This is a genomic window from Paenibacillus sp. FSL K6-1566 (genome assembly GCF_038050475.1).
In the GTDB taxonomy this organism is placed as follows: Bacteria; Bacillota; Bacilli; order Paenibacillales; family Paenibacillaceae; genus Paenibacillus_AQ; species Paenibacillus_AQ lactis.
Genome location: NZ_JBBOSR010000001.1, coordinates 4,372,543 through 4,428,851, shown reverse-complemented (window position 1 = coordinate 4,428,851; position 56,309 = coordinate 4,372,543). Strand labels below are relative to the sequence as shown.

At 53.1% G+C, this 56,309-nt stretch carries 60 protein-coding genes and 1 pseudogene (2 of these 61 only partly in view); 47 read left to right on the top strand and 14 right to left on the bottom strand.

Annotated features, from left to right (window positions below):
* On the bottom strand, positions 1–740 hold the 5' portion of the coding sequence (locus tag NST08_RS19505; protein ID WP_341342187.1) for a permease. The gene continues 331 nt to the left of window position 1, outside the view; only the first 740 of its 1,071 coding nucleotides appear in the window; the start codon lies at positions 738–740; its stop codon lies beyond the left edge, outside the window.
* A gap of 317 nt (positions 741–1,057) precedes the next feature.
* Here NST08_RS19505 and selD point away from each other — a divergent pair, with 317 nt between their 5' ends.
* The 7 genes from selD (at position 1,058) to NST08_RS19470 (ending at position 11,370) form a co-directional block, all read left to right on the top strand.
* Entirely contained in the window at positions 1,058–2,110 is a 1,053-nt protein-coding gene (selD, locus tag NST08_RS19500) for a selenide, water dikinase SelD (protein WP_341342186.1), read from the top strand.
* 48 nt (positions 2,111–2,158) lie between these two features.
* The gene (mnmH, locus tag NST08_RS19495) at positions 2,159–3,211 is read left to right on the top strand and encodes a tRNA 2-selenouridine(34) synthase MnmH (RefSeq protein WP_144878612.1); all 1,053 of its coding nucleotides are present in this window, start codon (positions 2,159–2,161) and stop codon (positions 3,209–3,211) included.
* A gap of 313 nt (positions 3,212–3,524) precedes the next feature.
* The gene (locus tag NST08_RS19490) at positions 3,525–4,274 is read left to right on the top strand and encodes a phosphatase PAP2 family protein (RefSeq protein WP_341342185.1); all 750 of its coding nucleotides are present in this window, start codon (positions 3,525–3,527) and stop codon (positions 4,272–4,274) included.
* Positions 4,275–4,421: 147 nt separating this feature from the next.
* Entirely contained in the window at positions 4,422–5,480 is a 1,059-nt protein-coding gene (locus NST08_RS19485) for an FUSC family protein (protein WP_007132147.1), read from the top strand.
* Positions 5,481–5,725: 245 nt separating this feature from the next.
* On the top strand, positions 5,726–8,059 hold the full coding sequence (gene helD / locus NST08_RS19480; protein ID WP_341342184.1) for an RNA polymerase recycling motor HelD: 2,334 nt from the start codon (positions 5,726–5,728) through the stop codon (positions 8,057–8,059).
* 220 nt (positions 8,060–8,279) lie between these two features.
* Positions 8,280–9,983, top strand: a complete 1,704-nt coding sequence (locus tag NST08_RS19475; protein WP_007132145.1) for a methyl-accepting chemotaxis protein — start codon at positions 8,280–8,282, stop codon at positions 9,981–9,983.
* Positions 9,984–10,089: 106 nt separating this feature from the next.
* Positions 10,090–11,370 (top strand): MFS transporter, encoded by a 1,281-nt coding sequence (locus NST08_RS19470; RefSeq protein ID WP_341342183.1) that lies wholly within the window; start codon positions 10,090–10,092, stop codon positions 11,368–11,370.
* 51 nt (positions 11,371–11,421) lie between these two features.
* Here NST08_RS19470 and NST08_RS19465 read toward each other — a convergent pair whose 3' ends face one another.
* Both NST08_RS19465 and NST08_RS19460 read right to left on the bottom strand, forming a co-directional pair.
* Positions 11,422–12,651: an MFS transporter gene (locus tag NST08_RS19465; RefSeq protein ID WP_213614422.1), complete on the bottom strand. Its 1,230-nt coding sequence runs from the start codon at positions 12,649–12,651 to the stop codon at positions 11,422–11,424.
* On the bottom strand, positions 12,638–13,108 hold the full coding sequence (locus tag NST08_RS19460) for a MarR family winged helix-turn-helix transcriptional regulator (RefSeq protein ID WP_028405335.1): 471 nt from the start codon (positions 13,106–13,108) through the stop codon (positions 12,638–12,640). The genes NST08_RS19465 and NST08_RS19460 overlap by 14 nt, the downstream gene beginning before the upstream one ends.
* Before the next feature lie 222 nt (positions 13,109–13,330).
* On the opposite strand from NST08_RS19460, the gene NST08_RS19455 reads away from it, so the two are divergent.
* From NST08_RS19455 to NST08_RS19435, 5 genes are all read left to right on the top strand, one after another.
* Positions 13,331–14,068: a glycerophosphodiester phosphodiesterase gene (locus NST08_RS19455; protein WP_341342182.1), complete on the top strand. Its 738-nt coding sequence runs from the start codon at positions 13,331–13,333 to the stop codon at positions 14,066–14,068.
* 4 nt (positions 14,069–14,072) lie between these two features.
* Positions 14,073–15,281, top strand: coding sequence for an SLC45 family MFS transporter (locus NST08_RS19450; protein ID WP_341342181.1), 1,209 nt, complete (start codon positions 14,073–14,075; stop codon positions 15,279–15,281).
* A 290-nt stretch (positions 15,282–15,571) separates the two neighbouring features.
* Positions 15,572–16,195, top strand: coding sequence for a TraX family protein (locus NST08_RS19445; protein WP_007132139.1), 624 nt, complete (start codon positions 15,572–15,574; stop codon positions 16,193–16,195).
* A gap of 64 nt (positions 16,196–16,259) precedes the next feature.
* The gene (locus tag NST08_RS19440) at positions 16,260–16,679 is read left to right on the top strand and encodes a hypothetical protein (RefSeq protein ID WP_007132138.1); all 420 of its coding nucleotides are present in this window, start codon (positions 16,260–16,262) and stop codon (positions 16,677–16,679) included.
* 80 nt (positions 16,680–16,759) lie between these two features.
* Complete coding sequence (locus NST08_RS19435) at positions 16,760–17,335, top strand: macro domain-containing protein (protein ID WP_007132137.1); 576 nt, start codon at positions 16,760–16,762, stop codon at positions 17,333–17,335.
* A 46-nt stretch (positions 17,336–17,381) separates the two neighbouring features.
* Here the strand turns inward: NST08_RS19435 and NST08_RS19430 are convergent, their stop codons facing one another.
* Complete coding sequence (locus NST08_RS19430) at positions 17,382–17,579, bottom strand: hypothetical protein (RefSeq protein ID WP_007132136.1); 198 nt, start codon at positions 17,577–17,579, stop codon at positions 17,382–17,384.
* Positions 17,580–17,668: 89 nt separating this feature from the next.
* On the opposite strand from NST08_RS19430, the gene rpiA reads away from it, so the two are divergent.
* The 4 genes from rpiA (at position 17,669) to NST08_RS19410 (ending at position 20,126) form a co-directional block, all read left to right on the top strand.
* On the top strand, positions 17,669–18,367 hold the full coding sequence (gene rpiA, locus NST08_RS19425; RefSeq protein WP_341342180.1) for a ribose-5-phosphate isomerase RpiA: 699 nt from the start codon (positions 17,669–17,671) through the stop codon (positions 18,365–18,367).
* Positions 18,368–18,432: 65 nt separating this feature from the next.
* A complete protein-coding gene (locus NST08_RS19420) occupies positions 18,433–18,882 on the top strand; it encodes a MarR family winged helix-turn-helix transcriptional regulator (protein ID WP_007132134.1) in 450 nt (149 codons plus the stop codon).
* Positions 18,883–18,932: 50 nt separating this feature from the next.
* Positions 18,933–19,370, top strand: a complete 438-nt coding sequence (locus NST08_RS19415; RefSeq protein ID WP_007132133.1) for a GNAT family N-acetyltransferase — start codon at positions 18,933–18,935, stop codon at positions 19,368–19,370.
* Between the two features lie 120 nt (positions 19,371–19,490).
* The gene (locus NST08_RS19410) at positions 19,491–20,126 is read left to right on the top strand and encodes a GDSL-type esterase/lipase family protein (RefSeq protein ID WP_007132132.1); all 636 of its coding nucleotides are present in this window, start codon (positions 19,491–19,493) and stop codon (positions 20,124–20,126) included.
* A gap of 104 nt (positions 20,127–20,230) precedes the next feature.
* On the opposite strand, the gene NST08_RS19405 is transcribed toward NST08_RS19410, so the two are convergent.
* Complete coding sequence (locus tag NST08_RS19405) at positions 20,231–20,902, bottom strand: tetratricopeptide repeat protein (protein ID WP_341342179.1); 672 nt, start codon at positions 20,900–20,902, stop codon at positions 20,231–20,233.
* A gap of 177 nt (positions 20,903–21,079) precedes the next feature.
* Here NST08_RS19405 and NST08_RS19400 point away from each other — a divergent pair, with 177 nt between their 5' ends.
* Both NST08_RS19400 and NST08_RS19395 read left to right on the top strand, forming a co-directional pair.
* Positions 21,080–21,322 (top strand): helix-turn-helix domain-containing protein, encoded by a 243-nt coding sequence (locus NST08_RS19400; protein WP_007132130.1) that lies wholly within the window; start codon positions 21,080–21,082, stop codon positions 21,320–21,322.
* Positions 21,323–21,492: 170 nt separating this feature from the next.
* The gene (locus tag NST08_RS19395) at positions 21,493–21,624 is read left to right on the top strand and encodes a sporulation protein YjcZ (RefSeq protein WP_077567186.1); all 132 of its coding nucleotides are present in this window, start codon (positions 21,493–21,495) and stop codon (positions 21,622–21,624) included.
* 92 nt (positions 21,625–21,716) lie between these two features.
* Here the strand turns inward: NST08_RS19395 and NST08_RS19390 are convergent, their stop codons facing one another.
* On the bottom strand, positions 21,717–22,400 hold the full coding sequence (locus tag NST08_RS19390; protein ID WP_007132129.1) for a stalk domain-containing protein: 684 nt from the start codon (positions 22,398–22,400) through the stop codon (positions 21,717–21,719).
* Positions 22,401–22,577: 177 nt separating this feature from the next.
* Between NST08_RS19390 and NST08_RS19385 the strand changes: the two genes are divergently transcribed.
* From NST08_RS19385 to coaD, 3 genes are all read left to right on the top strand, one after another.
* Positions 22,578–23,177, top strand: a complete 600-nt coding sequence (locus NST08_RS19385; protein ID WP_341342178.1) for a short chain dehydrogenase — start codon at positions 22,578–22,580, stop codon at positions 23,175–23,177.
* A 576-nt stretch (positions 23,178–23,753) separates the two neighbouring features.
* Positions 23,754–24,365 (top strand): 16S rRNA (guanine(966)-N(2))-methyltransferase RsmD, encoded by a 612-nt coding sequence (gene rsmD, locus NST08_RS19380; RefSeq protein WP_028406694.1) that lies wholly within the window; start codon positions 23,754–23,756, stop codon positions 24,363–24,365.
* The gene (gene coaD / locus NST08_RS19375) at positions 24,349–24,864 is read left to right on the top strand and encodes a pantetheine-phosphate adenylyltransferase (protein WP_007132126.1); all 516 of its coding nucleotides are present in this window, start codon (positions 24,349–24,351) and stop codon (positions 24,862–24,864) included. Before rsmD ends, coaD begins: the two co-directional genes overlap by 17 nt.
* On the opposite strand, the gene NST08_RS19370 is transcribed toward coaD, so the two are convergent.
* Positions 24,842–26,053: a nucleoside recognition domain-containing protein gene (locus NST08_RS19370; protein WP_341342177.1), complete on the bottom strand. Its 1,212-nt coding sequence runs from the start codon at positions 26,051–26,053 to the stop codon at positions 24,842–24,844. The two genes, coaD and NST08_RS19370, sit on opposite strands and share 23 nt — an antisense overlap.
* 110 nt (positions 26,054–26,163) lie before the next feature.
* Here NST08_RS19370 and NST08_RS19365 point away from each other — a divergent pair, with 110 nt between their 5' ends.
* The gene (locus tag NST08_RS19365; protein WP_007132124.1) at positions 26,164–27,204 is read left to right on the top strand and encodes a SepM family pheromone-processing serine protease; all 1,041 of its coding nucleotides are present in this window, start codon (positions 26,164–26,166) and stop codon (positions 27,202–27,204) included.
* Here the strand turns inward: NST08_RS19365 and NST08_RS19360 are convergent.
* Positions 27,194–28,429 (bottom strand): nucleotidyltransferase, encoded by a 1,236-nt coding sequence (locus tag NST08_RS19360; RefSeq protein WP_341342176.1) that lies wholly within the window; start codon positions 28,427–28,429, stop codon positions 27,194–27,196. The two genes, NST08_RS19365 and NST08_RS19360, sit on opposite strands and share 11 nt — an antisense overlap.
* Positions 28,430–28,628: 199 nt before the next feature.
* On the opposite strand from NST08_RS19360, the gene NST08_RS19355 reads away from it, so the two are divergent.
* From NST08_RS19355 to ftsY, 12 genes and pseudogenes are all read left to right on the top strand, one after another.
* Positions 28,629–29,138 carry a YceD family protein gene (locus tag NST08_RS19355; protein WP_007132122.1) on the top strand — a complete coding sequence of 170 codons (510 nt, stop codon included), beginning with the start codon at positions 28,629–28,631 and terminating at the stop codon, positions 29,136–29,138.
* Positions 29,139–29,190: 52 nt separating this feature from the next.
* Positions 29,191–29,364, top strand: coding sequence for a 50S ribosomal protein L32 (gene rpmF, locus NST08_RS19350; protein WP_006211382.1), 174 nt, complete (start codon positions 29,191–29,193; stop codon positions 29,362–29,364).
* 181 nt (positions 29,365–29,545) lie between these two features.
* Positions 29,546–30,146 (top strand): annotated as a pseudogene (gene fapR, locus NST08_RS19345) (transcription factor FapR).
* Positions 30,130–31,116, top strand: a complete 987-nt coding sequence (gene plsX / locus NST08_RS19340) for a phosphate acyltransferase PlsX (protein WP_341342175.1) — start codon at positions 30,130–30,132, stop codon at positions 31,114–31,116. Before fapR ends, plsX begins: the two are co-directional and overlap by 17 nt.
* An 8-nt stretch (positions 31,117–31,124) precedes the next feature.
* Positions 31,125–32,114: a beta-ketoacyl-ACP synthase III gene (locus NST08_RS19335; RefSeq protein ID WP_007132119.1), complete on the top strand. Its 990-nt coding sequence runs from the start codon at positions 31,125–31,127 to the stop codon at positions 32,112–32,114.
* Between the two features lie 52 nt (positions 32,115–32,166).
* The gene (gene fabD / locus NST08_RS19330; protein ID WP_341342174.1) at positions 32,167–33,099 is read left to right on the top strand and encodes an ACP S-malonyltransferase; all 933 of its coding nucleotides are present in this window, start codon (positions 32,167–32,169) and stop codon (positions 33,097–33,099) included.
* A 58-nt stretch (positions 33,100–33,157) separates the two neighbouring features.
* Positions 33,158–33,907 (top strand): 3-oxoacyl-[acyl-carrier-protein] reductase, encoded by a 750-nt coding sequence (fabG, locus tag NST08_RS19325; protein ID WP_007132117.1) that lies wholly within the window; start codon positions 33,158–33,160, stop codon positions 33,905–33,907.
* Positions 33,908–34,020: 113 nt separating this feature from the next.
* Positions 34,021–34,254: an acyl carrier protein gene (gene acpP, locus NST08_RS19320; protein ID WP_007132116.1), complete on the top strand. Its 234-nt coding sequence runs from the start codon at positions 34,021–34,023 to the stop codon at positions 34,252–34,254.
* Positions 34,255–34,415: 161 nt separating this feature from the next.
* Positions 34,416–35,654, top strand: coding sequence for a beta-ketoacyl-ACP synthase II (gene fabF, locus NST08_RS19315; protein ID WP_007132115.1), 1,239 nt, complete (start codon positions 34,416–34,418; stop codon positions 35,652–35,654).
* 12 nt (positions 35,655–35,666) lie between these two features.
* Positions 35,667–36,365, top strand: coding sequence for a ribonuclease III (gene rnc, locus NST08_RS19310; protein ID WP_028406687.1), 699 nt, complete (start codon positions 35,667–35,669; stop codon positions 36,363–36,365).
* A gap of 210 nt (positions 36,366–36,575) precedes the next feature.
* Positions 36,576–40,145, top strand: coding sequence for a chromosome segregation protein SMC (smc, locus tag NST08_RS19305; RefSeq protein ID WP_007132113.1), 3,570 nt, complete (start codon positions 36,576–36,578; stop codon positions 40,143–40,145).
* Positions 40,146–40,174: 29 nt separating this feature from the next.
* Positions 40,175–41,170 (top strand): signal recognition particle-docking protein FtsY, encoded by a 996-nt coding sequence (gene ftsY / locus NST08_RS19300; RefSeq protein WP_341342173.1) that lies wholly within the window; start codon positions 40,175–40,177, stop codon positions 41,168–41,170.
* A gap of 158 nt (positions 41,171–41,328) precedes the next feature.
* On the opposite strand, the gene NST08_RS19295 is transcribed toward ftsY, so the two are convergent.
* From NST08_RS19295 to NST08_RS19275, 5 genes are all read right to left on the bottom strand, one after another.
* The gene (locus NST08_RS19295) at positions 41,329–41,532 is read right to left on the bottom strand and encodes a hypothetical protein (RefSeq protein WP_341342172.1); all 204 of its coding nucleotides are present in this window, start codon (positions 41,530–41,532) and stop codon (positions 41,329–41,331) included.
* Between the two features lie 65 nt (positions 41,533–41,597).
* Positions 41,598–41,918: a hypothetical protein gene (locus tag NST08_RS19290; RefSeq protein ID WP_007132109.1), complete on the bottom strand. Its 321-nt coding sequence runs from the start codon at positions 41,916–41,918 to the stop codon at positions 41,598–41,600.
* A gap of 18 nt (positions 41,919–41,936) precedes the next feature.
* Positions 41,937–42,944, bottom strand: coding sequence for a polysaccharide pyruvyl transferase family protein (locus NST08_RS19285; protein WP_341342171.1), 1,008 nt, complete (start codon positions 42,942–42,944; stop codon positions 41,937–41,939).
* Between the two features lie 42 nt (positions 42,945–42,986).
* On the bottom strand, positions 42,987–44,195 hold the full coding sequence (locus NST08_RS19280) for a glycosyltransferase family 2 protein (RefSeq protein ID WP_341342170.1): 1,209 nt from the start codon (positions 44,193–44,195) through the stop codon (positions 42,987–42,989).
* Positions 44,192–45,220, bottom strand: coding sequence for a glycosyltransferase (locus tag NST08_RS19275; protein WP_213617095.1), 1,029 nt, complete (start codon positions 45,218–45,220; stop codon positions 44,192–44,194). The genes NST08_RS19280 and NST08_RS19275 overlap by 4 nt, the downstream gene beginning before the upstream one ends.
* A 192-nt stretch (positions 45,221–45,412) precedes the next feature.
* Between NST08_RS19275 and wecB the strand changes: the two genes are divergently transcribed.
* From wecB to ylqF, 13 genes are all read left to right on the top strand, one after another.
* Complete coding sequence (gene wecB / locus NST08_RS19270) at positions 45,413–46,528, top strand: non-hydrolyzing UDP-N-acetylglucosamine 2-epimerase (protein ID WP_341342169.1); 1,116 nt, start codon at positions 45,413–45,415, stop codon at positions 46,526–46,528.
* 82 nt (positions 46,529–46,610) lie between these two features.
* Positions 46,611–47,258 carry a PAQR family membrane homeostasis protein TrhA gene (gene trhA / locus NST08_RS19265; RefSeq protein WP_341342168.1) on the top strand — a complete coding sequence of 216 codons (648 nt, stop codon included), beginning with the start codon at positions 46,611–46,613 and terminating at the stop codon, positions 47,256–47,258.
* A 135-nt stretch (positions 47,259–47,393) separates the two neighbouring features.
* Positions 47,394–47,750 (top strand): putative DNA-binding protein, encoded by a 357-nt coding sequence (locus NST08_RS19260; RefSeq protein ID WP_007132103.1) that lies wholly within the window; start codon positions 47,394–47,396, stop codon positions 47,748–47,750.
* Between the two features lie 21 nt (positions 47,751–47,771).
* Complete coding sequence (gene ffh, locus NST08_RS19255) at positions 47,772–49,151, top strand: signal recognition particle protein (RefSeq protein ID WP_007132102.1); 1,380 nt, start codon at positions 47,772–47,774, stop codon at positions 49,149–49,151.
* Between the two features lie 45 nt (positions 49,152–49,196).
* Positions 49,197–49,469 (top strand): 30S ribosomal protein S16, encoded by a 273-nt coding sequence (gene rpsP / locus NST08_RS19250; RefSeq protein WP_007132101.1) that lies wholly within the window; start codon positions 49,197–49,199, stop codon positions 49,467–49,469.
* A 21-nt stretch (positions 49,470–49,490) separates the two neighbouring features.
* A complete protein-coding gene (locus NST08_RS19245) occupies positions 49,491–49,721 on the top strand; it encodes a KH domain-containing protein (RefSeq protein WP_007132100.1) in 231 nt (76 codons plus the stop codon).
* Positions 49,722–49,833: 112 nt separating this feature from the next.
* Positions 49,834–50,355, top strand: a complete 522-nt coding sequence (rimM, locus tag NST08_RS19240; protein WP_007132099.1) for a ribosome maturation factor RimM — start codon at positions 49,834–49,836, stop codon at positions 50,353–50,355.
* A gap of 3 nt (positions 50,356–50,358) precedes the next feature.
* Complete coding sequence (gene trmD / locus NST08_RS19235; protein ID WP_007132098.1) at positions 50,359–51,174, top strand: tRNA (guanosine(37)-N1)-methyltransferase TrmD; 816 nt, start codon at positions 50,359–50,361, stop codon at positions 51,172–51,174.
* A 229-nt stretch (positions 51,175–51,403) separates the two neighbouring features.
* Positions 51,404–53,029, top strand: coding sequence for a collagen-like repeat preface domain-containing protein (locus NST08_RS19230; RefSeq protein WP_007132097.1), 1,626 nt, complete (start codon positions 51,404–51,406; stop codon positions 53,027–53,029).
* Positions 53,030–53,104: 75 nt separating this feature from the next.
* Entirely contained in the window at positions 53,105–53,248 is a 144-nt protein-coding gene (locus NST08_RS19225; RefSeq protein WP_007132096.1) for a hypothetical protein, read from the top strand.
* 228 nt (positions 53,249–53,476) lie between these two features.
* Positions 53,477–53,821, top strand: coding sequence for a 50S ribosomal protein L19 (gene rplS, locus NST08_RS19220; protein ID WP_007132095.1), 345 nt, complete (start codon positions 53,477–53,479; stop codon positions 53,819–53,821).
* A 101-nt stretch (positions 53,822–53,922) separates the two neighbouring features.
* Complete coding sequence (gene lepB / locus NST08_RS19215) at positions 53,923–54,534, top strand: signal peptidase I (protein ID WP_007132094.1); 612 nt, start codon at positions 53,923–53,925, stop codon at positions 54,532–54,534.
* Between the two features lie 58 nt (positions 54,535–54,592).
* Entirely contained in the window at positions 54,593–55,459 is an 867-nt protein-coding gene (ylqF, locus tag NST08_RS19210) for a ribosome biogenesis GTPase YlqF (protein ID WP_007132093.1), read from the top strand.
* A gap of 128 nt (positions 55,460–55,587) precedes the next feature.
* Here ylqF and NST08_RS19205 read toward each other — a convergent pair whose 3' ends face one another.
* Positions 55,588–56,309: the 3' portion of a LacI family DNA-binding transcriptional regulator gene (locus NST08_RS19205; RefSeq protein WP_007132092.1), read on the bottom strand. It continues 313 nt past the right edge of the window; 722 of the gene's 1,035 nt are visible here — the last part of the coding sequence; the start codon falls outside the window, past its right edge — the gene reads right to left on this strand; it ends in the stop codon at positions 55,588–55,590.

Below are 56,309 nucleotides of genomic sequence, written 5' to 3'. Positions count from 1 at the left end.
GCAATGAAGTACGAGGGAACGACCCGGATGACCATGTCGGCGATGCTCGACATCCAGCGTTTCCACAGCGGACGAGGGTCGATCTCGTCAGGCTGCTCCGCGGCATCGATCTCTACGGGAGCTGCTTCCTTCGAGATCCGGTTGGCCAGGTAGCTGACACCAAAGGTCAGAAGGATCCCGAACACAAGCCGCAGCAGCGTGAATTTCCAGGACAGCACAAAGGTCATGAATACGAGTGTAGCCGGGTTAATGGTCGGATTGCCGATCCAGAAGGCGAGGGCCGAGCCAACGGATACCTTTTTCTTACGCAAGCCGACCGCGATTGGAGCCGCGCAGCAGGAGCACATCATGCCCGGTATGGATGCCAGGCCTCCGATTGCTGTGCTGCCGAAGCTGGATTTGCCCAGCACGCGCAGAAGCCAGCCTTGCGGGAGCAGAGATTGCACGAGGCTTCCCAGCAAAATGCCGAGCACGGCGGCTTTCCATACGGCTTTAAAGTAGGTGACGGCATAGTCCCAGGCCGCTTGCCAAGACGGCAAGGTGTTATCCGGTTGAAAGTTCAGGATGGATGAGCCGATACTGTGATCTACGATCGCTTTAAGGGCTTTATTGTAATACGGCCACCATTTTACATATGTCAATCCTGCCGCCGCGATCATGATAAACAGGATGATAAACCATAAGGTTTTTCTGCGGTCTGTATGATGAAGCGGCATTCGGCCATCATTGGTGTGAGTCATAGTCGAGATTCCTCCGATATATCTGGGATGATAAACATATTCCAATCCATTATTATACCATAAATCAAGCATAAGCAACTATTTTACCAGGGAATCAGATACGCGAACCAGGATTAGACTTCCTGCGGTTGATTTTTTATAATAGAAAGGAGGGTTTTGCAAATCCTGAGGTAAATGCGTAGCGTAATAAACGAAATTGTTTTTCCCCGGAGTCCTTGAGCTGTGTTTCACCGGCACCTCATATCCGGGGTTGTTGCATGTTGAATCCCTAACGGGGGTAACCGCCGTAATATATATAATGAAGGGAAGTCCTAGAAATGAGTCAATCCGACAAAATAAAGCTAACCTCTTATTCCTCCAAAGGCGGCTGCGGCTGCAAGATCGGCCCGGCCGACTTGGCGCAGGTCATACGCAAGCTGCCCCAGGCGGAGCCGAATCCGAATTTGCTCGTCGGGCTGGATACGAGCGATGATGCCGGCGTCTATCGTCTTACGGATGACCTCGCCATGGTGCAGACGGTCGATTTCTTTACGCCTATCGTTGATGATCCTTACGATTTCGGGCAAGTGGCCGCAGCCAATGCAATCAGCGACATTTACGCGATGGGCGGCAAGCCGCTGACGGCGCTGAATATTGTGGCATTTCCGATTTCGACGCTGGACAAGCAGGTACTGGCCGACATCCTCCGCGGTGCGGGCGATAAGCTGAAAGAAGCGGGCGTTACGCTGGTCGGCGGTCATTCGATCGACGACAAGGAGCCGAAATTCGGCTTGGCCGTTACAGGGACTGTTCATCCGGATAAGATCAGAACAAACGCCGGCGCTAAGCCGGGCAATGCCCTGATCTTGACCAAGCCGATCGGCGTCGGCATTATGTCCAGCTCCATGAAGAAGGATTTGTTAAGCGATGATGAGATCCGCCGTGTCACGGCAGTTATGGCTGCTTTAAATAAAACCGCCGCTGAAATCATGGAGCCTTATCAAGTGCATGCGTGCACGGACGTTACCGGCTTCGGTCTCCTCGGTCATACGCTTGAAATGGCGAAGGGAAGCGGAGCGGGAATCCGGATTATCAAATCCGCTGTGCCGGTATTGGAACGGGTAAGGGAGCTTGCCGAACTCGGCGTCATTCCGGGAGGAACGAAGAACAACTTCGACCATGTGAAGGACTCCGTTGATTTTCCGGACGGAATGGACCAATACGATAAGTGGATTCTGAGTGATGCCGTCACATCTGGAGGCCTTTTGATTGCGGTGGAGGGCTCCCAGGCGGACGCGCTTCTTCAAGAGCTGCAGGCTGCGGGATTAGAGGCCGGCCGGATCGGAGAGGTCGTTTCCGAGCATGGCGGACGGATCTCGGTTGAATGGTAAGCAAGCAAGGACCGCTTGCAGGCGAATCGATATAAGGAGCGAACAGACATGTTTCAAGACATCACGGTAGAAGAACTTATGGAACTTCAGCGGAATAAGAAGCTGACATTGATCGATGTCCGTTCCCCTTCGGAATATGCGGATGCGACCATTCCCGGCAGCCTGAATATCCCGGTATTCAATGACGAGGAGCGGGCTGAAATCGGAACGCTGTACAAGCAGGTCGGGGTTGATGCGGCGAAGGAGCGCGGGCTGGCGATCATGTCCGCCAAGCTGCCCGCATTCGTGAAGCAGTTTAAAGAAATCGAGGGGGATAAAGCGGTATATTGCTGGCGCGGAGGCATGCGCAGCCGAACCGCAGCGACCGTGCTTTCCCTGATGGATATCCATGTCAGCCGGATTTCGGGCGGAATCAAGGCATACCGTAAGTATGTGCTGGATACGATGGAGCGCCTGAAGCTCCCTGACGAATCCTTCGTGCTGCATGGCCTGACGGGAACCGGTAAGACAGCGGTGCTCAAACAGCTGCAGGAGGAAGGCTACCCGGTGCTCGATCTGGAGGGGCTGGCCGGGCACCGCGGCTCGATCTTCGGCCACATCGGCCTTAATGCAAGCAATCAGAAGTCGTTTGACGCCAAGCTGTTCGAGCGGTTGAAACAGCTGGAGCATGCCCCGTATATTGTGTTTGAAGCGGAGAGCAAGCGGATCGGCAAGATTGTCGTTCCCGATTTTCTTATGCAGATGAAGGAGAAAGGGGTCGCGATAGTACTGGAACTTCCGATGGAGGAGCGCATTCGCCAAATTATGGAGGACTATCGCCCCGAGGAATATCAGCAGCAATATTTGGAAGCGTATCGTCTGATCAAGGGACGGATCCATACGCCGATCGCTGCCGAAATCGGAAAGCATCTGGAGGAAGGGCGTTTCGCCGAAGGGATCCGGATGCTGCTGGAGCATTATTATGATCCGAAGTACAACTACACTGCAAGCCAGTATCAAGACAGTGAGCCGGTTACTGTCTCGGTAAGGAGCGTAAACGAAGCGGCAGATGCCGTGAAGGAGATCCTGACAAAGCGCGGACAGCTAAAAACCGGTGCTTAGAGCTCCGCATGGTCGCCCCCTCACTTAGACAGATAATGGAACGGTTAGCAGCGGCGAATCGATCATCCAAATCATTGGATGAATAGGAAAAGATCGCCGCGTTGACCAATTTTTACTTGCGATCCTGGTGTTTTGTTCTCATGACAGAACACAACTTCAATCGCCCTAGCCTGAAGCGGATGCTTAAGTAATCCAACTCAGGGAGGGCGATTGTTTATTTTAAAGGGTGTATTCCGCCGTGATTTGACAAAGACTATGAAAATATCGGGAAGAACAGATCCACAGCTCCTTTTCTTCATGGCAGGAAAATGGTATGATCTTGATTCGCCCATTTGTCTCGGATACGATTCCATTCGATAAAAAGGAGAACGTCATTGTGCAGGAACAGTTAAATCGGCTGAGGGTGCGAAGGCGGTGGATTGATTTCATATCGCTAAGTACTTTATTGGCTTTCGTCCTATTGGCCGCTCTAGTGAAGCACAAGAGAATAGATGATTGGGACCATGCGATTAGTCGATATGTTCAAAGCTTCGAACAGTCGTGGATCACGGATATCGCAGTCTGGCTTTCTTTTATTGGCTCTAGAGATCCGATTATTGTTTTGTGCCTGATTGCGATCGCTTTACAGTATGTACTGCTCAAGCATCGAACTGAGATTTTGCTGCTTATCGGAGTCATTGCCGGCTCCTCGATTCTAAATCTTCTATTGAAGCTTGCGTTCCAGCGGATGAGACCGGATATCCACCGATTGATTGAGGTAACCGGCTACAGCTTTCCCAGCGGTCATTCGATGGTTGCCTTCTCGTTCTACGGTGTTTTGGCCTATTTGCTGTGGAGGCATATTGAGTCCGGAAAAGGCCGGATCGTGCTGATCGTTATTGCCATCCTTATGATCGGGAGTATCGGCTTGAGCAGGGTTTATCTTGGCGTTCACTATCCCAGCGATATCGTTGGGGGGTATTTGGCTGCGAGCTTCTGGTTAGCCTTGTCGGTCGGGCAGTATGAGAGGTTCATGGAGCGCTTCCGTCGAAAGGATGCCGGAATGATTCGCGGGTCAGGCTAGTAGCGCTCGCGCGCATCGTATCGGATGCTAAAAAGGTAATTCAAGTCATAGCGGTTCTTGTGAAGGAGTATGTATCATTGTGTTCATTGCTGAGTTTAATAGGTGTAGCGTGAGGTTTAATGATGTAACAGATAAGGAGGGCTGCCTATGGCATTCGGAGCAAGAATGTTCAAAACCGGTCTCGCCGTAACCTTGGCGTTGTATATGGCGATGCTGCTGGATTTCAAATCGCCGGTCGTTGCCGCAATCGCCGCCATATTCGCCATGCAGCCTTCGATTTACCGATCGTGGAGATACTTCCTGGATCAGCTGCAGACAAGCACGCTTGGAGCGATTCTGGCCATGCTTGGCGGCTATTTCCTGTCCAATCAGCCGATCTCGGTCGGCCTGATCTGTATTGTCGTCATTATGATCTGTATGAAGCTGAAGATGGGAGAGACGATTGGACTGACATTGGTTACGGTCATCTCGGTCATGGAGGCATCCGGTCAATGGGATTTTGCTTTGAACCGGTTCATTTTAACGCTTATTGGAATTATATCTGCCTTCCTCATTAACATTCTCGTCTTTCCGCCCAAACCGAAGGAGCAGTACATTACGCGAATTCATACGGTATTCGGGAAAATGTCGCTCCTGCTGCGCACCGCGATTTCCCATGAAATGAAGGATTCGGTGTATCGTGCGGAGAAGAAGGAACTCGAGTCTGCGATTAAATCGTTATCCGACAAATACAACTTGTTTGAAGAGGAGCAGAAGAAGCTGAAGCGTGCGAAATACAGCCAGGCGAGACAGCTTGTGGTATATAAGCAGCTGCTTCAATCGCTTCGCAAGGGCTTCGAAGTGCTGGATGCGGTTGAGAACCATTATTTCCAAGCCGAGCGTACGGAGGAGATCGACCAGCAGTTCGATGCCAATTTGGAGCGCTTGATGAAGTACCATGAGCACATCTTATGGAAATTTGAGGGCAAACTGAAGCCGAACGAGGATGAAGCCGAGACGATGGTTGAGAACAATGAGGAATTTATGGCGCACGTCATGTGCGGCCCTGGAGGAGAGCCCGGCGGGCTTCGTCTTTCCGTTGTTGCCGCGGCAATGTACGATTACGGGTACCAGCTTGATCGTCTGAACCGGGTAGCGGAGCATGTGGAACGCGTGGTAGAGGATGACGGGCAGGAGGAGCCTTTGTTTTCGTGGCTGAAAAAATAAGGTGACGAACGGGTTCCGTTGAACCCGCTCCGAACCCTATACGTTACGAAGAGATCATGGAAGGCAGCAAAAAAGCCGGCTTCGCAGCCGGCTCCTAATGTTCATTATAATATTGATTCCACTTCATCACACTGCTATAATAAGCAATGTTCTGTCATTAATAAGACATAAATGGTCATAATATGACAATTATATTGTATCACAGATTTCTTACGCTGTCAACCAGTAGATTAGGGGGATGAGCAATGGCTATCAGCGAACAGGATTGGCAAGATGAACAAGGGCGAGTTACAGAAGTTACGGGCAAGATCGGACGGAAGATTTCGGAGTTGGAAGCAGATGTCGGAGGGATACGCGAAGAAGTCATCGAAATGCGGAAGGATTTCTGGGACGAGGTAACCGTGAACTTCAGCAACCCCGATGATTTGGGCGAGACGTCAACGAACCTGAGACAGCAATCCCAGGTGTTGTCGGAACGGGAACGCGCCCATCTGCAATCAAGCAAGCTGCTCAAGAAATACCGGAAGCTTGTCGATTCCCCTTATTTCGGACGGATTGATTTTCAGGAAGACGGATGGCCGGAGACGGAGTCGATCTATTTGGGAACAGGCTCCTTCATGGACGAGGATATGGAGACCTTCCTGGTGTATGACTGGCGGGCACCGATTTCCAGTCTTTATTATGACGGAGCGCCGGGACCGGCCCAGTACGAGACGCCTTCGGGCATGGTGACCGGAGAGATGCTGCTTAAACGTCAGTTTGTCATCCATGACGCCAAGATCCAGGTGCTGTTCGATACAGGCATGACGATCGGCGACGAGCTTCTCCAGCAGGTGCTCAGCCATAGCGCGGATGATCGGATGAAATCCATTGTCGCTACGATTCAAAAAGAGCAAAATGCGGTCATCCGCAACGATAAAACGCGCATGCTTATTGTCCAAGGGGCTGCAGGCAGCGGAAAGACCTCGGCTGCCCTGCAGCGGGTCGCATACCTATTGTATAAATATCGGGAGACGCTGCGGGCGGATCAGATGATCCTGTTCTCGCCCAACCCGCTCTTCAACAGCTATGTGTCCACCGTTCTGCCCGAGCTGGGCGAGGACAATATGCAGCAGACGACGTTTCAGTCTTATCTTGAGTTTCGGCTGGGCAAGGAGTTTGATTTGGAGGATGTGTTTACCCAGACGGAAACCCTTCTAAATGAAGAAGACTCGCCGGAGTATAAAGCCAGGCTTGAAGGCATCGCCTTTAAGTCCTCGGGTGCATATCTGGATACGATTCGGCGTTATAAGGAATTGCTCGAGAAGGAAGGAATGCTCTTCAAGCCGGCGGTGTTCCAAGGCAAAGTAATCGTGAGTTCCGATGAGATGGCGGCGCAGTTTTACAGCTACGACTCTGCCGTTAAGCTGGCCGGCCGCATTGATCTCATGAAGGAATGGCTGCTGAAGCGATTGTCCGAATTCGCCCAGCAAGAGAAAAGTGCGCCTTGGGTGGAGGAGAAAATCGATTTGCTCGACTCGGAGGATTATCAACGCGCTTACCAGACGATGCGGAGAAAGCAGAATCGTAAGGAAACGACCTTTGACGATTTCGAGAAAGAGCGGGATATTCTGGCCAAAATGGTCGTCAGCGACAGCCTGAAGCCGATCCGGCGCTGGATCAAGCGGTATCGATACGTCGATGTATCGGGTATGTACCGTAAGCTGTTCCAGGACGAAGCATTATTCCGCCGGGCTGCCGGAAACACGGGTTGTTTGCCGAAGTATTGGGAGCAGATCTGCAATCTCACCGTTCAGGCATTGCATGAGAAACGGCTGATGTATGAAGATGCTACGCCGTTCCTCTATCTGAAGGAGCTGCTTCAGGGCTTCCGGACCAACACGTCGATCCGGCATGTCATTGTCGACGAGGTTCAGGATTATTCCGCCTTTCAGCTGGAATTTCTGAAACGGCTGTTCCCGCGGGCGAAGATGACGGTGCTGGGGGACTTGAACCAGGCGATCTATGCGCATGGCGAGGCGCTAGGAAGTTTGGAAAATCTGGTCAGCCTGTACGGTGAAGAAGAGACCGAGGTCATTAACCTCACTCAGAGCTATCGTTCAACGCATGAAATCGTGGAATTTACGCGGCAGATGATCCCCGGCGGAGACCGGATCGTTCCATTCAATCGAAGCGGCGAGGCACCGCAGGTCATCCCGGTCAAGGATGAAGCAGCGCTTGAGCAGGCGGTGATTCAAGACATCGCCGAGCTTCATGCCCAAGGATATGAATATGTCGCTGTGATCTGCCGAACGGATGAGGAGAGCCGGCGCGTGCACCGGCAGCTGTCGGAGAGCGTCCAGGTTCGGCTTATCACCAAGAACACGCCTGCCTTTGAGAAGGGAACGCTTGTGGTTCCGGCGTATCTGGCCAAAGGCGTAGAATTTGACGCGGTGATCATCTACAACGGTTCTGAGGAAGTATACCGCCGGGAAAGTGACCGGAAGCTGTTCTACACGGCATGCACGCGAGCCATGCACCGGCTTCACATTTACCATGTCGGCGAGAAAAGCCGTTTTATTCCGGATTCAACAAATTAGAAGAGGCGGTATCCTCTGCTAGGAATGCAATGAGGTTGATGTGCCAGTTTAGGCCGTCAGCCTCTTTTTTTGATAAAACATTTGGCCAGTGGACAATAAAGTAGGTGTTTTCCGTAAAGTTTTGCGTTTCATCCGTCTGATGATCTATTCATTTCATGAGCTTTTTTGCCGAAAAATACCTTGGGAATATAAATTCATACAAAAGGTCGGGTGCTCACGGATGAAAATAAAAACGAAACTCATACTTTCATCTACGATTCTTGCCGCGGTCACGGCGGTAATCATAGTCATTGCATTTATTTCCACAAATTCGACAGAGAGAAAGTTCAGTCAAATCATCGATGTGGATCAGAAGATCATCTATAACCTGACCCAGCTGGAATATTTATTAACCGGCATATCGAATGATGAACGGGGTTATTTGTTAACCGGCGACGATGAGTACGTCAACTCGTTGAAGTCGAAGCAGCAGTCCATCGCAGCCTTGATGGAAGAGACGAAGGGATTGATGACCTCCGCCGAGGACAAGAAGGTGATTGAGGGCATCGAAGCGGGATTCGCCGATTATACCGGTGCGGTCACCGAGGTATTGAATAAGCTCGGTTATGATTCCGGATTCTATAAAGCGGTGCCTTTCCGAATCTATGAGGAGGCCTTCAATCGAGAGCGGGAGCTCCGCAAATCGTTTGAAACGCTCGTTACCGATTTTACAGCCAGCAAAAATGCAGCGCTGGCCAAGCAGGCGAACCGAATTGCCGAAGCCAGCCGATTCCAGAATAACGTCATTCTATTGATAGGACTTGCCGCAATCGCGTATTTTGCCGTACAGGGATATCTGCTGACCCGTTCGATTCAGCCTTTGAACCGGATGAAGGATCAGCTGTTGAAAATTGCGGAGGGAGGCGGCGATCTCGTAACACGGCTGCATATTACGACGAAGGATGAAATCCGGGATGTCGCCGACGCATATAATAAGCTGGTACAGGGCTTTAGAGACATGGTGGTGAAAATTCAAGATACGGCAGGCCAAGTCGGCGCATCCGCGTCTCTTCTGCATACGACGACCGAGGAGATTCGCCAAGCCACGCATCAAACCTCAAGCATTATGGAGCAAGTGGCTGCAGGGGTAGAGAGTCAGCTTCAGGATACGGAGGAAACGACAACAACCGTAACCGATATGGCTGAAGGAATGAAGCATATCGCAATGACGGCGCAAGAGGTGTCCGGACTTGCATCGACAGCCAACAGGCTGGCCGCCGATGGAGAGCAAGCGATCGTACAGACGTTGAATCAAATGAAGGGCATCCGTACAAGCGTGGACCAGTCGGCGCAATCCGTACGCCACCTTGGCGAGCGAGCCTCCAGCATCGGAGTCATGGGTCAGGTGATCATCGAAATTGCCGAGCAGACCTCGCTGCTTGCGATGAACGCTTCCATCGAAGCCGCCAGGGCGGGCGAACACGGCAGAGGCTTCGCGGTCGTTGCGGCCGAGGTCCGAAAGCTGGCCGACCAGGCTTCGAATTCTTCGATCGAAATCCGCCAATTTGTTCAACAGCTCCAGCAGGACATCTATGAGCTTGCGAATGTGATGGAACGAAGCACCCGCGAGGTCTCCGAGGGCATGGATGTCGCGCAAGGGGCGGAACGGGCGTTCAAAGATATCGAGCGGGCCATCGAGGAATTGAACGGTCAGATGTATGGCGTGACCGTGGCAACGGAAGAGATGAATGCCGGAGCCGAAGAGCTGGTGCACACCATCCGCAGAATACAGGACGTAACGGAAACAACGGCAGCGGGAACTCAAAGCGTAAGCGCGGCGACCGAAGAGCAGCTGGCTTCGATGGAGGAGATTGCGGGCTCCGTAGAGGATTTGAGCAGCATGTCGAAGCAGCTGACGGAGCTGATGTCCGGGTTTAAAGTGTAGGCAGTACCATAATTTATTCGGGTAAAATCGACCACCTTGATCGGATGCATATTCTAGGCGAAAGAACCTACAATATGGATACTGATAACATAAAGGTGGTCTTCTCATGGAAAGTAAAAAATGGGACCTGGTTGCGCTTGCTTCCATACCGCTCATTATGACGCTCGGCAACTCCATGCTGATTCCCATTTTGCCGCAAATATCTAAAGTCCTGGGAATAAGCTCCTTTCAAGTTAGCATGCTGATTACGGTTTATGCCGTGGTAGCCATTTTGCTGATACCGATCGCAGGCTATTTATCGGACCGGTTCGGGCGCAAGAAGATCATCATACCGAGTTTAATCATTGCGGCGGCGGGCGGGGCGGTCTCTGCCGTGGCAGCATGGCTGCTCGCGGGAACGACATCTTATTATGTTATTCTGGCTGGCCGGTTTCTTCAGGGAATCGGTGCGGCGGGCGCATTTCCGATCGTGATTCCGCTGGTCAGCGATATGTTCAATGACGAAGAGAAGGTCAGTAAAAGCTTGGGTATTATCGAAACATCCAATACGTTCGGCAAGGTTATAAGTCCAATCCTAGGGGCGCTGCTAGGTAGCTTTCTTTGGTTTCTGCCGTTTATCGCCATTCCGGTCCTGTGTTTGATCTCGTTGGTGCTCGTCATCTTTCTGGTGAAGGCGCCCAAGGGAGATAATCATGATGAGCGATCCCTCGGCGAGTTTCTAAAGACAACCCGTGAGGTGCTTCGCGAGAAGGGACGGTGGATGTATGCCATATTTGCGATCGGAGGCATTGCCATGTTTGGCGTGTTTGGCATGCTGTTCTATTTATCCGAGACGCTGGAAAGCACATACCGCCTGCAGGGAGTCGTTAAAGGCTTGGTGCTTGCCATCCCTCTTGCCCTGTTGTGTTTGGCTTCCTACTTGGCAGGGAAATTCACCGGAAAAAACAAACGAGGGATGAAGTGGACGGGGTTTGCCGGAATGTGCCTCTTAACGGCTTCGCTGCTCGTGATCGGATTCAGCGATCAGATCTATTTCGTGATCGGCATGATGACCATCGGCGGAATCGGGATCGGAATGGTTCTCCCATGTATGGATACCCTGCTGACCGAGGGGGTTGACAAGGAGCAGCGGGGAACGATCACGTCGCTATACAGCAGCATGCGGTTTATCGGCGTATCGCTGGGACCGCCCGTCGTCTCCTTGCTGCTGGGAACGCATCACGGGGTCATGTTCGGCACGCTTGCAGCCATCGCTGCGGTAGGCGGATTGCTTACGCTGTTTGCCGTGAAACCCGAAGCCAAGAAGGATGATCCGGGGGGCGGATCCTATCGGGTGGCATTCAAGAAGCCGAAGGGAATTAAGAAAAAAGGTCTTGTCCACAAGTGAGTGGACAAGACCTTTTTTTCGTTTATGCACATGAAAGAGCTGCAGGGCGAGTTATCCGGCAGCGCTCTGATTCGACTCGTTTAAGGCAGGAGGAGCTGCCGCAGTCCCCCGCACCAGCTTCATGATGCCATATATCACGATAAGCAGCACCAACGAGATGGCAGAGAACCGGTACATCATGCCGTAGGATGTTGCCTTGGCAATCGACCCCAGCACAATCGAGCCGACCGCTACGCCGAAGTCGAGCGAGTTGAAGAACATGCCGTTAGCCATGCCGCGCTGCTTCGGATGAACCTCCTGGATCATCCAGGTCTGAATCGATGGCTGCATTGCTCCGTAGCCCAGGCCGTAGCATAGTGCCGACAGCAGCAGCGAACCCGTTGAAGTGGCAAAGGTCAGCAGCAGCAGGCCTGCAATCATAAGAATGGCAGCCGGAACCATCAGCGCTTTATGCCCATAGCGATCATAAATTTTGCCGGAGAACGGGCGAACGAGAATGATGGCCAGCGCATTGAACAGAAAGAAGTATTGGGGATTGCTGAGATGGGCCTCATGGCCATATAACGCCATAAAGCTGAGCAGTCCGCCGTACGTAATCGACATTAAAAAGTTCAGTACGCTCGGGAGGATCAGTTTGCGGTTAAATCCGGTCGGCATATCATCCGCCTGCGCCTTAGACACCGGCGAGGCCTCCGCCTTCGGTTTCTTGGATAACAGGATGAAGGCCAGCGGGAAGATCAGAATATTAATCAGCACGGTAAGCATCACGAGCGGCGTAAAGCCTCCGTCCTGAAGCATCGTAAGTCCGATCATCGGACCGATGGACATGGCCAGCGTCGTCGATAGACCGAAATACCCCATACCTTCGCCCATCCGTTTGGGCGGAATCACGTTGGATGCCATCGTCGGGAACGAGGTGCTCGTCATGCCGAAGCCGATCCCGAACAGGATGCGCATCATGAGCAAAAAGACGATACCGGTGGCCCAATAATAACCAAGGGTTGCCGCCAAGGAGATGACAAGGCCGACATACAGCAGAAGCCGGAGCTTGCCTTTCTCCAATGCTTTGCTTGAGACGAATCTTGATAGAATCGCACTGAATGCAAATAGACTTGTAATGAGGCTGACCTGAAGCGGGCTGGCCGTAAAGGCATCCTGCGCATATGCGGGCAGCGTGGTCAGCATCATCTGCAGGGTCAGGAACAGGAACAGGTTGCTGACCATCAGGGTAATGAATTCTTTGGTCCATAATGGTTGTTTCGGGTTGTTATTCGGGTTCATGTAGGCTATCTCTCCTGTTGTTCTGTAGATGTTGAAGATTATCATTGATGCGTGAGAGCGTATCCCAGAATAGCTCCAGCTGCCGGCTGTCGATTCCTTCGATGATCTGCCGGCCGCACTCGCGTTCGATCTCCGCCGTAGCGTCAATCAATTGCTTGCCGGTTTCGGTCAGATACAGCTGGAAAGCTCTGCGGTCATGCGGTGAGACTGTCTTTCGCGTATAGCCCTTCTTCTCGAGCAAATCCAAAATCCGGGTCGTCGTAGGCTGATCCTTATCGGCCTTCGCCGCGACCTCTTTCTGATTCAGCCCTTCATGCTCCCAAATGCGATACAGGACGAGCCACTGCTCGGGCGTTATGTCATACGGCTTCAAAGCATGACCGAACCATTGGGAGGCCCGCCGATAGGTGTAGCCGAGGTAAAAGCCGATGGAGGGATTGGAGGCAGGGTTTTTCAAGAAACAAGTCACACCTTTCATTTCACGCTTTCAAAAATAGTTGTCTTAACAATTATATGTATGACATTCGTTTGACGTCAATCCCAAATAAAATAAATCGCTTTCATGACAGGGATTTCCCATTTCTTGTGGAATATGAGAAGAGGGATAACATAGTTCTAACAATTGCGAGCTATAGTTAAAATGACAAACTTTTATACCATTCAGGAGGCGAAGGAAAACATGCCGCAATTAATCAATTTTGCCCATCGAGGGGCTTCGGCAGTCTGCCCGGAAAATACGATGGCGGCTTTTGAAAAAAGCCTGGAGCTTGGTGCCACCGGCATTGAGACCGATGTACAGATGACGAAGGATGGAAGACTCGTCCTCATCCATGACGAGACGCTGAAGCGTACCGCCGGAGCGGAAGGATTCGTTAAGGATTACACCTACGAGGAGCTGTCGAAGCTGGACGCAGGCGGATGGTTCGGTGAGGCATTCCAAGGGGAGCGCATTCCGCTGCTGGAGGAGCTGCTCGAGCTTACCCAAAGCCGCGGCACGATCGTCAATATCGAGCTGAAGAACAGCTCGGTACCGTATCCGGGTCTCGTGGAAAAGGTGATCGAGGCGGTCAACCAATTTAAGATGGGCGATCGTATCGTCATATCCAGCTTCAATCACTATTCGCTCCTTCATTGCAAGCGCGTGGATTCGGAGATCCGGACGGGCATTTTATATATGGAAGGCTTGTACGAGCCTTGGGAATACGCCAAGCGCATTCAAGCCGATGCGCTTCATGCCTACAAGAAGGCTGTTCTTCCTGAATGGGTGGCGGAAGCACAACGGAACGGCGTCGTATACCATCCGTTTACCGTTAACGACGAGAACGAGATGAAATCATTGATTGAAGCCGGAGTAGCCGGCATTATTACCGATTATCCGGACGTGCTCTCCGGATTGCTGCAGACTAAGGGAGTGTGAGCTTTTGAGAAAAACATGGCTGCTGGGCTTCGGTTTTTTCAGCATTAGCATCACCTGGGCACTGTATAACGCTTTTGTGCCTTATTTTCTGGAGCGGTACATCTCCAGTGTCGCGTTGATCGGTTTTTTCATGACAATCGACAATTACTTTGCCTTATTTTTGCAGCCATGGATCGGAAGTCGGAGTGACCGGACGCATACAAGGTTCGGAAGAAGGATGCCTTATCTGCTGATCGGGATGCCGCTTGGCGCATTGTTTACGGCAATCATCCCCTTTCATAACGGACTGGCGACGCTGCTCCTGTTCATGGTGCTGATGAACCTCGCCATGAGCTTGTACCGCTCGCCAACCGTATCCTTGATGCCCGATATTACGGAAGAGCGACGCCGTACGCGCGCCAACGGGATCATTAACTTCATGGGAGGCGTCGGTTCGATACTGGCATTCGGTGCCGGATCCATTCTCTATAATGCCCATCCGTCGCTGCCATTCATCGCCGCCGCAGTCGTCACCTTGGCGTCCCTTCTTATCTTGACGGTGTTTATTAAAGAACGGAGAGATGCTCCAGGTTATCAAGCCCAGACGGAAGCCAAGTCCGCGGTATCCTTCAAGAAACAGCTGAATCGTACGACGGCGCTTCTGCTTGCTGCCATCTTCTTCTGGTTTGTTGCCTATCAAGGCGTAGAGACGCTGTTTACCCTATACGGTAAAAATGAAATGGGACTGACGGAGTCACAGGCGTCCTTTTCCTTGACCTTCTTCTCGCTGGCGTTTGTGCTGTTCGCGATTCCCAGCGGATGGCTCGGCAGCAGGTTCGGGAAGAAGCGTGTTATCAGCATAGGCGTCCTGGGATTGTTTATTGTATTCTCCCTCGTGCCGCTGATCGAGTCGCTGCTTGTGCTGCGGATCCTGCTGACCGTGGGAGGATTGTTCTGGGCGTGCATCAACATCAATTCCTACCCGTTCGTTGTGTCCACCGGCTCGGAGGATAGCATCGGCACGAGAACGGGGATGTACTATCTTGTATCTTCACTTGCCGCCATATCCTCGCCGCCTCTCCTCGGCAAGCTGATCGACGGCATGGGCTATTCGATATTGTTCTATTGTGCGGCGGGCAGCATGCTGCTGGCGCTCATCTGCGTCCTGATGATCCGCCATCCCGAGTCATCTAGCCATAACAAGCCGCAAGCGGCTTCGGCCGGGGCGCCGTAAGCGAACGAAGTCCTGAATCTTCTCCCATGCATAAGGGATATTGCAGCCATCCGGCACATCAGCCGGGTGGTTTTTTTAAAATGTTGAAAGCCCGTTCGCCGGATCATTAGGCTGACCTTCTTGGCATACACCTCAGCAGAGGATCTCCCCAGTTCCGGGCAGCATGATCAGGTTTTACTCGGCAAGCCTCAACGCTACTTGCAACCGTCCCCAAAGCAACCGATAATAGATATGCTGGGTTCCGAAAATACATAGCGTACTCGAAAGCTGTACAAAGGAGGAGGGCCGTGATGCAATGGATCGCTATGCTGACGATGCTGATTGATCATGTGGGGCTCGTATTTTATCCGAATCAGGAATTTTGGCGGATCATCGGACGCATCGCCTTTCCCATCTACGCTTACGCCCTGGTTCAAGGGCATCGTTATACCTCCTCGAGACCGCGTTACATGCTGCGACTTGCCGTTATTGCGGTTATATCCCAAATCCCCTATCAGCTGGCGCTTGATACCCGAGGTTTGAACGTGGTCGTTACGCTGTTTGTTGGGGCACTGGTGCTCTATCTGCTGGAACGCTCGAAATCGTGGATACTGTCGTCGATGCTCATCATAGCCGCATGCACGCTCTTGAATGATCTTCCATTTGATTACGGTGCTTATGGACTCATGCTGATTCTCATCTTTCGATATGCGAAGCCGAGCTGGCTCGCCCCGCTTCATATGCTGCTGAATCTGCTGTTCCTGTTCGTCAATAACTGGGAGCTTCAAATGTGGAGCGTTATTCCTACAGTGCTTATTACTTATGGTCCGCAGATTTGGAGAAAGCTTGAAACCGTCCGGGTAAGCCGCTGGGTGTGGCGTTCCTTTTATCCGTTGCATCTGCTCGTCATCGCAGTAATGCGGATTTTCATGTAGATCGACGCACGGTCGCCCCAGAGGAGTGGATCGATACGAATCATTAGAAGGAGAGGCTTTATTGATGATGAATATTGCCATTGCTGCGGCCGTAATTTTATTTGCGGCAGCAGGTTATCTTGCGTTCATGAATTCCAGATTGATCGCAGATAAAAAGCGGGAAGCATACATTCCTCCGCCGGCTTCGGAATATACCGTTTATAAGACACCCCAATTCACGAGGGAGGATGAACGGACCCTGACACCGATCGGCGTTATGGAATATGAGGATCCTCAAGGTCCCATGAAGGTGTACTTATGCCGGGTTCGGCATAAAGCCGAGGATCTGAAGCTGGAGGAGGCGGGGGATGTATTTCTCTCCCATCTGAAAGCCGCGCGGGACCGGGGGACGCTCCGGTTCTACCGGACGGTTGAGGAAGCGCTCCAGGGCCAGGATGAGATCCGGCTGACCGAACGGCTAACGGCGGTCGCCAAAAAAAGATAACACCAAGCTGGGGCATTCAGGGTCAACCGCCCCTCAGGCGGGGTAATAAAGGGTTAAAAGACCGAAAGGAGATTTTCCGAATGAAAACATTTAAAATCGGAAGGACATCGGTCTCCGTCATTATAGGCGATATTACGACATGGACGGGCGACATTATCGTAAATGCGGCAAATTCGGGATTGCTGGGCGGAAAAGGGGTCGACGGTGCAATTCACAGTGCCGGCGGACCCGAAATTATGGAGCAGTGCATGGAGATTCGCAAGCAGCAGGGCGGGTGCCCGCCCGGCAACGCCGTTATTACAGGTGCGGGGCGCTTGGCTGCACAGCATATCATTCACACCGTCGGCCCGATCTGGGAGGGAGGCGGGCGCCGCGAGGAGCACACGCTTGCGGAATGCTACCGAAACAGTCTTCTGCTTGCCATTGAGGTAGGCGCACGAAGCATCGCCTTTCCTAATATCAGCACCGGCATCTATGAATACCCGAAAGCCCCGGCCTGCGATGTTGCCCTTACGGCTGTTACGAAGCTGCTGGAGGAGGACCTTCCGGATAACCGGCTGGAGCGGATTGACTTTGTGTGTTATTCTCCCGAGAACGCCGAGCTCTATGAGAACTGGCTCGAACGCTTCACGCGGGAGAAGGAGGCTCAAATATAAGGGCAGGGGCGCCAAGGCGCCCCTCTCGTTATTTCGGTATACTTGATTACATATGGTAGGAGCCTTCCGGCTCGTTCAGCACCCATTCCAGCATGATCATCATATCGTCGAGGCGGGCCTCCTGTTGAACTAGGGCAGCGCGCTGCGGACTGCTCTCGTCCAGCTGTGCAATACGGGCGTGCAGCAGCTTTTTTTGCATGGTAAGCTCATTGAGCTTGGACTTGATCTGATTCTCGGTTCGCATATTCAACCTCCGTGTTGAACGAAATAAGTCGGTATAATTGAATATTATAGCATGGGTTGCACCATGATGTAGAAAGGTGAGATCACGGTATGAACACGGAATACAATATGAAGCAAAGTGCGGCGGAGCGTGCTGCCGGTTATGTCCAAAGCGGGATGAAGGTCGGTCTCGGAACCGGTTCAACGGCTTATTACGCCATTCTCAAAATCGGGGAAATGGTCCGGGCGGGGCTCGATATCCAAGCTGTAGCGACCTCTCGGGCTTCCGAGGAGCTCGCGGTTCAGCAGGGGATTCCGCTCACCCCGGTCCGGGATATCGACCGACTGGATTTGACGATTGACGGAGCGGATGAGCTTGACGGGATGCTACGGCTAATCAAGGGCGGAGGAGGAGCGCTGCTGCGTGAGAAAATGACGGCGTACCGCAGCGACAAGCTGATTATCATTGCCGATGAGACGAAGGAGGTGCCCGTTCTGGGGGCGTTTCCGCTACCGGTCGAAATCATTCCTTTCGCCTACGAATGGACCGTTCAATCCTTGAAGGAGCTTGGATGCTCTGTACAAATCCGCCGTGACCGCGAAGGAGCCGTCTATGAGACGGATAATGGCAACTATATTGCAGACTGCAGCTTTGGGCGGATCTCCGAGCCTGAAGAGCTGGCTGCCCGGCTGACGGGCATTCCGGGCGTGGTCGAGCACGGCTTGTTTCTAGGGATGGCCGATCAAGCGATCATTGGATGCCGGGACGGGTCGGTGCGGATTATCGGAGCTGACTCGGCGAGTGAATAATCCATTTGACAGTTGAGCCTTGCGTTCATTAACCTTAATACATGACAACTTTCGGAGGGTGAAATATGTCGGATATTCAAGAACAAGAGGATTATCCATTGCATTTGATGGTTATTTTGGCAAGAGCCTATAATGCGGTTATGACGCATTCCAACCGCAGCATTCAGAGTCACGGGCTGAATTCCACGGAATTCGGCGTCCTGGATGTTCTGTACCACAAAGGACCGCAGCCGCTGCAGAAAATCGGTGAAAAAGTGCTGATCTCGAGCGGCAATATTACATATGTGGTAGACAAGCTGCAGAAGAAAAATCTCCTCGTGCGGCGGGCATCAGCAGAGGATCGCCGCGTGATATATGCGGAGCTGACCCCGGAGGGCAAAGCGTTCTTCGAATCGATCTTTCCCGGCCACCAGCAGCTGATGATCAAGGCGCTCAGCGGCTTGACCGATCAAGAAAAGGCAGAGGCGGTCAAGCTTCTGAAGAAGCTAGGCCGAAGCGCGGAGGAAATGCTCTAACACAGGCTTTCGTCTGTTCATACACACAATAATGATGGGAGATACAAGGTATGCTCAAGGAAATGACATCCCAAGCGGCTAAGCTGGAGGTAAGGGAACTGCTTGGCTATTCGGTTTTTCCCGATCCGGATCAGGTAGAGAAGGCCGTTTCACTTTATAAGGCCGAAGGCGGGAGCAAGCTCTATGGTTACGTTGAGGAGGGGCTTCTCGTCGGCATTATCGGCTGTGATATTCAGCGGGATGAAGTTACGATCAGACATCTTGCCGTACTCCCGGAGAACCGGGGGAAAGGCTATGGACGGGGGATGATATTGGAGCTGCTGCTTCAGCTCGATCCTAAGCCTAAGCGAGTTATCGCGGAGACCGACGATGAAGCGGTGGACTTTTACCGGAATATCGGCTTTGAAGTGCACAGCCTCGGCGAGAAATATCCTGGGGTTGAACGGTTCCGTTGTATTTATGAGGTCGATGAGGAGACATCGGATTAAGGGCCCTGTAATCCGAAGAACAAGCATCAGCCTGTATTCTTTTTATCCGAGGCACTGTCCCGTTTCACAACCGATGCTCCCGCTCATATAATGTCATAACGAGCGGGACAGGGGGTGAACATGTTGGTGTACCATTATACCGCTGTCGGCGATTCGCTGACCTTCGGGTTCGGGGCGATGCCTGGCAGCGGCTTTGTTCCGCTATATCGCCGGATGGCGGAAGAGAGACTTCAGCAATTTGTGGCTCACGAAAATATGGGGATCAACGGATTAACATCCGAGGGGCTGTATGAGCGGATCGTTCAAAATCCGGCCTATCGTTACCATTTGCAGCAGGCTCATATCATAACCATAACGATTGGCGGCAACGACTTGATCAGAGCCGTGAAATCCGCCGGCGGCCGTCCTGACCGGGAATCTCTGGATCGGGCGCTGCTCCGTTGCCAGTATTACATGTCTAACACCGTCAAGCATATTCGAAATATTAAGGCAGGAGGCGGCAAAGCTTATTTCATCCGTGCCGTCGGGCTGTACAATCCTTATCCTGCTTCCGGGGAAGCAGGGGAATACGTATCGCGGTTTAATCGATATCTTCATAGCCTCAGCGACGTGTACTTCCGGATTGCCGATGTGAATGCCGCATTTGCAGGCAAAGAGAAGGAGCTGCTATCGGTGGATGGGCTTCATCCGAACGGGAAAGGCTACCGGATTATCGCCGAGCAGCTGCATCGGCTTGGGTACAAGCCGCTGGTATAACATAGAAGCATGACAAGGCCCGCTGGCAAATCGCCGGCGGGCCTTGTTATGCTTCGAAGGGGTGAACTTGCTGCGGAGCTTCTTATAATGGATTTCAGGCACGTTTAGAATAAGTTCCGCCAAAAGCTCCGAACCGCCCACTTGCGTTCTTGGCGCCGCTTGTACTTGGGAAGGGATCGGTATACGCTCATCGACTCCGAGAAGGCTTCCTTGGATTCCTGACGCTGTCCCAGAACCCGATACATGGTTCCCAGGAGGTAGTATGCTTCAGAAGAAGAAGAGTGCATGGTATGAAACTTCTGTAAATAATCGAGGGCTTTCGCGGAATCCGCCGTGCGGAACGCGTCGGCAAGCCTTAGGTATGGCCGGCCGTATTTTACCCGGGGATTGATATCCAGCGCTTGAAGGATATCCGCTTCTCCTTGAGCGGTATTTCCGGTCTTCAGGCGGGCGGTGCCGATATCATCCCAGTATTCCGCCGAATCCTGCAAGCTTTCCGAGATGGACTCCAGCAGCTTCAGCGCCTCCCCGTATTTGCGGCGCTCGATCAGCAGCCTTGCCAGCTCATGTCGCGAGGAGACGTCGCTGGGACTGGCTGCGATATTTTTTCGCAGCTTGGATATCTGTCTTGCCCGCTGAATCGGACGCGTAATGCTGGGAAACACCCCGACAAATCTGCGGTCCAGGACGTAAACGATAAGCAGAAGAACAATAATGGCGATGAACGGATTGCCGAAAATATAAAACAGCATGCCAAAAATAATGAATTTCCCCAAGGATGATCCCCCAATTTCTAGTTCATGAATTCTTACGAAATTATACCATATCCTGGGGTCTTTGGAAGATCATATTTCGATTTCAAAGGCTCTGCTCAGGCGTGACTTGCCCGGAGTACCCGGGGTATTGAAATACGGGCAGCCTCGGCCGATATACATAGTAAAGAGGTGATAATCATGGCGAAAAAGGGGCAGACATTTCATACCTACAGTTTCGAAACGAAGAAGAAGGCAGTCGCCATGCGGCTTGCGGGTAAAACGAAGAAAGAGGTGGCATCCGCCTTGCAAATTTCAGACATCGGGCGGTTAAAGGTATGGATGCGCAAATTCCGCGAGCATGGGGAGGAAGGGCTGATCGACCGGCGCAGGAAATTATTGAATCCGGCGGATCCCAACCGATTGATCGAAGAAGAAGAATAACAACCGCCTTTATTAGAGGCCTATATACGGAAGACGCGAGGGAGTAGAAGCGCCCTGGCGTCTTTGTTTTAATGACGGATGGACCCCTGGACCCGGGGGCATTTTCATTATTATTGTCCGGTCAGGTTGATCGCCCAGTTCATTTTAGCGGAAGCGTCATAGTATGGTGTATGTTCAAAAAAGGAGGGATACATGTGAGCGGAGTAGCTGGAGGATATGGTGGTTATGGATACGGCTCTTCAGTAGGTGCTATCTTGGTATTATTCATCTTGTTGGTGATCATTACTCGCGCATTTATCTAATCCATTCTTTTATAGTGAACAGAGTAATCACGACCTGCTGAAAGCGCTAGAAGAGCCCCTGCCGATGGCAGGGGCTCTTCTTCCATTATCGTTTACTTATAAGTTCCAGCGAAGAATAGAATATCGTCGCCAATTTCGACTTTTGGGTACTTAGCCGAAACCTCGATTTCTTTGGCTCCATCAATATCAACGGTGACTGTTTCAATGCTGTCGCTCGGAGTGATAACGACTTCTTTCAGGAGCACGCCCCCACTCATGATTTTTACCACGATATCTTTGTTAACCGATACAGGGAATACGGACAATTCGAGGGTTTGGTGTTTGCCTCCAGGTCTTAACGTGAATCCTTTTTCTACCCCATTAATGCTATTGAGGATGACTCCTGAACCATAATCTTTACCATTATGTACGGTGTGCTGCTTGTCCTTGGTTATAACAGAGGCATATGACAATTTAATCTCTTCCGATGTAATCGGGGTTAGATCCGATTTTTCGCCCAGTTTGATTTTCTGAGCTTTATTATCATATTCCACTGCAACGCCCAGTGCATCCGATACCGCTCGAACAGGTAGGTAAGTCGTGTTGTTATAAGAAATGGCGGCGATGCGGTTCCCCGACTGATCCTTCGGCGTCCATTGCTTTCCATTCACCTCGTAGGCAATGCCCCAGTTCAAATGAGCTGTGATCTTCTCAAGGACGGGAGCTGCACTTACACCAATCGTCATCCCGCCGACCAATGTTGCCGCAGACAGTAATGCTACAAACCTTTTCTTCAATGTTTCATTTCCTCCTTTTTACTCTTTCCCCTATGTAAGGGCATGCCAGGCCATTATACATAATTGAAGAATAGAACAGCAAGGCTCCCCGATCTGGCATATAGCAATTCCATGTGATACGATTTGACTTGTCCAATTATTGACATATACAGACCAACAGGATGGAGGAATATGGTCATGAAAATTTTGATGGTGGGCGCATCCGGAACACTGGGGACAGCGGTTCGCAAAGAGCTGGGGCAGCATCATGAAATTATAACAGCTGGACGCAAAGGTGCTGATATCACCATGGATATGTCCGTTCCTGAAAGTATCGCGAGTATGTATAAGGCTGTCGGCTCCGTAGATGCAGTGGTCTGTACCGCAGGCCAGGCTTACTTTGGTCCTCTCCACGAATTGACGCCGGAGTTGAATGAAATCGCGATTATGGGTAAATTGAAGGGGCAAATCAATCTTGTTTTGCTCGGGCTGGACCATGTTCATGATTGGGGAAGCTTTACGTTAACCACCGGCATTATTATGGACAGTCCCATTATTGGAGGTATATCTTCCGCCATGGCTGGAGGAGCGATTAAAGCCTTCGTTCAGGCTGCAGCCATTGAAATGCCGCGAGGGATACGTATCAACAATGTCAGCCCCAATGTACTTAAGGAATCGATGGATACATACGGTCCATACTTCCCGGGGTTTGAGCCCGTATCTGCCGGGAGAGCCGCGCTTGCCTACCGAAAGAGCGTTGAGGGTGCCCAAACCGGACAAACGTACACGGTTTATTGAGCAACGCGTAACCTGAAATGTTGCTAAGTAAAACATCGGAAAAAATAGGTTCGCTTCCGCTTTTGGGTTACACGAACGTAGGAGCGGGACGGTTACAGCTGGTGGAAGATGACGATGAACTGCTCAACGACATCCGGGGGTATGTTAAGAATCACGGTGATGATAGCAACTCAGTTAAAAGAAGCCGCTCATCTTAAATGAGCGGTTTTTTTTAATTAAGATACCGAGCCGAAATCCATCGAAATGGAACAAAAAAAAGAAAACAATCCCTACAGTAAAATCCTGATACTGCAGGGATTGTTTTCGGGAGCCTCCGAAGAGACTCCCTCATGGGAGAGGAGAAACCGGACGAAGAGCTTATGGGGAAACGTAAGTCTTCTCCGCGGTTGTCTACGACATTCATTGATGTCGATATCTTTAGGATGCCCGGCAGGAGCGGAAATATACCTGAGTTTGAAAAAAAATGAAGAGGGGGCATGTTTCATTTTTCATATGCGGCAGGATTATGTTACGATAATCAATGCTATGGCCGTCATGGCCATGAATCTTGATGTGATGAAACGGGTGAATCGAGCAGTGAGAGTAGTATCCGGAAGTGCAAAAGGCCGACCGCTGAAAAGCGTTCCCGGCATGAGCACCCGTCCGACGACGGATAAAGTGAAGGAAGCGATATTCAGTATGATCGGCCCCTACTTTGACGGGGGAACCGTCCTTGACCTGTTTGCGGGCACGGGCGGCCTTGGCATCGAGGCGTTAAGCCGGGGAATGGATCGTGCTGTTTTTATTGACGTGGAGCAGCGGAGCATTGAGACGATCAAGGATAATCTGAAGGCTGTACGCCTGCAAGAGGCGGCAGAGGTATATCGCAACGATGCGGCAAGAGCGCTTAAGGTGCTGGAGAAGCGGGGCGCGGCATTCGATCTGGTGTTTCTGGACCCTCCCTATAAATTCAAAAATGGGGATGAGCTCATGAATGATATGGCGGAGCGCAAGCTTCTACGCGAGGGAGCCGTTATTGTTCTGGAATATGAGTCGGGCTATGAATATCCGGAGAGCTTCGGCCATTTTCACGGCATGCGAACAGCGAGGTACGGCGAAACCGCCGTCACCATATACAGATACGAAACCGTACAAGGACAAGCTGCCGGTGCGGATGAGGAGGAATCACACGATGACAACCGAGAATAATAGTACATATCGAATTGCCGTTTATCCCGGCAGCTTTGATCCTGTGACGATGGGGCATATGGATATCATTACGAGGGCTTCAAAGCAGTTTGACTTGCTGATCGTGGCCGTTCTAAACAACTTAAGCAAAAACCCGCTGTTTACGGTGGAGGAGCGGAAGGATCTGTTGAGAGAGGCTACGCGTCATCTGCCGAACGTGGAAATCGACAGCTTCCGCGATCTGTTAGCCAATTATGTGCGTCAGCGGAATGCGCAAGTGATCGTCCGCGGGATCCGGACCGTTACGGATTTCGAGTATGAGCTGCAGCTCGCCTCGACCAATCATAAGCTGAATCCCGATGCGGAGACGATCTTCATGATGACCCATCCGAAATATTCCTTTCTCAGCTCAAGTCTGGTTAAAGAGATCGCACACTTCAACGGCGATACGACCGACCTGGTCAGTCCCGAGGTGGATGCGGCTTTGCGCCGTAAATTCAACGCCGCACGCGAACAATAATGGATGAAATCACCCATAGCGCTGCCGCAATCAGCAAGAAAAAGGCAATTTGTGTTTGAAGAACGGACGGAAATCCTGTCCACAGGTTGAAGATATTCCCTTTCTGTCCAGTCTGCGGCGGCTCCGTTCTGAAGGCCGGGACGATGGCGGCAGACAGGCTGCTTGCGGGCTTCCAGCATGCCAGCATAACCAAGAATGCGAGCAGGGAATGAACGATCCGCTTCAGGATAAAGTAGCTCCACGAAAGGCCGGCATCCCGCATAAGGGAGAGGCTTTGCAGCTGGGCGCTAATGCCGCTCCAGGCGAGTACGGCGGATAAGACGGCAAGCTGCATGGCGCTGTTCGTAAAGGCGGAGCTGCTGATCGATGCGGATGCAAGGTGGATTTCCAGCAATCCCGAGGTAAAATAAGAAGGAAGCAAGGGCAGCACGTTTTCGGACAGTACCCGGGTAAGCACGGCAAATAACAGGATGAAGCCGCCGGCCATCATTAAGGTTTGGACAGAGCGGGTGACGGAGTCTCCCAGCAGTCTGCCAAAGCTGCGTCCGTCCCGTTTGTGGGCTTCCAATGCAGCCGCAGCGGCACGCTTTAATAGCGAACCTTGCCGGGCAGGCTTGTTCGGTTTTGCAACATCGTTTCGTCCATGCGGTGTTTTTCTGAAAAGACTGAACAGCCACGCGGCCAGGAGGCCGGTAAGCCAGTGCACGATAAGCAGCAGGTACCCCGCCGCAGGCTGATGGAGCAGCCCGGTTCCGATGACAACCAGAATCGTCATCGGATTGCAGAAGTGGGCCATGGCGGCAAGCCTTCCCGCTTCGCCTGGGCCGAGGTCTCCCTGCCTGTGCATGGAGGCGGCGGCCTGAGCGCCGGCCGGAAATCCGGCTGTCATTCCCGTAATGAGCACCCAGCCGCCGCTGCCCGGCAGCTTGAATAGCTTTCGCATGAGCGGATCAAGCAGAACGCCTGCACCATGGGCGAAGCCGTAGGCCATCAATATTTCCACAAGGACAAGAAACGGCAGCAGTGCGGGAAATACGATGTTCCACCATAATTTCAAAGCTTGCAGGGTGGCCTGAAAGGCGGGCTCGGGCGCGCTGACGACGGCCAGCACCAGCAAGAAGGCGGCTGCCCCCAGCAGGACGGTGCTGGCGAATCCGGACTGGGTTTTGGTGGCGTTGCCTTTATTCATAAGGAATCTCCTTTCGACGTAAACATAGCTAGTACAACTTTATGCAAGGGAGACAACCGTCAGACCAATCTTGGCGCGAGGCCCGGATTTAGAAGGCGAGGGAGAATGCGATGAAGAAGACTGTTAAACCGAATGGCTCAAGAATTATACTGTATTTATTGATGGTTGGATTAATGGTGTACCTGGTCGTGTACATGCCGACACCTTATTTGATTTATCAGCCGGGCAGCGCCGAGGAGGTGCGGCCGATGATCCGCGTCGAGAAGAGCGATCCCGAGGAAGAGGGGACGTTCATGATGACGACCGTATCGGCCAGTTATGCGAATCTTGCCTTGCTGATGATGTCGACGTTCAATCCGAATGCCGAGGTTGTGCAAAAGGCTGAAAAGATGGGGGATCAGAGCAAGGAGGAATACGCGGCCACCCAGGTCTATTACATGAACTCCTCCCAATCGTCCGCTATGGAGGCTGCCTATCAGGCAGCCGGCGTTGAATATGCCATTGAGCCGGCCTACGTGTTCGTGATGTCGATCCCTGACGATTCCGCCAATGCGGATCATTTTCGGCCGGGAGACAAACTGATCCGGATTGACGGACAGCCTGCGAAGGACAACGAGAAAATCGCCGCATTGTTAAGCGGCAAGCAAGTCGGAGACAAGGTGTCGGTGGAGCTGGAGCGTGGAGGTAAAACCTTGAAGGAGGACGTGTCTCTCGTCAGCATCAAGGACGAAAAGACGGGAGCGGAGCGCCCGGGTCTTGGGGTCATGATCGCCACTATGCAGAAGGTTGCGCCGAGCAACCCGGATTACGTGATCAACTTTGCGGATACCAACATCGGGGGACCTTCGGCCGGATTGATCTTCACGCTGGAAATTTACAATCAGCTCACGCCGGGCGATTTGAGCAAGGGCTACCGGATCGCCGGAACGGGCACGATCGACAAGTCGGGCAAGGTTGGTCCCATCGGCGGCGTGAAGCACAAAATTGTTGCGGCCGACAGGGAGGGAGCCGAAATCTTCTTCGTGCCGACGAAGAACTACGAGGAAGCCAAGAAGCGGGCCGACCGGATCGGAACGGACATGAAGCTTGTGCAAGTCGAGCGCCTGCAGGATGCGCTGGACTATCTGGAGCAGCTGCCGCCTAAAGAGTAAGGGGCGGCAGCCGATAGTCATGGTAGAGGTCGCGGGCGTCCGCATTCGGGTAGGCGTTGGCGTACACGGCGGCGGCTTGAAGGTCGCGCGTAAGCTGGGGATGATCCAGCGCGGCCGGTTTAATGACGACCGGAAGGGAAGCGGTCTTCCTCATCGTTCTCAGCAGTTTTTTTCCAGTCTCATTGAACCCAAGCACACGGATATAGCCCGGGCCACGGACAAGCTCGCCGGGATTCATCCCGGCTTTCTGGTGGTTCAGCATAATATGCACCAGCATGCGCTGCAGCTTGGTACGGGTGTATCGTTTGGTCTTGAGCGAATCCAGCAGCGCATCCACGGAGCTGTTATCGAGCTTGGGGAGCATTCGGCGGATTCGATACTCAAGCCCTTCGGTCACTTCCAGACACTGCGCAAGCTGGGCCGGGGGAGATGTGAGCAAGGTCTGGAACAGCGGCTGGCGGAACCTGTCCCAGTTCATCGGGGCTCTGCCCGATCGGATTTCGCGTTCCAGGATCCGCAGCGTATATTCGGGAATATACGGAGCAGCCGCTTCAATGCCTTGGTTGGCAATGATCCTGCGGACCGCCGTTGCGCTGGCGATGGATCCGGTCCCTGGCTCGGGGTCATGATACTGGGCGCTTTCCCTGGAGATGGTGAAGGGCTCTATGGAGCTCCCTAACCGGTGAAGCGCGATCAGGTAATGCAGCCCTAAGGAATTATTCGGCTTCGTAAGCAGTTCCCGCAGCCCGGCAGCGTCTTCTTCGGAAACGCCAAAGGCGGCGGCAGCCGCGGCGCCGTAGGCGGACGGGAAGCTTAGCCCTTCCGCAAGGCGCTCGTCAAGCTCCGCGCGAAGTCTGTCCGGTTCCCTGGCGAGGATGCGGGAGAGAGGGAGAAGCTGCTCCAGCGTACCGCTCTCCGATCCGAATGACAGGCAGTCCACGACGCCTGTTGCATGAAGGGTGGCGACGGCGCCGTATGCGAACCATTCCGCCGGCTGCACCGCATAGGTGACCGGCAGCTCGAGCACGAGGTCGACCCCCATGGCAAGCGCCATTTCCGTTCGGGCGCGCTTGCTGGCAATGGCGGGCTCGCCGCGCTGGAGGAACGGACCGCTCATGACGGCGACTACCGCATCCGCGCGCGTGATTTTTTTGGATTTATGAAAATGCAGCTCATGGCCGTTATGTAAGGGGTTATATTCAACCACGATTCCAACCGTTTTCACTGTACTTCAACTCCTTGCTTAAGAATATAACATAATTCGATGCCGAAACTGCAAGAATAAACGCATGCGTAAGCGGCGTTGCATGCAGTGCTTGCCGCGGCGCAAAAAAAGGATATCCGCAAGGTTCTTAAAGGTAATCCTGTTGACAAAACTCCGGCTGAATCGGTATAATAATCTTTGTTTGTTTGGAGTGATGGATATGCTTATTCAATTTCGTAAATTGACAACCAGCGATCAACCGTTACAGTTCCATCAAACCGTGGATGTTACGAATGCCGTAAAGGGTCGGAAGGATATCGTCGCCGTTCAGCCGCTGCAAGTGGATTTGAAGGCAGTTCCGTCCGTTGCAGGCTCGGTAGACGTTCGGGGAAGCTTGGAAGCTGAGCTGGAGATGAAATGCTCCCGCTGCTTGAAGCCGGTCAACGAACATCTGCACATCCCTTTTCATGAAGTATTCCAGCAGGTGGAGAATCCTGAATCCATTCAGGACGAAGATGACGACACGACATATGTGCAAGGCGAGAGTGTGGATCTCGCTCCATATGTGGAGGAAGCATTTCTTCTTCAACTGCCGCTAGCTCCGGTATGCAGGGACGACTGCAAGGGACTTTGCCACAATTGCGGCAAAGATCTTAATGAAGGCGCCTGCGATTGCGACACGGAAGTAATTGATCCGAGATTGGCCGGGCTAAAGGACTTCTTTAAATGATGATGGATAGTATACCCGTGAAAGCGGGTTGAACCGATAAGGAGGTGGGAACATGGCAGTACCTCAACGTAGAACGTCCAAAACACGTCGTGACAAGCGTCGTACTCACTTTAAGCTGGCTGTGCCGGGCATGGTGAAATGCGAGCAATGCGGAGAACTGAAGCTTGCTCATCGCGTATGTAAAGTATGCGGAACGTATAAGGCAAGAGAGATCATCAAACAATAGTCTTTTCATAAGTAGTACTTCATCTCTGGTGAGGTGCTATTTTTTTTGTCCCGGTCCTCTTTCTTTTTAACGTGACATCATTTATACTTAACATTAGTACCAGGTTCTAATATTTGCGACTAATTTACATATAGGTTTGAAGTATGGCGGCTATAATAGCGGCAGAAGGAGTTGTTTCGTCATCGATCGTTTATCTAAGAAAGACCGTCACAAGCGGCTGGTCCAGCTGATCGACGAGAATCCCTTTGTTACGGACCGCGAGTTGACGCGCCAGCTTAAAGTCAGCATTCAGACGATTCGCCTGGACCGGATGGAACTCGGCATCCCGGAGCTTCGGGAGCGAATGAAGCAGATGGCCGAGCATTCCTACGATCAGGTTCGCTCGTTGTCGCTTGAGGAAGTCATCGGAGACGTTGTCGACTTGCAATTAGACAAGAGCGGAATATCGATATTCGAAATTCGTGAGGAGCATGTATTCAGCAAAACCCGGATTGCGCGCGGACACTATGTGTTCGCTCAGGCCAATTCACTTGCTGTGGCAGTAATAAACGACGAAATCGCACTGACCTCCTCGGCGGACATCCGATTTTTGAGACAGGTTAAGCTCGGGGAGAAATGCATAGCCAAGGCTTATGTCCGGAACATTGCGGGGCAGAAGGCGAAGGTGGAAGTGTTTACTTATGTCTCCGATGAAATGGTGTTCCAGGGGAATTTCGTAATATACCGATCTGCAGGGGAATGACATAAGTGAAGGAGGAAATAGGCATGAGAATTGTCGTTGATGCGATGGGCGGTGACCATGCGCCGAACAGCAATGTGGAAGGCGCGCTGCTCGCGGCGAAGGAATGGACGGATACGGAGGTTATCCTCGTTGGCGATCAGGCGCGGATCGAAGGTCTGCTGCAGGAGCGTCCCTCCAATCTGAAGATCGTCCATGCCAGTGAGGTCATCGAGGCGGAGGACGAGCCCGTGAAGGCTGTGCGCCGGAAGAAGGATGCCTCGATGGTCGTTGCGGGACGAATGATCTGCGAAAGGGAGGCAGACGCCATGATCTCCGCGGGCAACACGGGCGCCTTGATGACAACGGGGCTGCTCGTCGTCGGCCGGATGAACGGAATCGAGCGCCCGGCGCTGGCACCCATGATTCCGACGCTTGACGGCAAGGGAATGCTTGCGCTGGATCTTGGCGCGAACATGGATTCGAAGCCCGAGCATTTGCAGCAGTACGCGCTAATGGGCAGCCTATACCGCGAGAAGGTGCATGGAATCGCCAAGCCCCGCGTCGGATTGCTCAACGTCGGGACGGAGGCCGGCAAAGGAAACGAGCTGACGAAGCACGCGTACCCTTTGCTTGAGGAGCTGCCGATCCATTTTGTCGGCAACGTGGAATCGCGTGATGTGATGAACGGCGTATGCGATGTGCTGGTGTGCGACGGTTTTGCCGGCAACATATTGCTTAAATCCATTGAAGGAACGGCCGGCGCGCTGTTCTCGCTGCTCAAGGAGCAGTTCGGCAAATCGCTCAAAACCAAGCTCGCCGCCGCGCTCATGATGCCGGAGCTGCGCAGCTTGAAGTCGATGCTGGATTACAAGGAGCACGGCGGGGCTCCGCTTCTCGGTCTTGGCGGCCTCGTTGTGAAGAGCCATGGCTCATCGGATGCGAACGCGGTGAAGAACGGGATCCGCCAGGCGCGCACAGCTTTGCAGAATCAGTTGGTAGAGAGCATTTCGAAGGAAATCAGCGGGAAGTGAGTGAGGATATGAACAAGTTGCGTCCGGTCGGAATTATTGGCACCGGCAAATATGTGCCGGAGAAGATTTTAACTAACCAGGATCTGGAGAAGATGGTGGATACGAGCGATGAGTGGATCGTCTCCCGTACCGGCATCAAGGAGCGTCATGTTGCAGCCGAGCATGAGGCAACATCGGATCTGGCCTATCATGCTGCCGTGAACGCCCTGAAATCGGCGGGCATGCATGCGGAGGATCTGGAGCTGATTATCGTGGCTACCATTACTCCCGACATGTTCTTCCCGTCAACGGCCTGCCTGCTGCAGGATCGTTTAGGCGCCAAGAAGGCGGCGGCATTTGACCTTTCGGCAGCCTGCTCCGGATTTGTATACGGACTGGCTACTGCCACGAATTTCGTGAAAACGGGCATGTACAACAATGCCTTGGTGATCGGTGTAGACTGCCTGTCGCGAATCACGGATTACAGCGATCGGAACACCTGCGTGCTGTTCGGCGACGGAGCCGGCGCAGCGATTGTCGGAGAAGTGCCGGAAGGCCGAGGATTCCAAGCCTTTGATCTTGGCGCCGAAGGCGCAGGCGGCGCGCATCTGTACATCGAAGCTGGAGGTTCAAGATTGCCGGCATCGGCGGAGACGGTAAATACGAATAAACATTACATTTATATGAACGGACGCGAAGTGTTTAAATTTGCGGTACGGGTCATGGGAAGCGCAACGGAGGCCGTATTGGCCAAGGCGGGGATCGATAAGAAGGACATCGACTTATTCATTCCGCACCAGGCGAATATCCGGATTATCAAATCGGCGATGGAACGGCTTGAGCTTCCTGAAGAAAAGGTTGTCATCAATGTCGACAAGTATGCGAATACGTCAGCCGCATCCGTGCCCCTGGCTCTAGTTGAAGCACAGGAGTCCGGCCGGTTGAAGCCAGGCGATAAAGTGCTCATGGTAGGCTTTGGCGGCGGATTAACCTGGGGCTCGTCCGTACTCATCTGGTGACATCGCACATTTAGCGCGAATGGATCTTCGCGCATGAAGGGAGCCGACGATTGTGGGGAAAACAGCATTTATATTTCCGGGGCAGGGCGCCCAGTCCGTGGGGATGGGACAGGATGCATTCAACGCGGTCCCCTCTGCACGGGACATTTTTCAAACTGCGGATGACAAGCTGGGTTTTTCGCTCAGCTCCATTATTTTCAACGGGCCTGATGAAGAGCTTAAGCAAACGGCGAATACGCAGCCGGCTCTTCTGACGACGAGCATGGCCTATCTGGAAGCGATTCGCGGCAAAGGGATTAAGCCCGACTTTGTGGCAGGCCATTCCCTGGGCGAATACAGCGCGCTTGTATGCGCCGGCGTCCTGACCTTCGAAGAAGCGGTTTCGATCGTAAGGGCGCGCGGTGAATATATGGAGGCGGCCGTTCCGGGCGGGCAAGGCTCCATGGCGGCTGTGCTAGGCGCCGAACGTCAGGCGCTGGACGAGCTGTGCAGCAGCATTACGGCCGACGGGCATGTGGTTGAGCTTGCGAATATGAACTGCCCGGGGCAGATCGTTATATCCGGCTCCGCCGAGGGCGTCGCTGCCGCGGCGGAACGAGTGAAGGAAGCAGGCGGCAAACGCGCCATTCCGCTTGAAGTAAGCGGACCCTTCCATTCCTCGCTGATGAAGGATGCAGCCAGCCGGCTTGGAGACAAGCTGGAGACAGCGACCTTCCATTCTCCAGCCGTGCCGGTTGTGGCGAACGTGACGGCCCGTCCGGTGGAGGATGCTTCGGAGATCCGCGGTCTGCTGGTCGAGCAGGTATACTCTCCGGTATTGTGGCAGGACAGCGTTGAATGGATGATCGCGCAAGGCGTCGATACTTTTGTCGAGATTGGTCCGGGCAGCGTGCTTAGCGGCCTCATCCGAAAGATTGACAAATCCGTCAAGGTGGTTAATGTGAACAGCCTGGAGAACGCTGAAAAACTCGAATCCTTGATGTGAATTCGAATGAAGATAGAATTCGAATGAAGATAGATCATTTTTGAAAGGAGGTACAGGTATGAATGAGGGACTGAAGGGGCAGACTGCGCTTGTTACGGGTGCTTCCCGCGGCATCGGCCGCAGCATCGCGCTTGCGCTCGCCGATCTTGGCGCTAACGTCGCTGTCAATTATGCAGGGAGTGAAGCTGCCGCTGCGGAAGTCGTGGAAGCGGTCCGCGCGAAAGGCGTATCAGCCATCGCGATTCAATCCAACGTTGGACGGGCTGATGAAGCGGATGCCATGGTGAAGCAGGTATTGGATGCATTTGGTCGAATAGATATCCTTGTGAATAATGCAGGGATTACTAGAGATAATTTAATCATGCGCATGAAGGAAGAGGAATTCGATCAGGTGATTGAGACGAATCTTAAAGGGGTGTTCAACTGCCTGAAGGCGGTAACCCGTCCGATGATGAAGCAGCGCTACGGTCGGATCATCAATATTTCGTCCGTCGTCGGAGCGCTCGGCAATCCGGGCCAGGCCAACTATGTGGCCGCGAAGGCCGGCGTCATCGGTTTGACGAAGTCGGCCGCCCGCGAATTGGCATCACGGGGCATTACCGTGAATGCAGTGGCACCGGGCTTCATCGACACCGACATGACGCGGGAGCTGTCTGAGGATATGAGAGAGGGGCTGCTTGGCGGCATTCCGCTTGCCCGGCTGGGTCAGCCGGAGGAGGTTGCCGGAGTTGTTGCTTTTCTGGCATCCGAAAGCGCCTCTTATATGACCGGCCAGGTGCTTCATGTGGATGGCGGCATGTATATGTAGAAGCCGCTGTTGCAGCCTAGACGCCTAGGGCGTCGAAACTATAACGTTTTCAAATGCCTTCTATGGCAATTTGAAGTCATATCTCGTATAATTACCAAGAGGAGGTGAGCCGGATGTCCGATGTATTGGAACGCGTGAAACGCATCGTTGTCGACCGCCTGGGTGTTGACGAAGCCGACGTGACACTAGAAGCATCTTTCAAAGATGACCTTGGAGCTGATTCTCTCGATGTAGTGGAATTGGTGATGGAATTGGAAGATGAGTTTGATATGGAGATCTCTGATGAAGATGCGGAGAAAATTACGACCGTAGGTGAAGTTGTAAACTACATACAATCTCATACCTAAGTCATAAAGTTAAGTCCCGTTCTTTAGCCAGGCGGGACTTCTCCTCATTCAATCGCCGTATTCATGCAACCAATGATAGATTATTGCTGCGATGTCCCTTCTCGTTGAATCCTTGACCGGATGAAGGGGAGGGACAAGCAGTCCATATAGAGGTGAGCTTGATGAAACGTAGAGTCGTTGTAACAGGAATGGGAGTCATGACAGCTCTCGGTCAGGACTTGGACACATTTTGGAACAGCCTGATGGAAGGAAAATCGGGTGTATCCCGCATTGAATCCTTTGATGTCAGTGAATACACCACGCAGATTGCAGCGTCGATGAAGGACTTCAATCCGGAGGATTACATGGACCGGAAGGAAGCCCGCAAAATGGACCGTTTCGTACAGTTCGCCGTTGCTGCAGGCTCGAAGGCGCTGGAGGACAGCGGGCTCGAGATCGGAAGCAATGTTGATGCAGAGCGTGTCGGCGTGTCGATCGGATCGGGCATCGGCGGTCTCGGTACTTGGGAAGACCAGCATAACATTTTGCTTGAAAAGGGACCGAAGCGCGTCAGCCCGTTCTTCATTCCGATGATGATCGCGAACATGGCTTCCGGTCAAATGTCCATTAACCTTGGAGCCAAAGGCCCGAATACGACGCAGGTTACGGCTTGCGCAACCGGGACGCACTCGATCGGGGATTCGTTCCGTTTGATCCAGCGCGGCGATGCGGATGTCATGATTTGCGGCGGAGCTGAGGCTACGATCCGTCCGACCGGCATGGCGGGCTTCTGCGCGATGCGCGCGATGTCGACCCGCAACGATGAGCCGGAGAAGGCAAGCCGGCCGTTTGATACGGGTCGCGACGGATTTGTCATGGGTGAAGGCGCCGGAGTGCTTGTGCTCGAATCGCTGGAGCATGCTCAGGCGCGCGGAGCGAAAATCTATGCCGAGGTCATTGGCTACGGCCTTAGCGCAGACGCTCACCACATTACCGAGCCTGATCCTGACGGAGCGGCACGCTGCATGAAGATGGCGATCCGCGACGCGGGCATCTCGCCGGAGGAAGTGGATTACATTAATGCCCACGGCACGTCGACGCCGGTCGGTGACCGGTCCGAGACCCAAGCTGTCAAGCTTGCGCTCGGCGATCATGCGTATAAAGTGGCGGTAAGCTCCACTAAATCGATGACAGGTCATCTGCTGGGAGCCGCCGGCGGGGTTGAGGCGGTTATTTGCGGTCTGAGCCTGAAGCATCAGCGCATCGCGCCGACGATCAATCTGGAGAATCAGGATCCAGAATGCGATCTCGACTATGTACCAAATCATCCGCGCGAAGCCGATCTGGACGTCGTCATGTCCAACTCCTTCGGGTTCGGCGGTCATAATGCAACGATTATCCTGAAAAAATACGCCGAGTAAGGAGATAGTGTGTTGAGTGGAGATCTGAAGCAGTTACAGCATAAACTCCATATTCAATTTCGAAATGCAATGCTGCTGAAGCAGGCCTTTACCCACGCATCTTATGTAAACGAACACCGCTTCAGTCAGAACCAGGACAATGAACGCCTCGAATTTTTGGGCGATGCGGTTCTGGAGCTGACCGTCAGCGAGTTTCTATACAATCTGTTTCCGGACCGGCCGGAAGGAGAGCTGACCAAGCTTCGGGCTTCCATCGTATGCGAGCCTTCGCTTGTGCAGTTCGCCCTGCGTCTGGATTTCGGACGGTACGTATTGCTCGGCAAGGGAGAGGAAATGACGGGCGGACGTACCCGCCCGGCTCTTCTGGCTGATGTATTCGAATCGTTTGTGGGGGCGCTTTATCTGGATCAAGGACTGGAGGCGGTGCGTCAATTTTTGCACGATCATGTATTTCCTTCAATCACCGTCAATGGCCGTCCGCAGATGAGCGATTATAAGACCGAGCTTCAAGAACTGACGCAGCATCACAGCATGGGTGCGCTGGAATATCGCATCGTTGAGGAGCGAGGACCGGCACATGAGCGGGAGTTTGTCTCAGAGGTATACATGGGAAGCAAATGTCTTGGACGCGGAAGCGGAAGATCCAAGAAGGAAGCCGAGCAGCAAGCGGCGGCGGTAGCGCTCAAGCAGCTGAAGCGCTCGGACGGCTGATGCTTCGCTTTAGGAATAGGACAAACAAAGAGCAAAGAGCAGTCAGGCAGATAACCGGATCCGGATGAAATGACTGTTTTTTGCTCTTTTCGTTGTCCAGCTATCCTGATAGGAGAGTCGACTTTTTTCGGAAGAAAAACTCCGTCCATAGACAGCGGAAAAGCCGATTCTGCTTGTGGTACAATAGCGTAAAGAGGTGATGGGTCGTATATGTTTTTGAAACGGATTGAGCTAGCAGGATTTAAGTCGTTTGCCGATAAAACGGAGATGGAATTCGTACGCGGCATTACGGCTGTCGTAGGTCCGAATGGCAGCGGCAAGAGTAACATCTCCGACGGGATCCGCTGGGTCCTTGGGGAGCAGAGCGCCAAATCGCTTCGCGGCGGGAAGATGGAGGACATTATTTTTGCCGGCAGCGATGCGCGTAAGGCGGTCAACTATGGCGAAGTATCGCTTACGCTCGACAATGAGGATCATGTGCTTCCGCTTGATTTTCACGAGGTGACGGTGACCAGACGGGTGCACCGAAGCGGCGACAGCGAATATTTCATCAACAGGCAGTCCTGCAGGCTCAAGGATATTACGGAGCTGTTCATGGACACGGGGATCGGCAAGGAAGCCTATTCCATCATTGGACAGGGGCGTATCGAAGAGATCTTAAGCACAAGATCGGAAGACCGCAGGGGCATATTTGAGGAAGCTTCCGGTATTGTTAAATATAAATCGCGTAAAAAAGAATCCGTGCGCAAGCTGGATGAGACGGAGCAGAATCTGCTCCGCATCCACGATCTTGTCACAGAGCTTGAGGATCAGATCGGACCGCTGAAGGAGCAGTCCGAGAAAGCGGTCCGTTACAAGGAGCTCCGCGAGGAGCTGAAGCATAAGGAAATATCGCTGTACGTATACCAAATTGAGCAGATTCATAACGCATGGAGCGAAGCGAATGCAAAGCTCGAGCAGCTGAAGGAAGAGCAGCTTGCCCTGTCAACGGTCGTTTCCGCGCATGATGCCAAGCTGGAGAGCGACCGATCGGCGCTGCGGCAGCTGGAGCAGGAAGTGGAGGACATCCAGAGCCAGCTTCTGCAATACAGCGAGCTGTTCGAGAAGAGCGAGGGGTACGGGGAAGTGCTCAAGGAGCGCCGCCGGAATCTGGAGCGCACGCGGGAGCAGCTGGAGGACAGCCTCCATTCGGGCGATACCCATCTTGCCGAGCGGGTAGGAGAGCTTGAACGCATGAAGAGCAAGCTGTCGGAGCTGAAGCAGGAACTGATTCAGGTTCGGGATCAGCTCTCGGCGGAAGAAGCCAAGCTGGTCGGCGTCACCGGCGGGATCAGCCAGGAGCAGGAGGAGAGCCTGAAAGGCAATTTGCTCGAGCTGATGAACCGGATGGCCCAAGCGCGCAATGAAATCCGTTATGCGGATCAACAGCAGGAAGCGCTGGAGCGTCGGATGAATCGCGCACAGGAGGAATCCGGCAAATGGGAGGCCTTGAAAGAGGATCTGCTTCGCCGCAAGGAGAGCATCGACCGCAGCATCGAACGCTTCGGTAAGGAAATCGCCGATCTGCGCAGCGGGTACATCAGCGAGAGCGAGCGTTACCAGTCGCTGCAGAAGCTGCTCGATGAGACGCAGGGCGCGCTACGGAAATGGGAGCAGAAGCGGGAAGCTCAAATTGCCCGCAGGGATACAATGAAAGAGCTGCAGGATGACTTTGACGGCTTCATGCTGGGCGTTAAGGAAGTGCTGAAGGCATCGCGCAAATCGGTGCTCCAGGGCGTCCATGGGGCGGTGGCGGAGCTGATCCGCGTGCCGGAAAGGCTGGAGCTGGCCATGGAAACGGCGCTCGGAGCATCGGTACAGCATATCGTTATGGATAACGAAGCGGTATCGCGGCAGGCGATCTCCTTCCTGAAGCAGCGGCAGCTAGGACGGGCGACATTTCTGCCGCTGGACGTCATCCGGCCGCGGAACGTCTCCGGTTCGGACCGGTCGCTGGCCGAAGGGGAGCCAGGGTTTGTCGGCTTCGGCTCCGAGCTCGTGCAGTACGATCCGCGTTACAGCAACATCGTCGGCAGCTTGCTCGGCAATGTCGTGATTGCCGAGACGCTGGAGCAGGCCAACAAGATTGCAGCGCGGTTCTCCTACCGCTTCCGTGTCGTGACGCTGGAAGGAGATGTCGTCAATGCGGGCGGTTCGATGACCGGCGGAAGCCATCATAAGAAAACGAACAGCCTTCTTGGCCGCAAACGCCAGCTGGAGCAGCTGGATCAAGAGATTACGGAAACCGAGCGCCAGCTGGACAAGCTTCGCCAAGGCATCGAAGGCGTACGAACGCAAATGCTGGAATCTCAGGATAAGCTGGATTCGCTGCGTAAAGCAGGGGACGACAAGCGCATTGAAGAGCAGCAGGCGGCTGGAGACCGGAAGCAGCTGGAGCATGAGCTGCGTCACGTGCTGGAGCAGGCAGAGCTTGCCGGCGAGGAGAAGAGCAGCCAGGAGCAGGAAGCGAAGCAGATTCAGGAGGCGAGAGCCCGCGCGGAGAAGCTCCTGCAGCAGCTGGAGGAAGAGGAGAAGGCGACGCATCAGGCCATTCAAGCCGCGGAATTTGCCCGCAAGGCCAATGAGTCGGCCAAGGAAGAGCTGCAGAGCCAGCTTACGCTGCTCAAAGTCCGTGAGGGCAAGCTGGATCAGGAGACCTTCTCATTGGAGGAGCAGCTGAAGCGGCTGCAATCCGATGTCGATAATCATGAGAAACAACAAAAGCAGAACCGTACGATGCTGGCCTCGGTTCAAGCCGACCTCGAGCAGAATGAGCGCGAAAGCGTCAAGCAGATCGAGAATTTGAACGAGTACAAGCTGAAGAAGGAAGAGGCGGCGCAGCAGCTTGAGTTTAAGCGGGCGGCGCGCACGGCTCTTGGCCGAAAGCTGGAGCTAGCGGAGAGCGAGACAAAGGAGCAGCGCATCCAGCTGAAAGCGGTGGAAGATAAGCTCCGCGAGACCGAAATCGGAGTTAACCGGCTCGATGTGGAGCTGGAGAATATTCTTAAGAAATTAAGCGAGGATTACGAGCTCAGCTATGAGCTGGCCAAGCAGCGCTACCCGGTGCCGGAGGACGTGACGTCCGCGCAGCATGAAGTGCGGGATTTGAAGCGCTCCATTGCTGGCCTCGGGGACGTGAACCTCGGCGCGATTGAGGAATACCAGCGCGTCAATGAACGCTATCAGTTCCTCAGCGAACAGAAGGCGGACCTGGTCGAGGCGAAAACGACGCTGTATCAAGTCATCAAAGAAATGGATGATGAGATGTCAAGGCGCTTTAAGCAGACCTTTGATGCGATTCGCCGCGAGTTCGGAACCGTATTTACGAAGCTGTTCGGAGGCGGGCGCGCAGACCTTGTTCTGATCGATCCGGATCGTCTCTTGGAGACGGGTATCGATATCGTCGCGCAGCCGCCGGGCAAGAAGCTGCAAAATCTGCAGCTGCTGTCAGGCGGAGAACGTGCGCTGACCGCCATGGCGCTTCTATTCGCCATTCTGCATGTGAAGCCGGTGCCGTTCTGCGTGCTGGATGAGGTCGAGGCGGCACTGGATGAAGCGAACGTTGTGCGCTTTGCCCAGTATTTGCGCGAGTTTTCCGAGCAGACGCAGTTTATCGTGGTCACTCACCGTAAAGGAACGATGGAAGAAGCGGACGTGCTGTACGGGGTCACGATGGAGGAAGGCGGCGTATCGAAGCTCGTGTCCGTCAAGCTGGAGAATGAAGAAGCGGAAATTGCCTGATAGAACATTTAACATGTGTGGAGGGAACTATGAGCTTTTTTAAGAGATTGAAAGAGAGCATTTCGAGCAAGACCGAGAATGTAACGAAGCAGTTCCGCGACGGACTCGAAAAAACGCGGAAGGGATTCATCGAGAAGGTATCGGATCTTGTAACCCGGCGCAAAAAAATAGACGAGGAGTTCTATGAGGAGCTGGAGGAGATCCTGATCGGTGCCGATGTCGGCGTCAATACGGTGATGGATCTGATGGACGACCTCCGGGCGGAGGTCAAGAAGCGCCGGATCGAGGATGCGGCGGATTTGCAGCCGGTATTGTCCGAGAAGCTGATGGAGCTGCTTCGCGATGACAGCAGCAACGAGCTCCGCGAAAATCCGGACGGCATTACGGTGATCCTGTTTGTCGGCGTCAACGGCGTCGGCAAGACCACAACGATCGGCAAGCTGGCACACCGCTACAAGCAGCAGGGGAAAAAAGTGCTGCTGGCGGCAGGAGATACCTTCCGCGCAGGGGCGATTGAGCAGCTCGAGGTTTGGGGCGAGCGGGTTGGCGTTGAAGTTATCAAGCAGCAGGCGGGATCGGACCCGGCGGCCGTCATGTTTGACGCCGTACAAGCGGCCAAGCAGCGGCAAGCGGATGTCCTGCTCTGCGATACGGCTGGACGCCTCCAGAACAAAACGAATCTGATGGAAGAGCTTAACAAGATCTTCCGCGTGATCCAGCGGGAAATTCCGAGTGCGCCTCATGAAGTGCTGATGGTGCTGGATGCTACGACAGGCCAGAATGCGCTGAGTCAGGCGAAGCTGTTCGGCGAGAAGAGCGGCGTAACCGGACTTGTCCTGACGAAGCTTGATGGAACGGCAAAGGGCGGCATCGTCATCGCCATCCGCCAGGAGCTGAACCTGCCGGTGAAGCTCGTAGGCCTCGGGGAGAAGATGGACGATCTGCAGACCTTCGATTCCGAGCAGTTCGTGCATGCGCTGTTCGCCGGGCTGATCAAAGAAGAAGGCCCTGCGGACTCGAATTGATCTGTATTCGCTAATCCGTTATGGAATACATCGTGAAGCATAACAAAGAGGCGAGCCTCAAGGTCTTTGACCTAAAGGGCCGCCTCTTTGTTATTTGGCAAGGCACGCGGGCGCACCATGCCTCCCATCCTTTTACTGTCTAAGTTACAGGAACCCAATCAGGACGAAACGATGCGTACGAATTCGATCGACCGGAGCGGAATGATCGCCGTATCGGTCGGAGGGCCATAAATGATCGGCGGCACCTTTAACGTCACGGTGCTTTCTTCGACCGCGGTTAACGTCCCGACGATGATATCGCCGGACACCGCCACCTCGGTTTCGGATCCGATAAAGCCTTGGAGCCAATCTACAAAACGCATAAGGGGTTCGCCTCCTTTTTCAAAATCATGAACAGTGAATCCAATCAGTCTCTCTCGAGCAAACGTTACTGCACGGACGTAATATTGGTAAAAGGAATCAGAACGAGATCGCCAGAAGCCTCCCGGAGCTGAACGCCGTCGTCGGCCGTCGCCAGAACGACGCCTTCCAGGGTAACGAAGGTCGTGCCTACACGTACCCTCTGGCCGATCCGGGCTCCGAAATATTCAATCAGCTCCGGAATGATGATCAACCCGGTTCGAACCTGGTCCTCCAGCGATTCTACCCGTTCGGTTAAGTGTTCGGTTTGCCGGCTGAGAAGCTCAACCTGGCGCGATAACGCCTTTACTTTGGCAGCAAGTCGTCTGCCGAACAGGAAACAGCACATGGGTCATTCTCCTTTCTGTTATCGTTTGTATTGTTCAATGTCAGACTTTAGCTCGAGCAGGGAAGCCAGGCTTCGCTGCTCGGTGCTCTGGATGAGCGGAAGTGCGCCGTGCACGTGGCCGGGCCCGTATTTCAAAAAGCGCTCGGTGCGCTCAACCAATTCGTCCAGCGGCTGCCGGTAATCGACCACGTACTGCCCAAGCCCGAAAGAGCACAGAAGACTGTGCACTTTGCCCATCGTGCTGAAGGCCAGGACAGGCTTACCTCCCCGAAGGGCCGCAAGGGACGGGTGAAGCTTGAAAGAGATTAAATATTCGACGGATTGAATGAAGCTGTACGTCAGCTCGATATCCATCAGAAAAGGAAGCGTTTCGATCGATGCGTGCGGCGACAGCTCCTTCACCTTCTGCTGCAGCTGCAAGCATGTGCTGTAGTCGGAATAGGCATTTCCCGGATGATGGATGACCGGTATGAGTGCCAAGTGGTACCCCTTTTGGTTCAAATGCGTAAGCAGCTTCGTCATATTGTCCATCGGGAAGGAAGAATACGAGAACACGACCACGCCGATCGTCGGACGTCTCGAGAAACGCTTTACGGGAATGGCCGGCTGTCGGTATCCGAACACGATATCCGGAGCGACCTCGACATTTCGGTGAAACCTAGCCCGCTGCGCGATCGCTTGGGACCTCTCATCCCGGAACACCGCACGCTGGGCCCCCGAGATTATATCCCGGTAAGCGGAGACCTGATCCTCCGGCCAGGTGTGCTCGGGGTAAGCGTCCACAATGCCAACGCCATAGACCCAGGTAGGCCTTCCCTTGAGCTGTTCAGGGAAATAATAGTTGTTGAAGGAATAAGGCGTGATCAGATCGCCTCCGCCGATGATGAATGCATCGGTCTGATTCGGGTCCAGCCGGGAATTCCAAGGGTAGACATGGTGATTGTCAAAAACCTGGCGGAGGGTATGAAGGAACAGATCGTCCCCGAAATTCCCCATTCCGTAATATCCGGAAGCGGCAATTTTCATAACGTTTCACCTCCTTTATAGTCAAGCCGAACCGCATCGACGTTAACGGGATTTACGCCAGGCCGGGAACAGGTCCCGGCTGCGCTGGCTGATGCTGCTCCCGTAAATTACGCGGTGATATAACACAGCCGGAACCTGAACGAGAAGGTGATGTTCAAGCAAGCGGGAGGTTAGATCGATATCTTCAAATATCCGGCCGAAGCGGTCCTCCCGGTCCCACCACCCTCCGATCGCCTTCAGCGATGCTGCTCGGTACATCCGGGGAACGAGGGGATGGGCCTGCGCGAAATGTTGCGAAGAAAGGGCCTGCTCCGGCGGGTTCGCGCTGCTGATGGTGCCTTTCCAGACCGGTCCCATTTGTCTCGTACGGATCCACCACGCATAGGAGGCTGTCGCCATGCCGGCTTCCGGCGCCTGGTCAAGGGCTTCGGACAGCAGCCGCACCGTATCGGGAGCAAGCCAGTCATCGCCGTCCAGCTCCAGAATATAGCGGCCCCTGGCTTCTTCAAGCAGCCGGTTCATCATGACCGCCTTGCCGCGATTGTGCGAATGCAGGAGAATCTTAATGCGGGGGTCGGAATAGAAGCATGCTTCTTCAAGGGTGTCGTCATCCGAGGCATCATCGCCGATGATCAGCTCCCAATCCTCGCTGGACTGCGCCAGCACCGAGCGAATGCTCCAGCCCATGGTGTCTCGCATATTGTGAACGCTCATGAGAATCGAAACAGCCGGCTTCACTCGGATAACAGAACATGCTGATTGTTGTGAAGGAACATGCAAATGGGACGGATGCTGCTGTGTAGCGGCAAGGAGAGGGGCAATATATTCGCGATCATGAAGCTGAGAAATCGGGATTCGGCTGGTGAGATTTCGGCTTCCGGAGCCTTCGATGCTTGAGCCTTCCGAAAAAGACGTTTCCATCCGGAAGATTTGGTTCTCGTCAACTGGCATCAGATCATCCTGAAGAAAGCGTGTAGCCGGAAGGCGGCTGTTCCATTCCGACAGGCGGTTTCGGAGCCATTCCCTCCGCCATAAGCAGGGGATCCCGTCCACACATATACAGACAGCTTCCTGCGGTATATCGGAAGCCCAGTCATAGGATCGGAGCCATTGCCTATGGGCAGGAAGGCTCATGCTTACCCACTCGCTGCCGGACCGGCGCGCTTCCTCGAGAATCCGGTCGCGATAGGCGGCAATCTCGTCCCGGGTGAAGCCGAAGGGCCGGGAATGAAGGATGTCAAGCGGCTTCATCTCCCGCCGAGCCCTCTGAGACGAATCGTTTCCGCAATAACCTGATCCGCCGCCTTCCCGCGCTCGATCCAGCGGTTGCTGCGTGCATAGGCGATTCTGGCCTGCTTGCTCTCCTCCGAATCCGGGTGCTGTAGAATATCGCCAAGTTTCGAGATGAAATCCTCATGGGTGGTCGCGGTTCTCACATGCGGTTCCATGGCGATGCACTCCGGCAGGGCGGTCGATAATACGCGGACGCCTGCTGCCATATACTCGTAGGCTTTTACCGGATTGGTGGCAAGCGTTATCGGATGATATTGAAACGGGATTAAGGCAACATCGATATGGCGAAGATAGCGCTTGAGCTCATAGTGGGGCTTTTCACCGAGAATATGCACATTGGGAAGGTGCGAGTAATCTCCCGAGCTGCCGTAAGGAGCGCCGATCGAAACGAAATGGACATGGGGATATGCGGCAGCCGCCTTAGCAAACAGCTCATGATCCACCCAATAAGCCCAGGCGCCGATATAAGCGGCCACGGGACCTTCCGGCAGGTCGGCGGGACGCTCCGTTGCCGGGATATGAAAGAATGAAGGATCTGCTCCGTTTGGAATCAAGGTCAGTGGTTTTTCCGGGTACGCAAGAGAAAGACGGGTGTGGATCACATCGGCCGTGCACACAACATGGTCTGCCGATTCGATCATCTTCGGCTCGTATTTCGCCCAGTGCGGAAATTCATCACAGCAGTCATAGATCGTAATGTCCGGCTTGAACAGCGTCTCAATGCGTGTGCGGAGCTTGGACCAGGTCGTCCAGACGACAACCGGGTGCTCCTTGCGAAGAGCAGGAAGCTTCTTGTACAAGAACGCCTTCGTATCCGTAAATAGATAGACATTCTCTTCAATCTCTGTAAACTCTGAATCCAGCGGTGCCAGGTTTTCGAAGAAAACCTGATGACCTAGTGCGCCTAATTGAGTCATAAGCTGCTGCGGTCTTTGCTTCATATATGACCAGTTCATCGTTCTCGGGTAAATGATAACAGCCAAGAGGTTTTCCTCCTTTCTTTGGTTCTAGGGTTACTATATGCATTGATAGCTTTTAAGATTGGACGATTGAACAAAATAAGCGAAAATGGTTGATTATGATGCTAGGGACGGCACCAGAATCGGAACGATTCTACCAATCTTTCATATAATGCTCGGGATGATGATATCCATTGCGAGTGAGGAGTGAGATTTGTGGATAAAAAGGTGCTTGTCGTTTTCGGTACGCGACCGGAAGCCATCAAAATGGCTCCCTTGGTCAAGGAGTTAGAGCAGACTCCGGGCTTTACGCCGGTTGTCTGCGTCACCGGGCAGCATCGGGAGATGCTCGATCAGGTGCTTCAATTTTTCGATATTCATGCTGACATGGATTTGAATATGATGAAGGAAGGGCAAAGCCTGTACAGCTTAAGTGCGGATCTGCTCCGGGGGATGGAAATGGTCTTTCGGAAGAATAAATATGATATGGTCCTCGTCCATGGGGATACGACAACGGCTTTCATTGGAGCGTTGGCGGCCTATTATGCAAAGGTGCCGATCGGCCATGTGGAGGCGGGCCTTAGAACCTATGACAAGTACGCGCCTTTTCCCGAGGAAATGAACCGGGAGTGGATCGGCCGGGTTGCGGACATGCATTTTGCCCCGACAAGGCTGGCGGCTGAGCATCTGATGAAGGAGAATCGGACCCGGCATATCTATGTAACGGGAAACACGGGGATCGATGCGATGAAATGGACGCTGAGTGCGCCGTTTACGCATCCGCTGCAGCACAAGCTCAGAAAGGATACGCGCTGGATTCTGATGACCATGCATCGCAGAGAGAACTGGGGCGAGCCGATGAACCATGTGTTTCAAGCGATCAAACAGCTGGTCCGGGAAATTCCGGACATCGAGGTGATCTATCCGGTTCATCCGAATCCTGCGATTCAGAAGGCGGTATCGGATGGATTGGCGGGAGAGGATCGGGTGCACCTGACTGCACCGCTGGATGTCGTGGATCTGCATCATATCATGAAGCGCTCGTACATGGTGTTGACGGATTCCGGAGGCATTCAGGAGGAAGCCCCTTCTCTAGGCAAACCGGTCCTTGTCCTGCGCGACAAGACGGAGAGGCCGGAAGGCGTAATTGCGGGAACCTTGAAATGTGTCGGGACAGAGACACAAGCCGTCGTGAAGAGAATCAAGGAACTGTTATTCGATCCGAGGGCATATGCGGCCATGGCCAAGGCGGCCAATCCGTTCGGGGACGGCACCGCCTCCGCGCAGATCGTAAGCGCAATCCGCAACTATTTTGACGCATCCGGTGAGTAGGTTCTAAGCAGCTCGCTGGATTTTGCCTCCCGCAGGGGTTTATAATAGAGGGTAAGATCTAAAGCGAAAGGATTTTTTAGCTATGGCAAATACGCACGTTTATCCGCGCAGGGAGGAAATCGCTAATGCCATTACCCATGGCATAGGGGCGGCGCTCAGCGTGGCCGCGCTGGTGCTCCTGATCGTGTTTTCCAGTCTGAAAGGCACGGCTTGGCATGTGGTGAGCTTCACGATTTACGGTACGACGATGCTGCTGCTGTATTTGAATTCCACGCTCGTGCACAGCCTCAAGGAGGGGAAGGCAAAGGATTTTTTCGAGTTTTTGGATCATTCCTCCATCTACTTGTTCATTGCCGGAACCTATACGCCGTTTCTGCTTGTCGCCGTCCGCGGCACGCTTGGCTGGAGCCTGTTCGGCGTGGTATGGGGAATCGCGATCGCAGGCTGCATATTTAAAGCGTTCTTTGTGAAAAAGTTTCTGTTTCTGTCGACCATCTTTTACATTGCAATGGGCTGGCTGATCGTTATTGCCTGGAATCCGCTGACCGCCGTGGTTGCGCCCCAAGGCATAAACCTGCTTGTTATTGGCGGCCTTCTGTACACGCTGGGCACGATTTTCTATGTATGGCGCGGCTTCCCGTATCACCATGCCATCTGGCATTTGTTCGTGCTGGCCGGTTCGGTGCTTCATTTCTTTGCGATTTTGATATACCTTCTTCCGATCGGATGAAGGGCCGCATAAACCGTTGATCACCAAATTGAAGGATGACAAGGGAAATATCTTGACATCCTTCTTTGTTTTATGTATGATAAGTTTCGTTAAGTGAACTGTAAAGTGTTTTTCCTTGACGAGGGGGTGCCCTGCATGAGTCAGGAGAATCGGCTCGAGAAGACGAATCGGATCAATCTGTTGTTCGATTTCTATGAGCAGCTGCTGACAGAGAAGCAGCGGACCTTTCTGAAATATTACTTCCTTGATGATTTCTCCCTGGGGGAAATCGCAGGAGAATTTGAAATCAGCCGTCAGGCCGTTTACGAGCATATTAAACGCGCGGAGCAGGTGCTGGAGTCCTATGAGGAGAAGCTTGGGCTTCTGAAGAAGCACGACGCGCGGATCCGTGAGCTGGATAAGCTTCAGGAACGGCTCGCGGTCAGCGGATTGAATGATGAAGAGAAACACGTGATGACCGATATGGTTGAACGATTGAAGATATGGGATTAAGTACGAACGGAGGTGGCGGATATGGCGTTTGAAGGATTGACCAGCAGACTGCAGAACGTATTCAGCAAGCTTCGCGGCAAGGGCAAGGTATCCGAGGAAGATGTAACAGCCGCCATGCGTGAGGTTCGGCTCGCGCTATTGGAAGCCGATGTTAACTTCAAAGTGGTTAAGGATTTTGTGGCCAAGGTGAAGGAGAAGGCCATCGGGAAAGAAGTGATGGACAGCTTCACGCCCGGCATGGTCATCATCGATATCGTTAATAAGGAATTGACCGAGCTGATGGGGGGAACCCAGTCGAAGCTGGCCAAGAGCAGCAAGCCGCCTACGGTAATCATGATGGCGGGTCTGCAAGGTGCAGGTAAGACGACGACCTCGGGCAAGCTGGCGAAGCTGCTGCAGAAGCAGAACAGCCGCCCGCTGCTCGTCGCAGGCGATATTTACCGCCCGGCTGCGATCAAGCAGCTCCAGGTGCTTGGCGAACAGATTAAAGTGCCGGTGTTCTCGCTCGGAGACAAGACAAGCCCGGTGGAGATTGCGAAGCAGGGCTTGCAGCATGCCAAGGACAACGGCCATGATTATGTCATCATCGATACTGCCGGACGCCTTCATGTCGATGAAGAGCTGATGGAGGAGCTGAAGCAAATCCACAGCGCGGTGAACCCGGACGAGGTTCTGCTCGTGGTGGATGCCATGACGGGTCAGGATGCGGTGAATGTGGCTGAGAGCTTCAATCAGCAGCTTACTCTGACCGGCGTTGTGCTGACCAAGCTCGACGGCGATACCCGCGGCGGCGCGGCCTTGTCGGTCAAGGCCGTCACAGGATGTCCGATCAAATTCGCCGCACTCGGCGAGAAGATCGATGCGCTTGAGCCTTTCCATCCGGAACGGATGGCTTCCCGGATTCTCGGCATGGGCGATATGCTTTCCTTGATCGAGAAGGCGCAGTCGAACATCGACGCCGAGAAAGCGAAGGAAATGGAACGTAAAATGCGCAACGCGGAGTTTACGTTCGAGGATTTCTTGGAGCAGATGGAGCAGGTGAAGAAGCTTGGCCCGCTTGATCAGCTGATGGATATGATCCCCGGCATGGGCAAGATGAAGCAGGCAAAGGATCTGAAGGTGGATGAGAAGCAGATGGGGCGCATCGAGGCGATCGTGCATTCGATGACGACCGAAGAGAAGCAGCAGCCTGACATCATCAACCATAACCGCCGGAAGCGGATTGCCGCTGGCAGCGGAACATCGCTCGCCGAGGTGAACCGTCTCATCAAGCAATTCGACGAGATGCGGCGCGTCATGAAGCAGTTTTCGGATATGATGGGCCCTAAGGGCGGCAAGAACAAGGCACTGAAACAGCTTAAAGGATTAACCGGCAAAGGAATGAAGTTTCCTTTCCGTTAAGAAGGATAGATGCAAGGACATCTGTTGAAGGAGGTGAATGTTGAAATGGCAGTACGTATTCGTCTGAAACGCATGGGTGCTCACAAGGCTCCTTTCTACCGCGTGGTGGTTTCTGATTCCCGTTCCCCGCGTGATGGTCGTTTTATCGAGGAAATCGGTTATTACAATCCGGTTGCACAACCGGTTGAAGTTAAGATCGATGAGGAAAAAGCTCTTCAGTGGCTTCAAAACGGTGCGCAAGCATCCGATACCGTTCGCAACTTGCTGAGCAAAGCGGGCGTTATGAAGAAGTTCCATGAGCTGAAGCATCAGAAATAAGACTGATCGCGAGGGTTATCTATGGAAGAATTAGTTCGCGTTATTGCTAAGGCTTTAGTGGATCATCCAGAAGATGTGACTGTAAAGACAGTTGAGAAGGAGCATCTGATTGTATATGAGCTGCACGTGCATCCTGACGATGTCGGGAAGGTCATAGGCAAGCAGGGGCGTATTGCCAAATCACTGCGTACAGTCGTAACATCAGCGGCAGTCAAAATGGATAAACGGGTGACCGTTGATATCATTTCTTAAAATATACGAAAGGGGGTTAGGATGCATGTCCTAGCCCTTTTTCGTACATGCTGAAGAAACCGGGGTTACCCTCATGTCAGCGATCATTCATTATGTGTGCAGGAGGAACACCATGTCAGAGAAGTTACTTACGGTAGGTAAAATCGTAAACACGCACGGCATTCGCGGAGAAGTCAAAGTGATGCCGTATTCGGATTTTGCAGACCAGCGATTTGCGAGCAAAAGTCAGCTGCACATCGTTCCGGAGCAGGGAAGCCCGATTGAGGTGACGGTGGACACGTCCCGCTTTCATAAGAATATGTATATTGTGAAATTCAAGGAGCTTCACGGCATTAACGAGGTCGAGAAATTCAAGGGAGCTCTCTTGAAAATTACGGCCGATCTTCAAGAGGAGCTTCCGGAGAACGAGTATTACTTCCATGAAATCATCGGATGCCGTGTCGTCACGGATGAGGAGCCGCCCGAGGAACTCGGCGTCATCTCCGAGATCTTGACCCCGGGTGCTAATGATGTCTGGGTCGTAAAGACACCGAAGGGCAAACAGATTTTGCTTCCGGCAATCCCTGATGTCGTGCTAGATGTGGATAAAGAAGCCAAGCTGGTACGTGTTCATCTGATGGAAGGGCTGTTATAAACAATGAAGATCGATGTGTTGACACTGTTCCCGGAGATGTTCGATGGCGTTTTTCATTCGAGTATTCTGGGCAAGGCTGCCGAGAAGGAGATTGTGAAGCTGAACGCCATCAACTTCCGTCCTTATGCGGGCAATAAGCACGGTACAGTGGATGATACTCCGTACGGCGGGGGAGGCGGTATGGTGTTGAAGCCGGACCCGATCTTCGCAGCGGTGGAGGATATCTTGTCAAGGACAGAGCTTCCGGAGGGACAGGACTCGCCCCAAGCGAATGCTGATGCTTTCATGGAACCCGGAGAGCAGAAGCGGCCGCGGATTATTCTGATGTGCCCGCAAGGGGAGACCTTTACCCAGAGCAAAGCGGAGGAGCTGTCGCAGGAGGAGCATCTCATCTTTATCTGCGGTCATTATGAGGGCTATGACGAGCGAATTCGGGAACATCTCGTGACCGATGAGCTGTCCATCGGGGATTATGTTCTCACCGGCGGGGAGCTGCCGGCCATGGTGATTATCGATTCCGTCGTCAGACTTCTGCCTGGTGTGCTGGGCAATGAGACATCGGCCGTAACGGACTCGTTCAGCACCGGACTGCTTGAATATCCGCATTATACCAGACCGGCTGAATTCCGCGGCTGGAAGGTCCCGGATATTCTGCTCAGCGGGCATCATGCCAATATCGACCAATGGCGGCGTGAGCAGGCGCTTCTGCGCACATGGCAGCGGCGTCCCGAATTGCTGGAGCGGCTTGAGCTGTCCAAGAAGGATCAAGCCTTTCTGGACAAGCTGCGCAGCAAAGCGGAAGCACCAACCGAATCATAGCATTGAGAAAGAGGCCTGGAGTAAAAGGGCCTTTTTTTCGTTTTTCTCATAATACAAAGGCCGTGCTTTACATACAGTAATGATAGTCTGACTTGTTGAGAGGGTCATGAAATCGTACGGTGTCCATGGCACGGCTGCTTCAGTTGCCGGCATATTCTATAAGGATGAGTACTGTGCTTTAAGTAGTTTTATGGGGAGCGACAACGGAGCGTAGGGGTGAGAAGGACTTATGCGGGGGAGAAGAAACGGCGGGCGGCTGAGAGCAGGAATCCAGGAGGTTGGAACAGGCACAATTCGAGTAAGGAAGGCGCAATTGACCCAGTATATTACGTTGACGGAGCAGATAGCAGGATTGCTCAACGCCTTCGCGCAGCAGCCGGAATACGAGGATTTTACCAGAATCAAGACGACGCTGCAAAGCTTGAATGAGCTTGTCTCCGGGATGGGATTTACGTCTAAGGAGCGACGGGTTTTCCGGCAGAGTGTGCAGCAGGTAGCTACGATTCCCAATACGAATAACTTGCCGCATATATGGACGAGAATCGATGCCGTGCTTGCTCTGATTCGGTCTTACGGGGAGCGCATCGGTGTTGGAGAGGTGATTATCCAGGCTTTAACCGGTTTACAGGATGTTGCTCCGGGAGAGGGAATGTCCGGCACCGATCAAGCAGAGCCAGTGAATCTGACGAACCCGTCCCGGCTTGATCGTACAGCAGCTGATAAAGAGGCTGAACAGGGGACGAGAATGCGTCTTAGCGCCGTCGTGCAAGAGATGGACGAACAGCCGGGCCGCTTCGACGACGACTCCTCTCAGCAGCCTGCACTGCCCAAGCAGTCTACGGAAGAGATGTATACGCTTCAGCAGCCTAATGAGTCGGAAACGGTATCGGAGCGTTTAGATCAACAGCTGATGAGCGGCGCACACGCGCATGCGGGGGAAATCGCTGAGCAGGATAAGCAAGCCAATGCTCCGGAAACGGCACCGCACGCTTTACTGCCTGCCGCAAGGACAAGTTCAGAGGCTGCTCGGAAGGATACCGTCCAGGAGCACCCAGAAGGCTTGCAGAGAAGGCATGAGAAGGAGCCAGGTATCGCTGATGGCCAGGGGCGCACAGCTGCAATAGGGATGTCGGGGCCGACCGTTCCTGAGGGGAAGACATTACCGGTAGCTCCAACAGAACCGGAGGAGGGATCGGGGGAAGAGGAAGCGAGAACAACAGAGACCGTCTCGCCTGCGCCTCAGCAGGGACCTGGCAGCGCCTCCGGAGGAGCAGTGAATCGTCCAGTCGCGGTTACCGGTTCAGCAGGCTTAAACAGGCCTGCAGGGGCCTCTGAATCGATTGAGGATGCCGAGTCTACAAGAGCATCCAGCTCAAGGGGACCGCATGGCCAGAAAAGCGAAACGGATCAAGCAAATCCTGCCCGTATCGAAGCGACCGGACCGGCAGGATCGGGCGTATCCGATCCGGTGGTCGGAGGCACCGTGCTGTATACCGGTGATGGCGGAAGCCAGCATGTCATGCCCCATTCGCCTGTCGCTTTTACCGCCAGTACACTGCAAGGGGTGTCTTTTAACGGCACCGATTCGTTAACGATTAGGTCAGCGGGCTTTTACTACTTGGAATGGAGGATATCACTCCCGCCCGGCCAAACAGCGCCTAGCTCGTTCGGGATTGTAATCGATGGTAATAAGAGCGGCACGGCAGGCCTTTCTTCGAATTCGGGCAAAGCCTTAGTGTCAGGATCCGCCGTCTTGAATTGTAGTGTTGGCAATACCCTTGCCCTTTATAATCGATCGGAGGCAGCAGTAACGGTAAAAGCCTCCCAACTATCGATATCCAAAATCAGAAATTAGTTTGTTGGTGCATCGTTCTATCTGTTGGGTAATAAGTATTTGTGATCAACGAGAAGTACTAGGAGGTATACGGAAATGACGGAACGTACCAATCATTACGAATCCAGCAGCGAAAAAAACGAAAATGCCGATGTCCAATTCCGCACGGTGGACGACATCCTCGAATATTACAGCAAGCGCCATAAAGGCATCCAGGATACAAAAGAATCCGTAAACTAATGAATCCCAAAGCCACTTTCGGTGTTAGCCGGCGGTGGTTTTTTAATTCGGCGATGCCAGGATATGGATGACCGAGGAGGCTGATTAACAATTTCACTTGATTCAGCCCATAAAATATGTTAATATTTCTTTTGTTGTGAGTACGGTGGTCCGCTGCGGATAATGAAGGAAACAATACATGATTTCCGGAAGATGCAAGAACGCCTGTGTGAGAGGAGGGAGTCCTAGATGAATATCGTACAAGCGATTACTCAAGAACAACTGCGCAAGGATATTCCGAGCTTTCGTCCTGGTGACACTTTGAAAGTGCACGTTAAGGTTATCGAGGGATCTCGTGAGCGTATCCAGCTGTTCGAAGGTGTAGTAATTAAACGTCGCGGTGGCGGAATCAGTGAGACTTTTACAGTTCGTAAAATTTCTTACGGTGTTGGTGTGGAAAGAACTTTCCCAATCAACTCGCCAAAAATCGAGAAAATCGAAGTGGCTCGCCGTGGTAAAGTGCGTCGTGCGAAGCTTTATTATCTTCGTGAACTGCGCGGTAAAGCAGCGAGAATTAAAGAAATTCGTCGTTAATTACAAGGCGGTAAAGGGGGCTTGTGCGTATATACAAGCCCCTTTTGTATATCCAAAATTTGCGATAGAACGAAGTAATCGTTAGAGAAGGACGGTGGATTATGCAGAAAAATCATGAGGGAGCAATGGATCCTGGTGTGGAGAAACCAGCCAAGAAGGCAAAGAATGAGTTATTGGAATGGCTGAAGGCACTTCTCATCGCGCTGGTACTCGTTGTTCTGATTCGCTGGCTTCTCTTCAAACCGTTTATCGTACAAGGTCCATCTATGGAGCCTAACTTTGTATCCAATCAAAAGCTGATCGTAAATGAGATCCTGTACGATTTCCGCAAGCCGGAGCGGGGGGAAGTCATTGTGTTCCATGTACCGGACGAAGGCAGGGATTTCATTAAGCGTGTCATCGCCGTTGCAGGAGACACTGTAAAAGTGGAAGGCGATAAGGTGTTTGTCAATGGAGAGCAAATCAATGAAACCTACATACAGGAAGCAATTGATCAGGCCCATGCTGAAGGCAGATTATACAACAATACGGATTTCCCGAATTCCTTCGTAACGGAAGGGGTCGTGCCTGAAGGGCATGTATTTGTGATGGGAGACAACCGGTCGAACAGCACCGACAGCCGGATGATTGGATATGTCCCTTTGGGGGATATTATTGGTCGGGCCGATTTGGTTTTTTGGCCGCTGAAAGATATTGGGATCGTCAATCATTAACGGTTTCGATCTAGTTTACAGTACAAGTTGTTTTCAGAGTATAGTGAGGTGACGACGTTTGACAATACAATGGTTCCCCGGACATATGACCAAAGCGCGCCGCCAAATTCAGGAGAAGCTGAAGCTCATCGATGCGGTCATCGAGCTGATCGATGCCAGGCTTCCACTCTCCAGCCGAAACCCGATGGTTGATGAGATTCTGCAGGGCAAGCCGCGGCTGATGCTCATGAATAAAGCCGATTTGGCGGATCCCGAAGTTACGCGGCAGTGGATCGCTTATTTCAAAGAACAAGGACAGCCGGCCTTCCCGGTTGACGCTTCCACCGGAACGGGAGTCAAGGAGATTCCCGGCCAGATCAAGCTGCTGCTCAAGGAGAAGATCGACAAGCAGATCGCCAAGGGCATGAACCCGCGCGCGATGCGCGTCTTGATCGTGGGCATACCGAATGTGGGCAAATCTACCCTGATCAATCGGCTAGCCGGCCGGAACATTGCGGAGACGGGAGATCGGCCGGGAGTCACCAAGGGCCAGCAATGGATCAAGGTTACCGGCGGCGAGATGGAGCTGCTGGATACCCCGGGTATCCTGTGGCCGAAATTCGAGGATCAGAATGTAGGATACCGGTTGGCCGTGACCGGAGCGATCAAAGAGGAAATTTTGAACGTGGAGGATATTGCGTTCTTTGCAATCAAATATTTCTCCAAGTACTATTGGGACGCGATGAGCGAGCGCTTCGATCTGAAGGAGCGTCCGAGCGATTTCGAGAATCCGGATGAGATCGTGTCCGTCATGGAGGCCATCGGCCGGAAGCGGGGATGCATCGTGAGCGGAGGAAGGGTGGATCTGGAGAAGGCCTCCAGCATCTTCCTGCGCGAGCTGCGTGCAGGGAAGCTGGGCCGCTACTCCATGGAATCCCCATATTAAGCCGTTCATCATAACCGTTCGCATGCAAGAGCTGCGAGCCCGGTAAAGATCAAAAAAAACCGTCCTTCGGTGTTAGCCGACAGGTCGGTTTTTTTTTGTCCTGAAGAATAGTGAAGAGCTGGCAATCCTTAGTCCCCTGTCGATTCGCGAAAGATCGGCTTGGTCTGGATATGGGTGACTTGGTAAGGCTGTGAAGGCTCTTTGATCCGGGATAACAGCATGTTTGCTGCCGTAATCCCCATTTCGTTGCTGTAAATGTGGACCGTCGTCAAATGAGGCTCAACGATGCGCGATTCGTTGGCGTTGTCAAATCCGGTGACGACGATGTCCTCCGGAATGTGAAGGTCTTTGTTTTTGAGCGCTTTCATGACATTCACCGCAATAAAATCATTGGCGCATACGAAGCCGGAAGGCAGATGCTTCATCTCACCCAGCCGCTTGTCCATCCAATCGGAATCGGAGAAAAATTCCCGGTCCGGGTTCAAGACGCACTGGTTAAGGTCCAAGGAAATGCCCTTCTCGTTCAATGCGCGCGTGAAGCCCGTCCAGCGCTCATGGAAGCTTTTGCAATGATGATAATCCCCGATAAATCCTAAAGTTCTGCACCCCTTATCGATCAGCTGCTTCGTTAAACGGTACGTGCTGTGCTCGTTCTCCATCAGCAGCAGGTCGGCCTCCAGATCAGGGTAGAACAGGTCTGCCGCGCAGTCGATGAAGATGGTCGGCAGGCCGAGGCTTGTAATCTTCTTGCTGTACTCCAAATCAAACAGCTCAATGCAGATCATCCCGTCCACCTTGGAGGCCTCGAAATTGTTGGGCAGCATGAGCGAGGCCCGATCGATGTCCCTGA

What these genes read in the sequence shown, in the direction of transcription:
- selD (WP_341342186.1), top strand. Translation starts at nt 1,058, where the DNA reads ATGAGTCAATCCGACAAAATAAAGCTAACCTCTTATTCCTCCAAAGGC.
- mnmH (WP_144878612.1), top strand. Translation starts at nt 2,159, where the DNA reads ATGTTTCAAGACATCACGGTAGAAGAACTTATGGAACTTCAGCGGAAT.
- NST08_RS19490 (WP_341342185.1), top strand. Translation starts at nt 3,525, where the DNA reads ATGATCTTGATTCGCCCATTTGTCTCGGATACGATTCCATTCGATAAA.
- NST08_RS19485 (WP_007132147.1), top strand. Translation starts at nt 4,422, where the DNA reads ATGGCATTCGGAGCAAGAATGTTCAAAACCGGTCTCGCCGTAACCTTG.
- helD (WP_341342184.1), top strand. Translation starts at nt 5,726, where the DNA reads ATGGCTATCAGCGAACAGGATTGGCAAGATGAACAAGGGCGAGTTACA.
- NST08_RS19475 (WP_007132145.1), top strand. Translation starts at nt 8,280, where the DNA reads ATGAAAATAAAAACGAAACTCATACTTTCATCTACGATTCTTGCCGCG.
- NST08_RS19470 (WP_341342183.1), top strand. Translation starts at nt 10,090, where the DNA reads ATGGAAAGTAAAAAATGGGACCTGGTTGCGCTTGCTTCCATACCGCTC.
- NST08_RS19465 (WP_213614422.1), bottom strand. Translation starts at nt 12,651, where the DNA reads ATGAACCCGAATAACAACCCGAAACAACCATTATGGACCAAAGAATTC.
- NST08_RS19455 (WP_341342182.1), top strand. Translation starts at nt 13,331, where the DNA reads ATGCCGCAATTAATCAATTTTGCCCATCGAGGGGCTTCGGCAGTCTGC.
- NST08_RS19445 (WP_007132139.1), top strand. Translation starts at nt 15,572, where the DNA reads ATGCAATGGATCGCTATGCTGACGATGCTGATTGATCATGTGGGGCTC.
- NST08_RS19440 (WP_007132138.1), top strand. Translation starts at nt 16,260, where the DNA reads ATGATGAATATTGCCATTGCTGCGGCCGTAATTTTATTTGCGGCAGCA.
- NST08_RS19435 (WP_007132137.1), top strand. Translation starts at nt 16,760, where the DNA reads ATGAAAACATTTAAAATCGGAAGGACATCGGTCTCCGTCATTATAGGC.
- NST08_RS19430 (WP_007132136.1), bottom strand. Translation starts at nt 17,579, where the DNA reads ATGCGAACCGAGAATCAGATCAAGTCCAAGCTCAATGAGCTTACCATG.
- rpiA (WP_341342180.1), top strand. Translation starts at nt 17,669, where the DNA reads ATGAACACGGAATACAATATGAAGCAAAGTGCGGCGGAGCGTGCTGCC.
- NST08_RS19420 (WP_007132134.1), top strand. Translation starts at nt 18,433, where the DNA reads ATGTCGGATATTCAAGAACAAGAGGATTATCCATTGCATTTGATGGTT.
- NST08_RS19415 (WP_007132133.1), top strand. Translation starts at nt 18,933, where the DNA reads ATGCTCAAGGAAATGACATCCCAAGCGGCTAAGCTGGAGGTAAGGGAA.
- NST08_RS19410 (WP_007132132.1), top strand. Translation starts at nt 19,491, where the DNA reads ATGTTGGTGTACCATTATACCGCTGTCGGCGATTCGCTGACCTTCGGG.
- NST08_RS19400 (WP_007132130.1), top strand. Translation starts at nt 21,080, where the DNA reads ATGGCGAAAAAGGGGCAGACATTTCATACCTACAGTTTCGAAACGAAG.
- NST08_RS19395 (WP_077567186.1), top strand. Translation starts at nt 21,493, where the DNA reads ATGTTCAAAAAAGGAGGGATACATGTGAGCGGAGTAGCTGGAGGATAT.
- NST08_RS19385 (WP_341342178.1), top strand. Translation starts at nt 22,578, where the DNA reads ATGAAAATTTTGATGGTGGGCGCATCCGGAACACTGGGGACAGCGGTT.
- coaD (WP_007132126.1), top strand. Translation starts at nt 24,349, where the DNA reads ATGACAACCGAGAATAATAGTACATATCGAATTGCCGTTTATCCCGGC.
- NST08_RS19370 (WP_341342177.1), bottom strand. Translation starts at nt 26,053, where the DNA reads ATGAATAAAGGCAACGCCACCAAAACCCAGTCCGGATTCGCCAGCACC.
- NST08_RS19365 (WP_007132124.1), top strand. Translation starts at nt 26,164, where the DNA reads ATGAAGAAGACTGTTAAACCGAATGGCTCAAGAATTATACTGTATTTA.
- NST08_RS19355 (WP_007132122.1), top strand. Translation starts at nt 28,629, where the DNA reads ATGCTTATTCAATTTCGTAAATTGACAACCAGCGATCAACCGTTACAG.
- rpmF (WP_006211382.1), top strand. Translation starts at nt 29,191, where the DNA reads ATGGCAGTACCTCAACGTAGAACGTCCAAAACACGTCGTGACAAGCGT.
- plsX (WP_341342175.1), top strand. Translation starts at nt 30,130, where the DNA reads ATGAGAATTGTCGTTGATGCGATGGGCGGTGACCATGCGCCGAACAGC.
- NST08_RS19335 (WP_007132119.1), top strand. Translation starts at nt 31,125, where the DNA reads ATGAACAAGTTGCGTCCGGTCGGAATTATTGGCACCGGCAAATATGTG.
- fabG (WP_007132117.1), top strand. Translation starts at nt 33,158, where the DNA reads ATGAATGAGGGACTGAAGGGGCAGACTGCGCTTGTTACGGGTGCTTCC.
- acpP (WP_007132116.1), top strand. Translation starts at nt 34,021, where the DNA reads ATGTCCGATGTATTGGAACGCGTGAAACGCATCGTTGTCGACCGCCTG.
- fabF (WP_007132115.1), top strand. Translation starts at nt 34,416, where the DNA reads ATGAAACGTAGAGTCGTTGTAACAGGAATGGGAGTCATGACAGCTCTC.
- smc (WP_007132113.1), top strand. Translation starts at nt 36,576, where the DNA reads ATGTTTTTGAAACGGATTGAGCTAGCAGGATTTAAGTCGTTTGCCGAT.
- ftsY (WP_341342173.1), top strand. Translation starts at nt 40,175, where the DNA reads ATGAGCTTTTTTAAGAGATTGAAAGAGAGCATTTCGAGCAAGACCGAG.
- NST08_RS19295 (WP_341342172.1), bottom strand. Translation starts at nt 41,532, where the DNA reads ATGCGTTTTGTAGATTGGCTCCAAGGCTTTATCGGATCCGAAACCGAG.
- NST08_RS19290 (WP_007132109.1), bottom strand. Translation starts at nt 41,918, where the DNA reads ATGTGCTGTTTCCTGTTCGGCAGACGACTTGCTGCCAAAGTAAAGGCG.
- NST08_RS19285 (WP_341342171.1), bottom strand. Translation starts at nt 42,944, where the DNA reads ATGAAAATTGCCGCTTCCGGATATTACGGAATGGGGAATTTCGGGGAC.
- NST08_RS19280 (WP_341342170.1), bottom strand. Translation starts at nt 44,195, where the DNA reads ATGAAGCCGCTTGACATCCTTCATTCCCGGCCCTTCGGCTTCACCCGG.
- trhA (WP_341342168.1), top strand. Translation starts at nt 46,611, where the DNA reads ATGGCAAATACGCACGTTTATCCGCGCAGGGAGGAAATCGCTAATGCC.
- NST08_RS19260 (WP_007132103.1), top strand. Translation starts at nt 47,394, where the DNA reads ATGAGTCAGGAGAATCGGCTCGAGAAGACGAATCGGATCAATCTGTTG.
- ffh (WP_007132102.1), top strand. Translation starts at nt 47,772, where the DNA reads ATGGCGTTTGAAGGATTGACCAGCAGACTGCAGAACGTATTCAGCAAG.
- rpsP (WP_007132101.1), top strand. Translation starts at nt 49,197, where the DNA reads ATGGCAGTACGTATTCGTCTGAAACGCATGGGTGCTCACAAGGCTCCT.
- NST08_RS19245 (WP_007132100.1), top strand. Translation starts at nt 49,491, where the DNA reads ATGGAAGAATTAGTTCGCGTTATTGCTAAGGCTTTAGTGGATCATCCA.
- rimM (WP_007132099.1), top strand. Translation starts at nt 49,834, where the DNA reads ATGTCAGAGAAGTTACTTACGGTAGGTAAAATCGTAAACACGCACGGC.
- trmD (WP_007132098.1), top strand. Translation starts at nt 50,359, where the DNA reads ATGAAGATCGATGTGTTGACACTGTTCCCGGAGATGTTCGATGGCGTT.
- NST08_RS19230 (WP_007132097.1), top strand. Translation starts at nt 51,404, where the DNA reads ATGCGGGGGAGAAGAAACGGCGGGCGGCTGAGAGCAGGAATCCAGGAG.
- NST08_RS19225 (WP_007132096.1), top strand. Translation starts at nt 53,105, where the DNA reads ATGACGGAACGTACCAATCATTACGAATCCAGCAGCGAAAAAAACGAA.
- rplS (WP_007132095.1), top strand. Translation starts at nt 53,477, where the DNA reads ATGAATATCGTACAAGCGATTACTCAAGAACAACTGCGCAAGGATATT.
- lepB (WP_007132094.1), top strand. Translation starts at nt 53,923, where the DNA reads ATGCAGAAAAATCATGAGGGAGCAATGGATCCTGGTGTGGAGAAACCA.